The organism is Pseudomonas sp. 43NM1 (genome assembly GCF_002836905.1).
Lineage (GTDB): Bacteria > Pseudomonadota > Gammaproteobacteria > Pseudomonadales > Pseudomonadaceae > Aquipseudomonas > Aquipseudomonas prosekii.
The window spans coordinates 1-57,671 of sequence record NZ_MKGS01000014.1 but is presented as its reverse complement, the minus strand read 5'-3'; the positions used below and the strand labels follow the sequence as shown (position 1 = coordinate 57,671).

48 protein-coding genes (1 of these 48 running past the window's edge) are annotated in these 57,671 nt (G+C 61.2%); 15 read left to right on the top strand and 33 right to left on the bottom strand.

The features are described from left to right. From BI292_RS03505 to BI292_RS03470, 8 genes are all read right to left on the bottom strand, one after another. On the bottom strand, positions 1–24 hold the 5' portion of the coding sequence (locus BI292_RS03505; protein ID WP_101207005.1) for a pyrimidine/purine nucleoside phosphorylase. Its footprint begins 261 nt before the window's first position; the window shows 24 of its 285 coding nt (coding positions 1–24); its start codon is at positions 22–24; its stop codon lies beyond the left edge, outside the window. 61 nt (positions 25–85) lie between these two features. Continuing rightward, entirely contained in the window at positions 86–637 is a 552-nt protein-coding gene (locus BI292_RS03500; protein ID WP_101207004.1) for an exonuclease domain-containing protein, read from the bottom strand. Positions 638–708: 71 nt separating this feature from the next. Beyond that, the gene (locus BI292_RS03495; RefSeq protein ID WP_101207003.1) at positions 709–2,670 is read right to left on the bottom strand and encodes an acetyl/propionyl/methylcrotonyl-CoA carboxylase subunit alpha; all 1,962 of its coding nucleotides are present in this window, start codon (positions 2,668–2,670) and stop codon (positions 709–711) included. A 111-nt stretch (positions 2,671–2,781) separates the two neighbouring features. Then, on the bottom strand, positions 2,782–3,579 hold the full coding sequence (locus tag BI292_RS03490) for an enoyl-CoA hydratase/isomerase family protein (protein WP_092279626.1): 798 nt from the start codon (positions 3,577–3,579) through the stop codon (positions 2,782–2,784). After that, complete coding sequence (atuD, locus tag BI292_RS03485) at positions 3,576–4,733, bottom strand: citronellyl-CoA dehydrogenase (protein ID WP_101207002.1); 1,158 nt, start codon at positions 4,731–4,733, stop codon at positions 3,576–3,578. The genes BI292_RS03490 and atuD overlap by 4 nt, the downstream gene beginning before the upstream one ends. A gap of 24 nt (positions 4,734–4,757) precedes the next feature. After that, positions 4,758–6,374 (bottom strand): geranyl-CoA carboxylase subunit beta, encoded by a 1,617-nt coding sequence (gene atuC, locus BI292_RS03480; protein WP_101207001.1) that lies wholly within the window; start codon positions 6,372–6,374, stop codon positions 4,758–4,760. 3 nt (positions 6,375–6,377) lie between these two features. Continuing rightward, positions 6,378–7,262 carry an SDR family oxidoreductase gene (locus BI292_RS03475; protein WP_101207000.1) on the bottom strand — a complete coding sequence of 295 codons (885 nt, stop codon included), beginning with the start codon at positions 7,260–7,262 and terminating at the stop codon, positions 6,378–6,380. Between the two features lie 12 nt (positions 7,263–7,274). Continuing rightward, complete coding sequence (locus BI292_RS03470; protein ID WP_178076525.1) at positions 7,275–9,065, bottom strand: acyclic terpene utilization AtuA family protein; 1,791 nt, start codon at positions 9,063–9,065, stop codon at positions 7,275–7,277. A 202-nt stretch (positions 9,066–9,267) separates the two neighbouring features. On the opposite strand from BI292_RS03470, the gene BI292_RS03465 reads away from it, so the two are divergent. The 3 genes from BI292_RS03465 to BI292_RS03455 all read left to right on the top strand — a co-directional run bounded on the left by BI292_RS03465 (position 9,268) and on the right by BI292_RS03455 (position 11,917). Then, the gene (locus BI292_RS03465) at positions 9,268–9,894 is read left to right on the top strand and encodes a TetR/AcrR family transcriptional regulator (RefSeq protein ID WP_092279634.1); all 627 of its coding nucleotides are present in this window, start codon (positions 9,268–9,270) and stop codon (positions 9,892–9,894) included. A gap of 115 nt (positions 9,895–10,009) precedes the next feature. Continuing rightward, positions 10,010–10,804: an ABC transporter substrate-binding protein gene (locus BI292_RS03460; protein ID WP_178076524.1), complete on the top strand. Its 795-nt coding sequence runs from the start codon at positions 10,010–10,012 to the stop codon at positions 10,802–10,804. 99 nt (positions 10,805–10,903) lie between these two features. After that, positions 10,904–11,917 carry a GNAT family N-acetyltransferase gene (locus BI292_RS03455; RefSeq protein WP_101206999.1) on the top strand — a complete coding sequence of 338 codons (1,014 nt, stop codon included), beginning with the start codon at positions 10,904–10,906 and terminating at the stop codon, positions 11,915–11,917. A 133-nt stretch (positions 11,918–12,050) separates the two neighbouring features. Here BI292_RS03455 and BI292_RS03450 read toward each other — a convergent pair whose 3' ends face one another. Further along, positions 12,051–12,599 carry an RNA polymerase factor sigma-70 gene (locus BI292_RS03450; RefSeq protein WP_056856344.1) on the bottom strand — a complete coding sequence of 183 codons (549 nt, stop codon included), beginning with the start codon at positions 12,597–12,599 and terminating at the stop codon, positions 12,051–12,053. A gap of 370 nt (positions 12,600–12,969) precedes the next feature. Between BI292_RS03450 and BI292_RS03445 the strand changes: the two genes are divergently transcribed. Next, complete coding sequence (locus BI292_RS03445) at positions 12,970–25,965, top strand: non-ribosomal peptide synthetase (protein ID WP_101206998.1); 12,996 nt, start codon at positions 12,970–12,972, stop codon at positions 25,963–25,965. 193 nt (positions 25,966–26,158) lie between these two features. After that, positions 26,159–26,971 (top strand): alpha/beta fold hydrolase, encoded by an 813-nt coding sequence (locus BI292_RS03440; protein WP_101206997.1) that lies wholly within the window; start codon positions 26,159–26,161, stop codon positions 26,969–26,971. 99 nt (positions 26,972–27,070) lie between these two features. On the opposite strand, the gene dsbG is transcribed toward BI292_RS03440, so the two are convergent. The 5 genes from dsbG to BI292_RS03415 form a co-directional block, all read right to left on the bottom strand. Next, entirely contained in the window at positions 27,071–27,841 is a 771-nt protein-coding gene (dsbG, locus tag BI292_RS03435) for a thiol:disulfide interchange protein DsbG (protein WP_092279642.1), read from the bottom strand. Further along, positions 27,817–28,701 carry a TlpA disulfide reductase family protein gene (locus tag BI292_RS03430; protein WP_101206996.1) on the bottom strand — a complete coding sequence of 295 codons (885 nt, stop codon included), beginning with the start codon at positions 28,699–28,701 and terminating at the stop codon, positions 27,817–27,819. The genes dsbG and BI292_RS03430 overlap by 25 nt, the downstream gene beginning before the upstream one ends. Then, positions 28,701–30,437, bottom strand: coding sequence for a protein-disulfide reductase DsbD (gene dsbD / locus BI292_RS03425; RefSeq protein ID WP_101206995.1), 1,737 nt, complete (start codon positions 30,435–30,437; stop codon positions 28,701–28,703). The genes BI292_RS03430 and dsbD overlap by 1 nt, the downstream gene beginning before the upstream one ends. A gap of 138 nt (positions 30,438–30,575) precedes the next feature. Further along, a complete protein-coding gene (locus BI292_RS03420) occupies positions 30,576–31,517 on the bottom strand; it encodes a sel1 repeat family protein (protein ID WP_101206994.1) in 942 nt (313 codons plus the stop codon). A gap of 99 nt (positions 31,518–31,616) precedes the next feature. Next, a complete protein-coding gene (locus tag BI292_RS03415) occupies positions 31,617–32,318 on the bottom strand; it encodes a hypothetical protein (protein WP_101206993.1) in 702 nt (233 codons plus the stop codon). 298 nt (positions 32,319–32,616) lie between these two features. Here BI292_RS03415 and BI292_RS03410 point away from each other — a divergent pair, with 298 nt between their 5' ends. The 5 genes from BI292_RS03410 to BI292_RS03390 all read left to right on the top strand — a co-directional run bounded on the left by BI292_RS03410 (position 32,617) and on the right by BI292_RS03390 (position 37,095). Beyond that, positions 32,617–33,297, top strand: coding sequence for a response regulator (locus BI292_RS03410; protein WP_101206992.1), 681 nt, complete (start codon positions 32,617–32,619; stop codon positions 33,295–33,297). Beyond that, a complete protein-coding gene (locus BI292_RS03405; protein WP_101206991.1) occupies positions 33,294–34,619 on the top strand; it encodes an ATP-binding protein in 1,326 nt (441 codons plus the stop codon). Before BI292_RS03410 ends, BI292_RS03405 begins: the two co-directional genes overlap by 4 nt. Positions 34,620–34,743: 124 nt before the next feature. Further along, positions 34,744–35,229 carry a GNAT family N-acetyltransferase gene (locus tag BI292_RS03400; protein ID WP_101206990.1) on the top strand — a complete coding sequence of 162 codons (486 nt, stop codon included), beginning with the start codon at positions 34,744–34,746 and terminating at the stop codon, positions 35,227–35,229. 143 nt (positions 35,230–35,372) lie between these two features. Then, positions 35,373–36,785, top strand: coding sequence for an aspartate aminotransferase family protein (locus BI292_RS03395; RefSeq protein ID WP_092279657.1), 1,413 nt, complete (start codon positions 35,373–35,375; stop codon positions 36,783–36,785). Positions 36,786–36,867: 82 nt separating this feature from the next. Continuing rightward, positions 36,868–37,095 (top strand): MbtH family protein, encoded by a 228-nt coding sequence (locus BI292_RS03390; RefSeq protein ID WP_092279659.1) that lies wholly within the window; start codon positions 36,868–36,870, stop codon positions 37,093–37,095. 199 nt (positions 37,096–37,294) lie between these two features. On the opposite strand, the gene BI292_RS03385 is transcribed toward BI292_RS03390, so the two are convergent. From BI292_RS03385 to soxR, 10 genes are all read right to left on the bottom strand, one after another. Beyond that, entirely contained in the window at positions 37,295–38,197 is a 903-nt protein-coding gene (locus BI292_RS03385) for a metal ABC transporter solute-binding protein, Zn/Mn family (protein WP_101206989.1), read from the bottom strand. After that, entirely contained in the window at positions 38,198–39,097 is a 900-nt protein-coding gene (locus BI292_RS03380; RefSeq protein WP_092279663.1) for a metal ABC transporter permease, read from the bottom strand. After that, positions 39,097–39,894, bottom strand: a complete 798-nt coding sequence (locus BI292_RS03375) for a metal ABC transporter ATP-binding protein (protein ID WP_256592610.1) — start codon at positions 39,892–39,894, stop codon at positions 39,097–39,099. Before BI292_RS03375 ends, BI292_RS03380 begins: the two co-directional genes overlap by 1 nt. Next, positions 39,891–40,817, bottom strand: a complete 927-nt coding sequence (locus tag BI292_RS03370; RefSeq protein WP_092279667.1) for a metal ABC transporter substrate-binding protein — start codon at positions 40,815–40,817, stop codon at positions 39,891–39,893. Before BI292_RS03370 ends, BI292_RS03375 begins: the two co-directional genes overlap by 4 nt. 35 nt (positions 40,818–40,852) lie before the next feature. Then, positions 40,853–41,458, bottom strand: coding sequence for a DUF6162 family protein (locus BI292_RS03365; RefSeq protein WP_101206987.1), 606 nt, complete (start codon positions 41,456–41,458; stop codon positions 40,853–40,855). A 2-nt stretch (positions 41,459–41,460) separates the two neighbouring features. Continuing rightward, the gene (locus BI292_RS03360) at positions 41,461–41,802 is read right to left on the bottom strand and encodes a hypothetical protein (protein ID WP_092279671.1); all 342 of its coding nucleotides are present in this window, start codon (positions 41,800–41,802) and stop codon (positions 41,461–41,463) included. Further along, positions 41,799–42,341 (bottom strand): thiamine pyrophosphate-binding protein, encoded by a 543-nt coding sequence (locus tag BI292_RS03355; RefSeq protein ID WP_101206986.1) that lies wholly within the window; start codon positions 42,339–42,341, stop codon positions 41,799–41,801. The genes BI292_RS03360 and BI292_RS03355 overlap by 4 nt, the downstream gene beginning before the upstream one ends. Beyond that, complete coding sequence (locus BI292_RS03350; protein ID WP_101206985.1) at positions 42,338–43,534, bottom strand: PepSY domain-containing protein; 1,197 nt, start codon at positions 43,532–43,534, stop codon at positions 42,338–42,340. Before BI292_RS03350 ends, BI292_RS03355 begins: the two co-directional genes overlap by 4 nt. A gap of 391 nt (positions 43,535–43,925) precedes the next feature. Next, positions 43,926–44,384, bottom strand: coding sequence for a VOC family protein (locus tag BI292_RS03345; protein ID WP_101206984.1), 459 nt, complete (start codon positions 44,382–44,384; stop codon positions 43,926–43,928). A gap of 188 nt (positions 44,385–44,572) precedes the next feature. Then, on the bottom strand, positions 44,573–45,046 hold the full coding sequence (soxR, locus tag BI292_RS03340) for a redox-sensitive transcriptional activator SoxR (protein ID WP_101206983.1): 474 nt from the start codon (positions 45,044–45,046) through the stop codon (positions 44,573–44,575). Positions 45,047–45,178: 132 nt separating this feature from the next. Between soxR and BI292_RS03335 the strand changes: the two genes are divergently transcribed. Beyond that, positions 45,179–45,538 carry an antibiotic biosynthesis monooxygenase gene (locus tag BI292_RS03335; RefSeq protein WP_092279675.1) on the top strand — a complete coding sequence of 120 codons (360 nt, stop codon included), beginning with the start codon at positions 45,179–45,181 and terminating at the stop codon, positions 45,536–45,538. A 25-nt stretch (positions 45,539–45,563) separates the two neighbouring features. Here the strand turns inward: BI292_RS03335 and BI292_RS03330 are convergent, their stop codons facing one another. The 4 genes from BI292_RS03330 to msuE form a co-directional block, all read right to left on the bottom strand. Then, positions 45,564–46,667 carry a sigma-54-dependent Fis family transcriptional regulator gene (locus tag BI292_RS03330; protein ID WP_101206982.1) on the bottom strand — a complete coding sequence of 368 codons (1,104 nt, stop codon included), beginning with the start codon at positions 46,665–46,667 and terminating at the stop codon, positions 45,564–45,566. Between the two features lie 22 nt (positions 46,668–46,689). Further along, complete coding sequence (locus tag BI292_RS03325) at positions 46,690–47,877, bottom strand: acyl-CoA dehydrogenase family protein (RefSeq protein WP_101206981.1); 1,188 nt, start codon at positions 47,875–47,877, stop codon at positions 46,690–46,692. Between the two features lie 140 nt (positions 47,878–48,017). Further along, a complete protein-coding gene (ssuD, locus tag BI292_RS03315) occupies positions 48,018–49,163 on the bottom strand; it encodes an FMNH2-dependent alkanesulfonate monooxygenase (RefSeq protein ID WP_101206980.1) in 1,146 nt (381 codons plus the stop codon). Positions 49,164–49,173: 10 nt separating this feature from the next. Then, the gene (gene msuE, locus BI292_RS03310) at positions 49,174–49,737 is read right to left on the bottom strand and encodes an FMN reductase (RefSeq protein ID WP_092279683.1); all 564 of its coding nucleotides are present in this window, start codon (positions 49,735–49,737) and stop codon (positions 49,174–49,176) included. Between the two features lie 389 nt (positions 49,738–50,126). Here msuE and BI292_RS03305 point away from each other — a divergent pair, with 389 nt between their 5' ends. The 4 genes from BI292_RS03305 to BI292_RS03290 all read left to right on the top strand — a co-directional run bounded on the left by BI292_RS03305 (position 50,127) and on the right by BI292_RS03290 (position 54,308). Then, entirely contained in the window at positions 50,127–50,396 is a 270-nt protein-coding gene (locus tag BI292_RS03305) for a hypothetical protein (protein ID WP_101206979.1), read from the top strand. A 102-nt stretch (positions 50,397–50,498) separates the two neighbouring features. Next, positions 50,499–51,113: a LysE family translocator gene (locus BI292_RS03300; RefSeq protein ID WP_092279687.1), complete on the top strand. Its 615-nt coding sequence runs from the start codon at positions 50,499–50,501 to the stop codon at positions 51,111–51,113. 163 nt (positions 51,114–51,276) lie between these two features. Continuing rightward, the gene (locus BI292_RS03295) at positions 51,277–52,434 is read left to right on the top strand and encodes a cysteine desulfurase family protein (protein WP_101206978.1); all 1,158 of its coding nucleotides are present in this window, start codon (positions 51,277–51,279) and stop codon (positions 52,432–52,434) included. 65 nt (positions 52,435–52,499) lie between these two features. Next, entirely contained in the window at positions 52,500–54,308 is a 1,809-nt protein-coding gene (locus BI292_RS03290; RefSeq protein ID WP_101206977.1) for an aminopeptidase P family protein, read from the top strand. A gap of 52 nt (positions 54,309–54,360) precedes the next feature. Here BI292_RS03290 and BI292_RS03285 read toward each other — a convergent pair whose 3' ends face one another. The 5 genes from BI292_RS03285 to BI292_RS28990 all read right to left on the bottom strand — a co-directional run. Further along, positions 54,361–54,951 (bottom strand): 2-hydroxychromene-2-carboxylate isomerase, encoded by a 591-nt coding sequence (locus BI292_RS03285; RefSeq protein ID WP_101206976.1) that lies wholly within the window; start codon positions 54,949–54,951, stop codon positions 54,361–54,363. 70 nt (positions 54,952–55,021) lie between these two features. Beyond that, positions 55,022–55,750: an SDR family oxidoreductase gene (locus BI292_RS03280; protein ID WP_092279695.1), complete on the bottom strand. Its 729-nt coding sequence runs from the start codon at positions 55,748–55,750 to the stop codon at positions 55,022–55,024. Positions 55,751–55,820: 70 nt separating this feature from the next. Next, positions 55,821–56,102, bottom strand: a complete 282-nt coding sequence (locus BI292_RS03275; protein ID WP_092279697.1) for a hypothetical protein — start codon at positions 56,100–56,102, stop codon at positions 55,821–55,823. A gap of 173 nt (positions 56,103–56,275) precedes the next feature. Next, positions 56,276–57,163, bottom strand: a complete 888-nt coding sequence (rhtA, locus tag BI292_RS03270; protein WP_092279699.1) for a threonine/homoserine exporter RhtA — start codon at positions 57,161–57,163, stop codon at positions 56,276–56,278. A 150-nt stretch (positions 57,164–57,313) separates the two neighbouring features. Further along, positions 57,314–57,671, bottom strand: a 358-nt coding sequence (locus tag BI292_RS28990) for a hypothetical protein (protein WP_256592609.1), incomplete at its 5' end; no start/stop codon positions are given.

The window sequence follows — 57,671 nt, the reverse complement described above, 5'->3', positions numbered from 1 at the left end:
GAAGTACTCGTTGACTTTAAACATGGGCGATTCCTCGAAAAGGGCTTGAAAGGGCCGGCCAGTATGCACAAGGCCCCGGGACTCGTCACCTTTCCTGAAGGGGCAGAACCAGCGGCAATAATCGCGCGGTATTACGCGCATCTTCGAGTGCCCGATGCTGCTGCCCGGTGAACTGCATGCCCGCCAGTTGCAGTGCGCCATTAAGCCCCAGCGGCCGGTCCAGGCGCCGCGCCTTGGCGAAACGCTGCTTGAGGTTCATGTGCGGCACCTGGCTCAAAAAACTCGAGAGTTGCAGGCGTTGCCATTCCTGAACCAGTTGTTGCCGGTCGTAATCCCCCCAACTGGCCCAGCCCTCCACGCGTGGATGATGCTGGCCGAGCCAGCGCTCGAACGCCGCCCAGACCTCGGTCAGCGGCTGCGCGCTGTCGATATTGGCCTGGGTTATGTGCGTCAGTTCCCGGCAAAACGGTGTCAGCAACGGTCGCCGCGTGGGGCGCACGAAACGCTGGAACTGGTCCAGTTCGCGACCCTTGCGGTCCACCAGCGTGGCACCGATTTCAATGATTTCCATCTCTGTGACTGGCCAGCCGCCCTCATCGGTGGTGGCTTCCAGATCAATGACCAACCAGTGAGGCATTGCAGGGTTCCTGGTATCCGCGTCTTGATTGGGCTTGAGCGTAGCCAAACCCGACGCATCCGCCTAGCGCGTTATTCGACCTCCAGCAAAATCTGCCGATTTTTTACCTGATCGCCGACCCGTACCTGCAAGCGTTTGAGCACGCCGTCGATGCCGGATTTCAGCGGATGCTCCATTTTCATGGCTTCCAGCACCACCAGCAGCTGGCCTTTGCTGACCGTGCTGCCCTCGCTGACCAATACATCGACAATCGCCCCGTCCATCGGTGCCTTGAGCGTGCCGGAGCTGACGCTGGCCTGACTGCTGACCGCTGATTGCGTGCGATCTTCCAGGCGCAAACTGCCGGGGCGGGTGAACAGCCACAATTGTCGGCCATCGAGACGATAGGCGTGACGCTGGCGCATGCCATCGATCTCGACGGTGGCCCAGCGGCCATCGCTGTGAACGATCTGCAGGTCCACTGCACGCTCACCGACCTGCAAGCGATACGGCTCGTCGGCGACGGCGTGCAACTCCACCGTCCAATTTTGCTCTTCGGCGCCGAGGCGATAGTGCAGCGGCACGCTGGCGTTGTTGCGCCAACCGGCGCGCGGGGCAGGGTGCTGTTGCGCGCCGGCCTGGTACAGCAGCGCCGTGGCAAGGGCCAATTCTTCGGCGCTTGCAACATGAGGATGGAGGCAAGGGTGCTCGGCAAAGTGCGTGGGGATAAACCCGGTGCTGAATTCGCCGCTGATGAATTGCGGGTGTTGCAGCAGGCTGGCGAGCAGCCGCTGATTGCTTTGCACGCCGAGCAAAACGCTGTCCTGCACGGCCCGTAGTAACTTGCGCCGGGCTTCTTCGCGGGTCGCGCCATGGGCGATCAGTTTGCCGAGCAGCGGGTCATAAAAAGCGCTGACCTGCTGGCCCTCGAACAAACCATGGTCGATCCGCACGCCGCTTTGCAGTGCCGGTTCCCAGGCATTGATGTGCCCGGTTTGCGGAAGGAAACCCTGGGCCGGGTCTTCGGCGTACAAACGCACTTCGATCGCATGTCCAGTGAGTTGCACCTGCTCCTGACTCAGCGGCAAGGGCAATCCTTCGGCGACGTGCAACTGCCACGCCACGAGGTCGAGACCGGTGATCAGTTCGGTGACCGGGTGCTCCACTTGCAGGCGCGTGTTCATTTCCAGAAAGTAGAATTGCCCGCGCGCATCGAGGAGGAATTCGACGGTGCCGGCGCCGACGTAATTCACCGCGCGTCCGGCCTTGAGCGCCGCTTCGCCCATGGCGTGGCGCAGTTCGGCGGTCATCACCGGGCACGGCGCTTCCTCGATGACCTTCTGGTGGCGGCGCTGGATCGAACAGTCGCGTTCTCCGAGGTAAATAAGGTTGCCGTGCTGGTCGCCGAAGACCTGGACTTCAACGTGGCGCGGATCGATCAGCGCCTGTTCGAGAATCAGTTCAGCGCTGCCAAAACCATTCAGTGCTTCCGAGCGCGCGGTGCGCAGTTGTTCGAGCAATTCGCTGGCCTCGTGCACCAGGCGCATGCCGCGTCCGCCGCCGCCGGCACTGGCCTTGATCATCAGCGGATAACCGATGCTTTCGGCTTCGCGGCTGAGGGTCGCGTCGTCCTGCTCGGCGCCCTGATAGCCTTTGATACAGGGCACCCCTGCATCGAGCATGGCGAGTTTCGACAGGCGTTTGCTGCCCATCAATTCGATCGCTTGCGGGCTGGGGCCGATAAAAATCAGGCCGGCCTGCTGACAGGCGAGGGCGAACCCGGCATTTTCGGAAAGGAAGCCATAACCGGGGTGAATTGCCTCGGCACCGCTGCGGCGCGCGGCGTCGATGATCGCCGGGATATTCAGGTAGGACTGCTGCACCGCAGCGGCGCCGATGTTCACTGCCTGGTCGGCCATTTGCACGTGCAGAGCATCGGCGTCGGCATCGCTGAACACGGCGACGGTGCGATAGCCCAGAGCCTGGGCGGTGCGCTGGATGCGGCAGGCGATTTCACCGCGGTTGGCGATCAGGATTTTGTTGAATCCGGGCATGGGGGATTTCCCTTGGTTTATGCGGTGAATTTCAGGGCTTCTTCGCGGGCAAGCCTCGCTCCTACAGAGGAATATATTTCCTGTAGGAGCGAGGCTTGCCCGCGAAGCTTTTTAAGGCGCCCACCCCGGCTTGCGTTTTTGCACAAACGCCATGGTTCCCTCGACCCCTTCATCACCCTTCACCGCGTCGCTGAACCACTGCGCCGCTTGATCGAGCAGCGCATCGGCTGGCTCGCCGGCGCTCGCCAGCAACAGTTTTTTGGTCAGCGCGTTGGCCTCCGGCGCGCAGCACAGCACATGCGCCAACACCTCTTCGAGACGTTCGGCCAGCGCTTGCGGATCATGCTCGACAAAATGCACCAGCCCCAGACGTTTTGCCTGAACGCCATCGAACCGCGCCGCCGTCAGCGCCAACCGGCGCGCCTGCGTCAGGCCGATGCGCTGGACCACAAACGGTGCGATCTGCGCCGGGAGTAATCCGAGGCTGGTTTCCGGCAAACCGAATTGCGCCTGATGATCGGCCAGCGCCACATCGCTGACACACGCCAGGCCAAATCCGCCGCCGAGCACCGCACCTTGCAGCACGCTGATCACCACTTGCGGCGCGTGTTGCACCTCTTGCAGCAGCGCACCGAACGCGCGGTTCAAATCGCGATAAGCGTCCGGCCCTTCGGCGCGGGCGTTGGCCATGTCCTTGATGTCGGCGCCGGCGCAAAAGTGCCCGCCCGCGCCGCCAATGACCAAGGCGCGAACGCTGCGGTCTTCACGCACTGCGGCAAACACCGCGCGCAGTTCGGCGACCATCTGCAAGCTCATGGCGTTGCGGCTTTGCGGTCGATTGAGGGTCAGGTGCAGCACGCCGTTGTGCAGTTCGAGCAGCAGCGTCTGGCAATCCGGCAGGTTACTCATTTCTTCTTCCCCGGCAGGATGCCCATGAGTTTGCAGATGATCCCGAGCATGATTTCGTCAGCGCCGCCGCCAATCGAGACCAGCCGCACATCGCGGTAGGCGCGGGCCACCGGGTTGTCCCACATGAAACCCATGCCGCCCCAATATTGCAGGCAACTGTCGCTGACTTCGCGGCCGAGTCGCCCGGCCTTGAGTTTGGCCATCGACGCCAGCCGCGTGACGTCCTGTCCTTTGATGTATTGCTCGGTGGCCTGATAGACCAGCGCGCGCAGGCATTCGATTTCGGTTTGCAGTTCGGCGAGGCGGAAGTGAATTACCTGATTGTCGATCAGCGCGTTGCCGAAGGTTTTGCGTTCCTTGCAGTATTCGATGGTGCTGTCGATGCAGTATTCGAGGCCTTTGATCATGTTCGCCGCGCCGAACAGGCGTTCTTCCTGGAACTGCAGCATTTGCATCATGAACCCCGCGCCTTCGTGGCCGATGCGGTTGCGTTGCGGCACGCGCACGTCATCGAAAAACACCTGCGCGGTTTCCGAACTGCGCATGCCGAGCTTGTCCAGATGGCCGCTGAGGCTGATGCCCGGGGTGTTCATCGGCAGCATGATCAGCGATTTGTTGACGTGCGGTTTGTCCTCGGAGGTGTTCGCCAACAGGCAGATGAAATCGGCGCTTGGCGAGTTGGTGATCCACATTTTGCTGCCGTTGATCACGTAATCGTCGCCGTCCTTGCGCGCGGTGGTTTTCAGCCCGGCGACGTCGGAACCGGCGCCGACTTCAGAAACGCCGATGCAACCCACTTGCTCGCCGCTGATCGCCGGGCGCAGAAACTCTTCGCGTAACTCGTCCGAGCCAAACCGTGCCAGTGCCGGGGTGCACATGTCGGTCTGCACGCCGATCGACATCGGAATCCCGCCGCAATGAATAGTGCCGAACTCTTCGGCGGCGACGATTGAATAGCTGTAGTCAAGGCCCATGCCACCGAATTTTTCCGGTTTGGAGATACCCAGCAAACCGAGATCGCCAGCCTTGCGGAAGATCTCGTGGATCGGAAAACGTCCGGCCTTTTCCCATTCCTCGACGTGCGGATTGATCTCGTGGTCGACGAATTGGCGGACGGTGCGGCGCAGGGCCTGGTGTTCCTGAGTGAAGATCATTTTTATTGTTCTCCTTGGGCCGACCTAGAACCGGGCGACGCCGAAACTGTTGGTTTGCAGCGGTCGCACTTCGGCTTCGTGACAGATATCCAGCAAGTAACCGAGCAACGTCCGGGTGTCGCGCGGGTCGATCAAACCGTCGTCCCACAAATTGGCGCTGCCGTAGAGCGCGGTGGACTGGCTGTCGAGTTTTTGCGCGGTGACGTGTTCGAGCATGTCGAGCATTTTCGGGTCCGGCACCAGGCCGTCCTTGAGCTGCTTGGCTTCGGTGACGATTCGCAACACCTTGCCGGCCTGCGCGCCGCCCATGACCGCCGTGCGGCTGTTGGGCCAGGCAAAAATGAAGCGCGGGTCGAGGCCGCGACCGCACATGGCATAGTTGCCGGCGCCATACGAGCCGCCGACGACGATGGTCAATTTGGGCACGCGAGCATTGGCCACCGCTTGAATCATCTTCGCGCCGTGTTTGATCACACCTTGCTGTTCCGACTCGGTGCCAACCATGAAACCGGTGGTGTTATGGAAAAACAGCAGCGGCGTCTGGCTCTGGTCGCACAGCTGGATAAATTGCGCAGCCTTGCTTGCACCCTTGGGCGTGATCGGGCCGTTATTGCCGATAAATCCGCAGGCGCGGCCTTCTATGTGCACATGGCCGCAGACGGTTTGCTGATCGAACTCGCCTTTGAATTCGAGGAAGTTCGACGCGTCGGCAATCCGCGCAATGATTTCGCGCACGTCGTAGGGCTTTTTCGGGTCATCCGGGATCAGCCCGAGCAACTCGTCGATGGGATAGAGCGGTGCCTGCCAGTGCCGTTCGGGTAACCACTGCAGTTGCTCATTCCACGGCAACATGCCGACTATTTCGCGCACCTGACGCACGCCATCGGCATCGTTTTCGGCGAGGTATTCGGCGGTGCCGGCGGTTTGCGCATGCATCTCGGCGCCGCCCAATTCTTCATCGGTGGCGACCTCGCCGGTAGCGGCTTTCAGCAGCGGCGGGCCGGCGAGAAACAGCTTGGCTTTGCCGCGCACCACCACCACGTAATCCGACAAACCCGGCTGATAGGCGCCGCCCGCCGTGGCCGAGCCGTGCACCACGGTAATCTGCGGCAGCCCCATCGCCGACATCCGCGCCTGATTGGCAAAACTGCGCGCGCCTTCGACGAAAATCTCGGCGGCGTAATTGAGGTTGGCGCCGCCGCTTTCGGCGAGGGTGATGACCGGCACTTTGTTTTCCATGGCGATCTGTTGCAGGCGCAGGGATTTTTTCAGACCGCTGGGGGAAATGGTCCCGCCTTTGATCGCGCTGTTGTTTGCCACCACCAGTACGCGCACGCCGGACACGTAGCCGATCCCGGCGATCAAGCCGCCACCGGCCGAGCTGCCGTCCTTGTCGTCATGCAATTTATAGCCGGCCAGACTCGCCAGTTCGAGAAACGGCGCGCCGGGATCGAGCAACAGATTCAGGCGTTCACGCGGCAGCAATTGCCCGCGTTTGTCGAATTTGTCTTTAGCCTCGGCAGCCTTGTTCAGCAAGTTCTGTTCGAGCTGACGAACCTGCTCGATGCCCACCAGCATCGCCGCGCGGTTTTGCTCGAACTGCGCGCTGAACGGGTCGACCTGGGACTGGATTACCGGCATGGCTTACTCCTTGTCCTTGAGCATGTCTGGCTGAAGTACTTCAGGTAAGTACGCGCGGTGGAAGCCGTTATAGGATTCGCTGTTCTGCGCCTTGTGAATCGGCCACGCCCGACCGCCCAGGCTCGCCGCGCCATCAATGCGCAAGGTGCTGCCGCTGACAAACGCCGCCGCCGGGCTGAGCAAAAATACAATCGCCGCGCTGACCTCCGATTCGGTGCCGATGCGCTTGAGCGGCACATGCTCGCGCAGGGTCGGGATCACCGCTTTGAACGCGCCTTCATAAGTGTCCATGCCACTGGACGCGATCCACCCCGGCGCCACCGCATTCACCCGCACCCCGGCGAAACCCCATTCGACCGCGGCGGTTTTGGTCAGGTTGTCCATGCCCGAACGCGATGCGCCGGAATGGCCCATGCCGGGCATGCCGCCCCACATATCGGCGAGCATGTTGACGATGCTTCCGCCGTGTTTGCTCATCGATTGGTTGAACACCTCGCGAGCCATCAGGAAACCGCCGACCAGATTGGTGCGCATCACGGTTTCGAAACCTTTCTGATTGATCGCGGCGAGCGGCGAGGGGTATTGGCCGCCGGCATTGTTGACCAGACCATGGATCGGTCCGTGTTCGCCAATCAACTCGCTGACCAGTCGCTTGACCGCTTCTTCCTCGCGGATGTCGCAGGCCTTCCAGTCAGCCTTGCCGCCGTCCTCAGTGATTTCGGCAGCAACGTTTTGCAGTTTTTCAGGCTTGCGCCCGACCAGTAGCACATGGGCGCCGAGGGCCGCGAGTTCGTGGGCGGTGCAACGGCCGATGCCGCTGCCGCCGCCGGTGACAATAATGGTTTGGTCAGCGAACAGATCGGCTTTGAAAATCGAGTCGTAAGCCATGGCAGCGTTCCCCTAATTGACCTGGTCGGCGATGCTTTGCGGCACCGGAATCTGGAATTCCAGCAGTTGCTGGGCGAACGCCTTGCCTTGCGGATCAATCCGCAAACTGGCGACGCCACCACCGCCGAGGGCGTTTTCCAGGAGGAAATTCAAACTGTCGCTGCCCGGCAGATACCAGCGTTCAACCCGTCCGTGGATCGGGTCGAGCACATGGCGCATCCAGTCGACCAGCACTTCCGGGGTCAGCGCTTCGGCGATCCACGGCAGAAACTCCGGCTCGCGCGCCATCACGCCAATGTTGCTGTGATTGCCTTTGTCGCCGGAGCGCGCCACCGCGAGTTTCACCAGCGCCACACTGGCATCGGCGCGACCGCTCGGTTTCGCGGGTTCCAGCGGCACTGGCAAATCGGCCGGGTCGAGCGCATCGAGAGTGGGCAGGGCGCAAGGATGGCGTTGACCGCCGAGGTCAATCGTCAGCGCGCAGGTGCTTTTGTCGATCAGGAACGAGAACAGCCGAATCAGCGGATACACCGTTGGCCGTCCGCCGACAATGCCGGTCAGCCCCGGCGCCATGCCGGTGGCGGCCTGGGCAATTTCCCGCGAGAACACAATCAGCGCCTGTTTGCTCGGGTGGCGCACCGCCAGTTTGATCACCACTTCACGGCTGTCGAAGCGCTGGCCGTGCGGGCCATAAGTCGCCTCGCTGCCAAGCAGTTCGATGTTCACTTCGCTGTACGGCGCCCAACCGCGCTGGCGGAAAATCTCCGAGGTCTTGTTGATGATTGCTTCGCTGACCCGGCGCGCCTTGTCGACGGCATCGATTCCGGCCATCAGGCAACTGGCGGTGCAGCGAAAACCGTCGAGGTAGGTGGCGCTGACCTTGTATTGATCGCTCGGCGGCAAACCTGTGGCGCCTTGCACCCGCACCGCGTTTTTGCCTTGTTGCTGAAGTTTGACCTGGCTGAAATCGCAGACCACGTCCGGCAACAGATACGCTTGCGGGTTGCCTATTTCGTAGAGCATCTGCTCGCCAACGGTCAGCGGTGAGACCAGCCCGCCCGAGCCTTCGGGTTTGCTGACGATGAACTGGCTGTCGGCGCTGACTTCGACGATCGGGAAACCGATGTGCTCGTAATCCGGCACCTCGCGCCAATCGGTGAAATTGCCGCCGGTGCACTGCGCGCCGCATTCGATGATGTGCCCGGCCAGCGCCGCTTGCGCGAGTTTGTCGTAGTCGTGCCACGACCAGCCGAATTCATGCACCAGCGCGGCGCTGACCACGGCACTGTCGACCACTCGTCCGGTGATCACGATGTCCGCGTCCAGACGCAGCGCTTCGACGATGCCCGGTGCGCCGAGGTAGGCGTTGGTCGAGACGCACATCGGCGGCAACGACGCGCCGCTGAACATTTCGCGAATGCCTTGGCTGCCGAGCTGTTTGAACTGCGGTTGCAAGTCATCGCCGAGCAACACGGCGATCTTCAGCACCACGCCAGCCTTGTCGCACGCCGCTTGCAGGGCGGCGGCGCAGGCTTGCGGGTTGATCCCGCCGGCATTGCTGACCACGCGGATTTTCTGCTCGGCGAGTTGCGGCAATAAAGGTGTGAGCACGTCGATGAAGTCGCTGGCGTAACCGGCCGCCGGGTCTTTCATCCGCGCGCCGGCCATGATCGACATGGTAATTTCGGCCAGGTAATCGAACACCAGATAGTCCAGGCGCCCGTCGTTGACCAGTTGCGCGGCGGCGGTCGAGGTGTCGCCCCAGAAGGCGCTGGCGCAACCGATGCGAATTGTTTTTGACACAGTCGACTCCCAGGCAGTTTTTATCATCAGCTGCGGCAGAACGGTTTTGAGACTACCAAGCAAGCGCTTGGTTTGTAAACGTCTGAAATATCTTCTTCCCAAGCGCTTGCTTGGTCGTCCTCGCCAGCTTAAATTGCCCGCGCAATCCCGCTGTTTTCGCGGCGAGCGGCGCATTTGATTGATCGACTGTAGGAGAGAACGGGTGGACGAGCAAAAAGCCCTGACGGTGATGCGCGAATTGGTCGACGACGGCCGATTGACCGACCCGGACAGCGCTCGCGGCAAATTGCTGCAAGTGGCGGCTCACCTGTTCCGTAATAAAGGTTATGAACGCACCACCGTGCGCGATCTGGCTGGCGCGGTGGGGATTCAGTCGGGGAGCATTTTTCATCACTTCAAGAGCAAGGACGAAATCCTCCGCGCGGTGATGGAAGAAACCATTCGCTACAACACTGCGCTGATGCAGGCCGCACTGGCCGAGTCCGACAACGTCCGCGAACGCGTGCTGGCGCTGATTCGCTGCGAATTGCAGTCGATCATGGGCGGCAGCGGCGAAGCGATGGCGGTGCTGGTGTATGAATGGCGGTCGTTGTCCGAAGAAGGGCAGGCGCAGGTGCTGGCCTTGCGCGATATTTATGAAGAGATCTGGCTGCAAGTACTCGGCGAGGCGAAAGCGGCCGGGTTTATTCGCGGCGACGTGTTCATCACCCGGCGTTTCCTCACGGGCGCGTTGTCCTGGACCACTACCTGGTTTCGTGCCGGCGGCGGTTTGAGCCTCGATCAACTGGCCGATGAGGCGTTGATTCTGGTGCTTGAAGAGAAGCAGTGAAGCGTCTGTCTCGGCGGTTAACGGGTTAAATAAGCGGTTGGAACTGGCTAAGTAGGCGAAACCGCCTAGTTTGAATGAATTGATGCGTTATTTTTTTGGGGAGTGGTTTGTTTTGATGTCTTCGCCAATGTGGACAGTGCCGCGGCTTTTGCTGGCGGCACTTGCGGTGTTGTGGGCGTTGCCGGCCCACGCAGGGCAACTGGTGCGGGTCGGTGCCGCGCATTTTCCGCCCTACACCGTGCGTCCGGAGTCCGGCGCCGACACCGGTCTGCTGCCGCAATTGGTCGAAGCGCTGAATCAGCTGCAAAGCGATTATCAGTTTGTGCTGGTGCCGACTTCCATTCCGCGACGCTTCGGTGATTTCAAGCAGGCGCGGGTCGATATGGCGATTTTCGAGAACCCGGATTGGGGCTGGAAAGACATCCCGCACACCACCGTCGACATGGGCCTGGAAGACGCCGAAATTTTCGTCGCGCAACGCGAGCCGCAACGTGGCGAAAGTTATTTTGCCGACCTCAAGGGCAAACGTTTGGCGCTGTTCAGTGGCTACCATTACGAATTCGCCAATTTCAACGCCGACCCGAAAACCCTCGCGCAAAACTACAACGCCACGCTGACTTATTCCCACGACAGCAACCTGTTGATGGTGCTGCGCGGGCGCGCCGATGTGGCGCTGGTCACGCGTTCCTATTTAAGCGACTACCTGCTGCGCAACGAGAAAGTCGCCGATCAGTTGCTGGTGTCCCAGCGCATCGATCAGGTCTATCACCATTACGCGATCATCCGCCCGACTGCGCCGATCACCGGCGAGGCGTTCGGCAAATTGCTCCGGGGCTTGCGCGACAACGGCCAGATGCTGAAGATTTTTCAGCCGTACCGGATCGCCGTGGTGCCGGTGCCGGACTCCTGAAAAGCCGCCGCAGGTCGCGGATCTGCTCCGTTCGCTTAAATTTCCCGGCTCGGCTCACGTCACCTCGTTGAACTGTCGACGATTACTGTGAGCCCGACCATGTCCAATCTGAATGACCTGACTGCCCTGGCCTTGCCGTCAGGACGCAGTCTTGAAGCCGATGAAACCGAAACCCGCCTGAGCCTCAGCCTCGAAGGGCAACCGCTGATTCGCCTGCGTCTGTCGCGCGAGCCGGCGTTGCACATCGAGGTCGATGAGCGTTTTGGCTTGCCTGCCAGCCAAGCGTTCTGGGCGGCCTGCTATTGGCTGTTCGCCCGCGATCCGGCCTGCCAGCGCTTGACCTGGCGGCTCGATGAAGTGCCGACTGACGCGCTGTTCAGCGGTTTGCTGGTGGCCACCGAAGTGACGGGCGAATACCGCTGCGAGCGCACGCTGTTCTGGCAATTGCCGCAGCCGTGGCTCGGCGAATCGTTGAGCGGCACCTATCCGCAGCAAATGCTCATCAGCGCCGGCAAGCGCCACCCGTTGCGCGCGCCTAAACCGCGTGGCGAAGTCTATCGACGTTTTGATCCGCGGCTCGGTGCCTGGGTATCGTTGCGCACGCTGGAAGTCGATAAGGACCTGAGCCGCTTCAACCGCTGGCAGAACAGCCCGCGCGTCGCCAGTTTCTGGCAGGAGGAGGGCAGCCTCGAAAAGCATCGCGAATACCTGAGCAAGCTCGACGCCGACCCGCACACGCTGACCCTGATCGGTTGTTTTGATGATCAGCCGTTTGCCTACTTTGAAGCCTATTGGGCCAAGGAAGATCGGATCGCGCCGTTTTATGACGCCGGCGATTACGACCGCGGCATTCATATGCTGGTGGGGGAAGAAGCGCATCGCGGCCCGCACAAAGTCGCGAGCTGGTTATCGGCGCTGGTGCATTACCTGTTTCTCGACGAGCCGCGCACGCAACGGGTGGTCGCCGAGCCGCGTGCCGACAACGCGAAGATGATCGGGTACATGCACAACCAGTGTTTTCACTGCGAGAAAGAGTTCGACTTCCCGCACAAACGCGCGGCGCTGATGATGTTGGGGCGTGAGCGGTTTTTTGATCGGTGCACGTTGGCGTGAGGCGCAGGGCTCAAGATCCTTTGCGGTCTTGAGTCCGCTATCGCGGGCAAGCCTTGCTCCCACGGTTTTGGGTTAATCGCACCATGACGGTTTGACCCAAAACCTGTGGGAGCAAGGCTTGCCCGCGATGCTTTTAACGACGGGCAAAGGTATCCGCGCGGCTGCCCGAGACTTTGCGGCAATGCACCAGCGCGTCGCGAATCATGAAGTTCACCAGTGTCGGCGACACCCCGAGTTCCTTGGCAATGTCCTTCTGCGGCACGCCGTGCAAACGGTACATCTCAAACGCGTAACGCGTGCGGCTCGGCAGCTCGGTCAGCGCGTCGGCGATGTTTTCCAGGGTCGAGAAATTGATGTGCGAGGTTTCCGGCGAAGCGCCCTGGATGACCACGTTCAAACCCTCTTCTTCAGGCCCCGAATATTTCTGCTCAAGCGCCTGCTTGCGGTAGTGATCGATCGCCAGATTGCGCACGATCTGGAACAGGTAGCTGAGCTGCGCCTTGAACGAAGACGTGATCTGCGGCGCTGATTGCAGCCGGAAAAACGCGTCTTGCACCACGTCCTCAGCCCGCGACCGGCAGCCGGTAATGCGTGCTGCGATTTTGACCAGAATCAGTCGGTTGTCGACGAAGGCCTGAAGTAGCGGTGAATCGCACCTGCTTGTGGATACTTGTTCCGTCATGGAAATCACCTTGCTGCAAATAGGGTTGTGGGGCGACCAGGGGAGCTGAGCCGTCCTACACATCGAGCGACAAATTATGTTGAATGATAATGATTGTCAATTGAGAAGGAGAATTAATGCTCCACAAAAGTGCAGAGTGCGAACTGCGACACGCTGTCGCGCCCAGCCCTGTTGCGTTTGCAGCCCGCCGACTAATTATTTCAAGACATCAATCGTTCTCATTGGTGAATGGCAGCGCTTCCGAGCCGCGCCATAACAGCATTCCCAAGCCTTGCGCGGTCGGCGAAGACCGCGTCCTGCACGCCATTTTTTGCGCGTGACCAGCGAAAACCGATTCCAACTTGCAAGCCGAATTCAGGCAGGAAACCTCATGACCGACGCTTTCGAACTCCCCAGCACACTGGTCCAAGCCCTCCAGCGCCGCGCGGCCCTGACGCCGGATCGAGTGGCTTTGCGTTTTCTCGCCGAAACCGCGGATCAAACGGTGGTCCTCAGTTATCGCGACCTCGATCAGCGCGCCCGCACCATTGCTGGCGCATTGCAGGCCGAAGCGGCGTTTGGCGATCGCGCGGTGCTGCTGTTTCCCAGTGGTGCGGATTACGTCGCGGCGTTTTTCGGTTGCCTGTATGCCGGGGTGATCGCGGTGCCGGCCTATCCGCCGGAATCGGCCAAACGTCATCACCAGGAACGCTTGCTGTCGATCATCAGCGACGCCGAACCGCGCCTGCTGTTGACCAGCGCCGGTCTGCAAGACGCCTTGTCGCAAATCGACGGCGCGCCGCCGCTGTTGTGCGTTGATACCCTCGACGCCGCGTTGGCCGAGGATTGGGTTTTGCCCGAGCTTGAAGGCGAGCACATTGCCTTCCTGCAATACACCTCCGGCTCGACCGCGTTGCCCAAAGGTGTGCAAGTCAGTCACGGCAATCTGGTGGCCAACGAACTGCTGATCCGCCATGGTTTTGGCATCGATCTGAACCCCGACGACGTCATCGTCAGTTGGCTGCCGCTGTACCACGACATGGGTTTGATCGGCGGTCTGCTGCAGCCGATTTTCAGTGGCGTGCCGTGCGTGTTGATGTCGCCGGCGTATTTCCTCGGTCGGCCGTTGCGCTGGCTGGAAGCGATCAGCGAGTACCGTGGCACCATCAGCGGTGGCCCGGATTTCGCCTATCGTTTGTGCAGCGAGCGGGTCAGTGAATCGGCGCTGGAGCGCCTCGATCTCAGCGGCTGGCGCGTGGCCTATTCCGGCTCCGAGCCGATTCGCCTCGACACGCTGGAACGCTTCGCCGAGAAATTCGCCGCGTGCGGTTTCACCGAAAACAGCTTCATGGCGTCCTACGGTTTGGCCGAGGCCACACTGTTTGTCGCCGGCACCGCGCGCGGCCACGGCATCGGCAATTTGCGAGTCGACGATCAAGCCATGGCGCAGAACCGCGCCGAAGCAGGCGCGGGCGCGGCGATCATGAGTTGCGGCATCAGCCAGCCGGATCACGCGGTGCTGATTGTCGACCCGCTGGCGTTAACCGAACTGGCCGACAACGCCGTCGGCGAAGTCTGGGCCGCCGGGCCGAGCATCGCCCACGGTTATTGGCGCAACCCCGAGGCCAGCAGCAAAACGTTCGTCGAACACGCGGGCCGCACCTGGCTGCGCACTGGCGATCTGGGGTTCATGCGCGACGGTGAATTGTTCGTCACCGGGCGCCTGAAAGACATGCTCATCGTGCGCGGCCACAACCTCTATCCGCAGGACATCGAGCAGACCGTCGAGCGCGAAGTCGAAGTGGTGCGCAAGGGGCGCGTCGCCGCATTCGCGATCAATGTCGATGGCGAAGAAGGCATCGGCATCGCCGCAGAAATCAGCCGCAGCGTGCAGAAAATTCTGCCGCCCGAAGCGCTGATCAAAGCCATTCGCCAAGCCGTGGCCGAGGCGTATCAGCAAGCGCCGAGCGTGGTGGTGTTGCTTAATCCCGGCGCACTGCCGAAGACGTCCAGCGGCAAACTGCAACGCTCGGCGTGCCGTAATCGCCTGGCGGACGGCAGCCTCGACAGCTACGCGTTGTTTCCGTCGGCAACCGCCGAAAGCGCGGCGACGACGCAATCCGCATCCGAGCTGCAAACGCTGATCGGCAACCTCTGGTGCGAACAGCTCGGGGTCAAACAGGTCAACGCCGACGATCACTTTTTCCTCCTCGGCGGCAACTCCATCGCTGCCACGCAAGTGGTCGCGCGCTTGCGTGAAACGTTGGGCCTGGAACTGAACCTGCGCCTGTTATTCGAAGCGCCGAGCCTCGGCGAGTTTGCCGTTGCGGTCGCGCAATTGCAGGAGGACGGCGGCCAGGCCCAAGGTGCGATCAGCGTGTTGTCGCGCAGCGCAGCGCTGCCGCAATCGCTGGCGCAAAACCGTTTGTGGATCACCTGGCAACTCGACCCGCACAGCAGCGCCTACAACATTCCCGGGGCGTTGCGTCTGCGCGGCGAACTCGATGAAGACGCGTTGCGCAGCAGTTTCCAGCAGTTGATCGAGCGTCACGAATCGCTGCGCACACGCTTCTTCGAGCGCGACGGCGTGGCGTTGCAACAGGTGGATGACGCCGCTGAATTCAATCTGCAACTGATCGACATCAGCGACTTGCCGGCCGATAAGCGCGAAGTGCGCGCGCAACAAATCCGTGAAGACGAGGCGCGCACTCAGTTTGATCTGCAAAAAGGCCCATTGCTTTGGGTGACACTGGTGCGCCTCGACGACGAGGACCATCAACTGCTGGTGACGCTGCACCACATCATTGCTGACGGTTGGTCGCTGAACGTCTTGATCGACGAGTTCTCGCGCCTGTACGCCGCCGCTTCGCAGGGGCAAACCGCCAACCTTGCGGCGCTGCCAACCCAGTACGCCGACTACGGCAGTTGGCAGCGTCAATGGCTGGCGCAAGGTGAGGGCGAGCGCCAACTCGCCTATTGGAAAGACCAGTTGGGCGATGAGCATCCGCTGCTGGGCCTGGCCACCGATCACCCGCGCTCGGCGCAACAGCGGCACAGCGCCGCACGCCACACCGTGCGTTTGGGCGCGAGCCTCAGCGAAGCGATTCGCCAGACTGCGCTCGCGCATCAAGCGACGCCGTTCATGCTGTTGTTGAGCGCATTTCAGAGCCTGTTGCATCGCTACAGCGGCCAGCGCGATATCCGCATCGGCGTGCCGAATGCCAACCGGCCGCGCCTGGAAACCCAAGGCCTGATCGGCTTCTTCATCAACACCCAAGTGCTGCGCGCCGAGGTCGATTCGCGGCTGCCGTTCCTTGAGCTGCTGGCGCAAACCCGGCAAGCGACATTGGGCGCGCAAGCTCATCAGGACGTGCCGTTCGAGCAACTGCTGGAAGCGTTTCCGCAGGCGCGCGAATCCGGTTTGTTCCAGGTCATGTTCAACCACCAGCAACGCGACTTGAGTGCCTTGCGCCGCTTGCCGGGGCTGCTCGCCGAAGAGCTGCCGTGGCACAGCCGCGAAGCCAAGTTCGACCTGCAATTGCACAGTGAAGAAGACCGCAACGGGCGGTTGAGCCTGTCCTTCGACTACGCCGACGAGCTGTTCGACGCGGCGACCATCGAGCGCCTGGCCGAGCATTTCAGCAACTTGCTGCGTAATGTCTGCGAGCAGCCGCAACGCGCTGTCGGCGATCTGCAATTGCTCAATCCGAGCGAGACCGAGCAACAGCAAAAATACAGCGCGGCGCCGTGCACGCCTGCCAGCCAATGGTTGCCGCAACGGCTCAATGAGCAAGTGCTGCTGACCCCGCAGCGCACCGCGTTGATCTGGGACGGCGGTCAAATCGACTTCGCCGAACTGCACGCCCAGGCCAATCGCCTGGCGCATTACCTGCGCGACAAAGGCGTCGGCCCGGACGTGTGCGTGGCCATCGCCGCCGGGCGTTCGCCGCAACTGTTGATCGGCCTGCTGGCAATCATCAAGGCTGGCGGCGCCTATGTGCCGCTGGACCCGGATTACCCGGCCGAGCGCCTCGCTTACATGCTCAGCGACAGCGGCGTCGAATTGCTTCTGACCCAAACTGCCTTGCTCGAACGCTTGCCGGCCACCGACGGTGTCAGCGTCATCGCCATGGACGCGCTGCACCTGGAAAACTGGCCGAGCCACGCCCCGGGCCTGCACTTGCACGGCGACAACCTCGCCTACGTGATTTACACCTCCGGTTCGACCGGCCAGCCAAAAGGCGTCGGCAACACCCACGCCGCCCTCGCTGAACGTTTGCAGTGGATGCAGAGCACCTATCGCCTCGACGAAACCGATGTGCTGATGCAAAAAGCGCCGCTCAGTTTCGACGTGTCGGTGTGGGAATGCTGCTGGCCCTTGATCACCGGCGCGCGTTTGTTGATTGCCGGCCCCGGCGAACACCGCGATCCGCATCGCATCGCGCAGCTTGTCCAGCACTACAGCGTGACAACGCTGCACTTCGTGCCGCCGCTGTTGGCGTTGTTTATCGAAGAACCGCTGACCGCCGAATGCACCAGCCTGCGCCGGGTTTTCTCCGGTGGCGAAGCGTTGCCGGCGGAGCTGCGTAACCGCGTGCTCGAGCAATTGCCGGCGGTGCAATTGCACAACCGTTATGGCCCGACCGAAACCGCGATCAACGTCACGCATTGGCATTGCACCAGCGCCGATGGCGAGCGCTCGCCGATTGGCCGGCCGCTGGGCAACGTGATTTGCCGGGTGCTCGACAGCGAGCTAAACCCGGTGCCGGCCGGGGTGCCGGGCGAATTGTGCATCAGCGGTATTGGTCTGGCGCGCGGTTATCTGCGGCGTCCGGCGCTGACCGCCGAACGTTTTGTTGTCGACCCACTGAGCGAGCAGGGCGCGCGTTTGTACCGCACTGGCGACCGCGCGCGCTGGAGCGCTGACGGCGTGATCGAATACCTCGGGCGCCTCGATCAGCAGGTCAAATTGCGTGGTTTCCGCGTTGAGCCGCAAGAGATCGAAGCGCGGCTGCTCGCGCAATCAGGTGTGGCGCAAGCCGTGGTGCTGGTGCGCGAAACCGCCGCCGGCGGCCAGTTGATCGGTTACTACACAACCACTGCCAGCGACGAATCCGCAGACCAGCAATCCGTACGCCTGACAGCCGCACTGGCCGCCGAGTTGCCGGAATACATGGTTCCGGCGCAACTGATGCGCCTCGATGAAATGCCCCTGAGCCCGAGCGGCAAACTCGACCGCCGCGCCTTGCCCGAGCCGCAATGGCAGGTGCGCGAACATGTCGAACCGGTGAGCGAGCTCGAACAGCAAATCGCCGCTATCTGGCGCGAAGTGCTGGGCCTGCAGCAAATCGGCCTGCGCGACGACTTCTTTGCCCTCGGCGGACATTCACTGCTGGCGACACAAATCATCTCCCGCACACGCCAGGCCTGCGACGTCGAATTGCCGTTGCGCGCCTTGTTCGAAAACAGCGAGCTCGCCGCGTTTGCCGAGCAAGTGCGGCTGATTCAGGTCAGCGGCAACACCAACCGCCAGCCACCGATCGACAAGGTCGATCGCAGCCACGCGGTGCCGCTGTCGTATTCGCAGCAACGCATGTGGTTCCTCTGGCAAATGGAGCCGGACAGCCCGGCTTATAACGTCGGCGGCATGGCGCGGTTGCGCGGCGTGCTGGATGTCGGGCGTTTTGAAGCGGCGTTGCAAGCGCTGATCATTCGCCACGAAACCCTGCGCACCACGTTCCCCAGCGTCGACGGCGTGGCGCGGCAACAGGTGCACGCCGACACCGGTCTGCGCATGGACTGGAAGGACTTCACCGCATTCGATGCCGATGGCCGCGAATCGCAGGTCCAGCAACTGGCCGACGCTGAGGCGCACAAGCCGTTCGACCTGGAAACCGGTCCGCTGCTGCGCGCCTGCCTGGTCAAGACCGCCGAGCAGGAACATTACCTGGTGCTGACCTTGCACCACATCGTCACCGAAGGCTGGGCGATGGATATTTTCGCCCGCGAACTCAGCGCGCTTTACGAAGCGTTCGTCGATGACCGCGAATCGCCGTTGCAGCCGTTGCCGGTGCAATACCTCGATTACAGCGTGTGGCAGCGTCAGTGGCTGGAATCCGGCGAGCGCCAACGTCAGCTCGATTACTGGACCACGCAACTGGGCCGCGAACATCCGCTGCTGGAATTGCCCGCCGACCGTCCGCGTCCTCCGGTACAAAGTCACCAGGGCGAACTCTACCGTTTTGACCTGAGCGACGACCTTGCGGCGCGGGTTCGGGCGTTCAATGCGCAAAACGGTCTGACCTTGTTCATGACCATGACCGCTGCGCTCGCCGTGCTGCTTTACCGCTACAGCGGCCAGAGCGATTTGCGCATCGGCGCGCCGGTGGCCAACCGCATTCGCCCGGAAAGCGAAGGGCTGATCGGCGCGTTCCTTAATACGCAAGTGCTGCGTTGCCAACTCGACGGGCAGATGTCGGTCGGCGAATTGTTCGAGCAGGTGCGCCACACCGTGATCGAAGGCCAGTCGCATCAGGACTTGCCGTTCGATCATCTGGTCGAAGCGTTGCAGCCGCCGCGCAGTGCCGCGTACAACCCGTTGTTCCAGGTGATGTGCAACGTGCAGCGCTGGGAATTCCAGCAGAGCCGCACGCTCGCCGGCATGACCGTCGAGTACCTGGCCAACGATGCGCGGGCGACCAAATTCGACCTCAACCTGGAAGTCACCGACCTCGATCATCGGCTCGGTTGCTGCCTGACTTACAGCACTGATTTGTTCGATGAGCCGCGCATTGCGCGCATGGCCGGGCATTGGCGCAATCTGCTCGAAGCGTTGCTGGCCGATCCGCAGCAGCGACTCAGCGAGCTGCCGTTGCTCGAATCCGCCGAACAGCAAAACCTGCTCGACAGCCTCGGCATCGAGCCGGGCCAACATCGCCTCGACCAGTGCATTCATCACCTGTTCAGCGAGCAGGCCCTGGCGCGCAAAGACGCACCGGCACTGACCTTCGCCGGCGAAACCCTGAGCTACGCCGAACTCGACAGCCGCGCCAATCGCCTGGCCTGGATGCTCCGCGAGCGTGGTGTCGGCCCGCAAGTGCGCGTCGGCCTCGCGCTGGAGCGCTCGCTGGAAATGGTCATCGGCCTGCTGGCGATTCTCAAGGCTGGCGGCGCTTATGTGCCGCTCGACCCGGAATACCCGCTCGACCGCCTGCATTACATGATCGAAGACAGCGGCATCGGTTTGCTGCTCAGCGACCAGGCGATGTTCAACGCGCTCGGTGAATTGCCGGCGACCGTGGCCCGTTGCTGCCTCGAAGAAGACGCCGCCGCACTGGCCCATTACCCGGCCAGCGAGTTGCCGTTTATCAGCCTGCCGCAACATCAGGCGTACCTGATTTACACCTCGGGTTCGACCGGCAAACCGAAAGGCGTGGTGGTCTCGCACGGTGAAATCGCCATGCACTGCCAAGCGGTGATTGAGCGTTTCGGCATGCGCCCGGACGATTGCGAATTGCACTTCTATTCGATCAACTTCGACGCCGCCACCGAGCGTCTGCTGGTGCCGTTGTTGAGCGGCGCGCAGGTGGTGTTGCGCGCTCAAGGGCAGTGGGACGCGGAGGAAATCTGCGGGTTGATTCGTCAGCACCAGATCAATGTCCTCGGCTTCACCCCAAGCTACGGCAGCCAATTGGCGCAGTGGCTGGCGACTCAGGGCGAAACCCTGCCGGTGCGCATGTGCATCACCGGCGGCGAAGCGTTGACCGGCGAACACTTGGCGCGGATTCGCGCAGCGTTTCAGCCGAGCGTGTTTTTCAACGCGTACGGCCCGACCGAAACCGTGGTCATGCCGCTCGCCAGTCTGGCCCCGCAAGTGCTGGAGGAAGGTCTCGGCAGCGTGCCGATCGGCAGCGTGATCGGCGCGCGTGTCGCGTACATTCTCGACGCCGATCTGGCGCTGGTGCCGCAAGGCGCGACCGGCGAGTTGTACGTCGGCGGCGCAGGCCTCGCGCAGGGTTATCACCAGCGCGCCGGGATGACCGCCGAGCGCTTTGTCGCCGACCCGTTCTCGGCCAATGGCGGGCGTATCTACCGCACCGGCGACCTGGTGCGCCAGCGCGCTGACGGATTGGTGGAATACCTCGGGCGGATTGACCATCAAGTGAAGATCCGTGGGTTCCGCATCGAACTCGGCGAGATCGAAACGCGTTTGCTCGAACATGCCTCGATTCGCGAAGCGGTGGTGCTGGCGCTGGACGCGCCGAGCGGCAAGCAGTTGGTCGGTTATCTGGTGACGGACGTCACCGAACAGGATGAAGCGCAACAAGCCATCTTGCGTGAAGCGTTGAAGGCGCACCTCAAGTCACAGCTGCCGGATTACATGGTGCCGACGCACCTGATCCTGCTGGCGAGCATGCCGCTGACCGCCAACGGCAAGCTCGACCGCCGCGCATTGCCAGCGCCGGACCCGCAGCTCAATCGTCAGCATTACGTGGCGCCGAGCAATGAACTGGAACTGACGCTCGCCGGGATCTGGTGCGAAGTGCTGAACGTCGCGCAGGTCGGGCTCAACGACAACTTCTTCGAACTCGGCGGCGACTCGATCCTGTCGATTCAAGTGGTCAGCCGTGCGCGTCAGCAAGGCATTCACTTCAGCCCGCGCGACTTGTTCCAGCATCAAACGGTGCAGACGCTTGCCGCCGTCGCGACGCGCACCGAGCAGATCAGCGCCGAGCAGGGTTTGCTCACCGGCGAAGCGCGTCTGACGCCGATCCAGCACTGGTTCTTCGACACCGATATTCCCCAGCGCCAACACTGGAACCAGGCGTTGCTGCTGCAACCGACCAGCGCGCTGGACGCGCCTCGCCTCGAGCAAGCGCTGCTGGCGGTGATCGAGCAGCATGACGCCTTGCGCCTGCGTTTCACCGCGGCCGATGGTCAGTGGCATGCCGAGCACCAGGCGATCAACGACAGCCCGATCCTCTGGCAAGTGCGCGTTTCGTCCATGGACAAGTGCGCGGCGCTGTACGCCGACGCGCAACGCAGCCTCGATCTGCAACAAGGGCCTCTGTTGCGCGCGTTGCTGGTCGATGGTCCTGAAGGGCAGCAACGCTTGTTTATCGCGATTCACCACTTGGTGGTCGATGGGGTTTCGTGGCGGGTTTTGCTCGACGATCTGCAGACGGTTTACCGTCAACTCGATAACGGGCAAGCGCTGAAACTACCGGCGAAAACCAGTGCTTTCAAAGACTGGACCGCGCGTTTGCAGGCCTATGCCGGCAGCGAATCGCTGCGCGAAGAACTCGATTGGTGGCAGGCGCAACTGGCCGGGCCGGTCAGCCACTTGCCGTGTGATGACCCGCAGGGCGGCCAGCAGCATCGCCATGCGCAAACCGTCAGCGTGCGCCTCGATGCCGAGCGCACCCGGCAGTTGCTGCAACAGGCGCCGAGCGCTTACCGCACGCAGGTCAACGACTTGCTGCTGACCGCGTTGGCCCGGGTGATGTGCCGTTGGAGTGGCGAGCAATCGGCGCTGATTCAACTCGAAGGTCATGGCCGCGAAACCCTGTTCGACGAGATCGACCTGACCCGCACCGTCGGTTGGTTCACCAGCGCTTATCCACTGCGGTTGACCCCGGCGGACGGGCAGGGCGCGTCGATCAAAGCGATCAAGGAACAACTGCGCAGCGTGCCGCACAAAGGCCTCGGTTATGGCGTGTTGCGTTACCTCGCCGACGACCTGTGCCGGCAGACCATGAGCGCGTTGCCGGTGGCGCCGATCACCTTCAATTACCTCGGCCAGTTCGACCAGAGCTTCGGCGCCGACGCGTTGTTCCGCCCGCTCGATGAAGCAGTCGGCGCGGCCCACGATGCGCACGCGCCGCTGCCGAACGAGCTGAGTGTCGACAGTCAGGTGTATGGCGGTGAACTGCTGCTGCGCTGGACCTTCAGCGCTGAGCGTCACGACCCGCAAACCATTAATGAGCTGGCGAGCGCATACGTCGCCGAGCTGCACAGCCTGATCGAACATTGCTTGCACAGCGATGCCGGTGGCCTGACGCCGTCGGACTTCCCGTTGGCCCGGCTGACCCAGGCGCAACTCGATGCACTGCCGATTCCTGCGGCGCTGATTGAGGACGTCTACCCGCTGACGCCGATGCAGGAAGGCATGTTGCTGCACACGCTGCTGGAACCGGGCACCGGCCTGTATTACATGCAGGATCGCTATCGCATCAACAGCGAGCTCGATCCGCAGCGTTTTGCCGAGGCCTGGCAAGCGGTGATTGCGCGTCACGAAGCGTTGCGCGCGTCGTTCTGCTGGAACGTCGGCGAAGACATGCTGCAAGTGATTCACACACCGGGCAGCACGCCGATCGAGTACCTCGACTGGACCGCAGTGGCCGAGGCCGAGCAAGAACCGCAGCTGCAAGCGCTGCTGAAAAACGAGCGCGAAACCGGCTTCGATTTGCTCAATCAGGCACCGTTCCACTTGCGCCTGATCAAGGTCGGCGCAGCGCGTTACTGGTTCATGATGAGCAACCACCACATCCTTATCGATGCCTGGTGCCGTTCGCTGCTGATGAACGATTTCTTCGAAATCTACATGGCGCTGGGCGAGGGCCGCGACGCGCAATTGGCCGTGCCGCCGCGCTATCGCGACTACATTGGCTGGCTGCAACGCCAAAGTCTCAGCGAGGCGCGGCAGTGGTGGAAAAGCAACCTGCAAGGCTTCGAACGCACCACGCCGATCCCCAGCGACCGACCGTTCCTGCGAGAACACGCGGGTGACAGCGGCGGCATGATTGTTGGCGACTGCTACACCCGACTGGATGCCCGCGATGGTGCGCAGTTGCGTGAACTGGCGCAGGCCCATCAACTGACCATCAACACCTTCGCCCAAGCGGCGTGGGCGCTGGTTTTGCGCCGTTTGAGCGGTGATCGCGACGTGCTGTTCGGCGTCACGGTGGCCGGGCGTCCGGTGGAAATGCCGGAGATGCAACGCACCGTCGGGCTGTTCATCAACAGCATCGCGCTGCGGGTCAAAATGCCCGAAGACGATCAGCGTTGCAGCGTTCGCCAGTGGCTCAGCGGTTTGCTCGACAGCAACATGCAACTGCGCGAGTACGAATACCTGCCGCTGGTGACCATCCAGGAAAACAGTGAATTGCCGAAGGGCCAGCCGCTGTTCGACAGTCTTTTCGTGTTCGAAAACGCCCCGGTTGAAGTCTCGGTGCTGGACCGTGCGCAAAGCCTTAACGCCACCTCGGATTCGGGCCGCACGCACACCAACTTCCCGCTGACGGCGGTTTGCTATCCGGGCGACGACCTCGGTTTGCACCTGTCGTATGACCAGCGTTATTTCGACGAAAGCACCATTGAACGCATGCTCGGCGAGTTCAAGCGTCTGCTGCTGGCGCTGGTCGCAGGGTTCCATGGCGACATGGCCGACTTGCCGCTGCTGGGCGACGAGGAACAGCAGTTCCTGATCCACGGCTGCAATCAAAGCGCGCATGAATATCCGCTGCAGCAGAGCTACGTCGAGTTGTTCGAGGCGCAGGTCGCGCAGCATCCGCAGCGCATCGCCGCGAGTTGCCTCGACCGCTTGCACAGTTACGTCGAGCTCAACCAACGCAGCAACCGCCTCGGGCATGCGTTGATCGCCGCTGGGGTCGGCCTCGATCAACCGGTGGCGTTGCTGGCCGAACGTAGCCTCGATCTGCTCGGCATGATCATCGGCAGCTTCAAGGCTGGCGCGGGTTATCTGCCGCTGGATCCGGGCCTGCCGAGCCAGCGACTGAGCCGGATCATCGACCTCAGCCGCACGCCGTTGCTGGTCTGCACGCAGGCTTGCCATGACCAGGCGCTGGCATTGCTGGATGAATTCGCCTGTTCCGAACGGCCGAAATTACTGGTCTGGGAAGACGTGCAGGCGAGCGATGCTTCGGTGCAAAACCCGGGCATCTACAGCGCGCCGGATAATTTGGCCTACGTGATCTACACCTCAGGCTCGACCGGTTTGCCGAAAGGCGTGATGGTCGAACAGCGCGGCATGCTCAATAACCAGTTGAGCAAGGTGCCGTACCTGAACCTGAGCGCAGCGGACGTGATTGCGCAAACCGCTTCGCAAAGCTTCGATATTTCGGTCTGGCAGTTCCTCGCCGCGCCGCTGTTCGGCGCGCGCGTGGACATCGTGCCGAACACCATCGCCCATGATCCGCAAGGTTTGCTGGCGCACGTACAGAGCCAGGGCATCACCGTGCTGGAAAGCGTGCCGTCGCTGATTCAGGGCATGCTCGGCCAGGAGCGCATGAGCCTCGATGGCCTGCGCTGGATGCTGCCGACCGGCGAAGCGATGCCGCCGGAACTGGCGCACCAATGGCTGCTGCGTTACCCGCAGATTGGTCTGGTGAACGCTTATGGCCCGGCGGAATGTTCGGACGACGTGGCGTTCTTCCGTGTTGACATGGCATCGACGCGCGGCAGTTATTTGCCGATTGGTACGCCGACTGACAACAACTGCTTGTACCTGCTCGATGGCGCGCTGGAACTGGTGCCGTTGGGTGCGGTGGGCGAGTTGTGTGTCGCCGGCACCGGGGTTGGGCGCGGCTATGTCAGTGATCCGCTGCGCACCGCGCAGGTGTTTGTGCCGAACCCGTTCGGTGCGCCGGGTGATCGCTTGTATCGCACTGGCGACCTGGCCCGCCGGCGCAATGACGGCGTGCTGGAATACGTCGGGCGTATCGACCATCAAGTGAAGATTCGCGGTTATCGCATCGAGTTGGGCGAAATCGAAGCGCGTCTGCACGAGCAACCGGAAGTGCGCGATGCGGCGGTCGGGGTGCAGGAAGGCGTGAACGGCAAGCACTTGGTCGGGTTTCTGGTGGCAAGCACGGGGGCGGCGGATTCGGCGCTCAATCCGGGCGAACGCCTGGAACGCATCAAGCAACGCCTGCGCGCCGAACTGCCGGAATACATGGTGCCGCTGCATTGGTTGTGGCTCGACACATTGCCGCTGAACGCCAACGGCAAACTCGATCGCAAAGCCTTGCCGGCGCTGGAGATCGGCCAGTTGCAGAGTCAGGATTATCTGGCGCCGCGCAATGAGCTGGAGCAGACCCTGGCGGATATCTGGGCCGAAGTGCTCAAGGTCGATCAGGTCGGTGTGCGCGACAATTTCTTCGAACTCGGCGGCCATTCGCTGCTGGCGACGCAAATCGCCTCGCGCGTGCAAAAAGCCCTGCAACGCAATGTGCCGCTGCGGGCGATGTTCGAGTGCAGTTCGGTGGCGGAACTGGCTGAGTACATCGAAGGCTTGGCGGCGAGTGATATCACCGAAGAGAAAGTTGATCGGTTGAATGATCTGATGGCGGAGTTGGAAGGGCTTTGATTCTTTAGCGTCTGTCAGGGCCTCTTCGCGGGCAAGCCTTGCTCCTACAGGAATAGTGTTGATCGCACGATCACCGCAAACCTGTAGGAGCGAGGCTTGCCCGCGAAGGCGTCAATTCTGACCGCGCAAAGTTGACTGTCGAGCACCAGCAGCCCAGTCTTCCCGTGCCATTTTTTTTGCAGAGGAATCACCCATGCCTTTCGCAACCCTGGACGGACAATCCCTTCATTACACCGATCAAGGCACCGGCCCGGCCGTGTTGCTGGCCGGCAGTTATCTGTGGGACCAACACATGTGGGCGCCGCAGATTGCCGCACTGTCGCAGCAATACCGGGTCATCGCGCTGGACCTGTGGGGCCACGGCCGGTCCGGGCCATTACCGGACGGCACGACTTCACTGGATGACATCGCCCGCCAGGCACTGGCGCTGCTCGATCACTTGGACATTGATCGCGTGACGCTGGTCGGCCTGTCGGTCGGCGGCATGTGGGGCGTGCGCCTGGCGCTGTCGGCACCACAACGGCTCAACGCTCTGGTGCTGATGGACACTTACGTCGGCGTCGAGCCGGAGCCAACCCGCCAATACTATTTCTCGCTGTTCAAACAGATCGAAGACACTGGCGTGATCGCGCCGCAATTGCTGGACATCGTGGTGCCGATCTTCTTCCGGCCCGGCATCGATCCGCAGTCGGCGTTGTATCAGGATTTCCGTGCTTCGTTGGCGGCGCTGCCGGCCGAACGCCTGCGCGAGAGCATCGTGCCGATGGGGCGGATTACCTTTGGGCGGGATGATTTGCTCGCGCGCCTGCCCGAGCTGGATGCAGCAACGACGTTGGTGATGTGTGGCGATCAGGACAAACCACGGCCACCCTCGGAAGCGCGCGAGATGGCCGGGTTGATTGGCTGCGAGTGTGTGCTGGTGCCGGAAGCGGGGCATATTTCCAATCTGGAGAATGCCGGGTTTGTGACTGAGACGTTGTTGAGGTTTTTGGCTGAAAGGAATTAGTAATTCATTCGGGCCCCTTCGCGGGCAAGCCTCGCTCCTACAGGGGATCGCATTCCCCCTGTAGGAGCGAGGCTTGCTCGCGATGGCGTCGGTGGGGGATTACTTGGGTCCGAGGATTTTCTGCAATTTGTCCGGCGACGGCGCGCCTTGCTGTTGCTGCAATTCGCCCTTGTCGTCCATGTAAAAAATCGCCGGGGTCGCTTGCAACTCAAGGTCGTCCATCAATTGCATGTTCGCCGCGAGTTTTGCCTGGATCGCCGGTGGCACGTCTTTCAAGGCTTTGAGCTTGCTTTGCTTGCCAGCCTTTTCGTGATCGGCCAACGCCTGGCTTGGGTCTTTGGCGGCGAGCAGCGCGGCGGATTTCGCCGGGCTGTCTTCGCGGATGATCCCGACCATGATGTGCCGCAACTGCACCTTGCCGGAATCGACCCACGGCCGCGCCTGTTCCCAGAACATGTTGCAGTAAGGGCAGTTCGGGTCGCTGAACAGGTAAACGATGCGCGGCGCATCTTTTTTGCCGTCGGCGATCCAGTTGCTCGCTTCCATCTTGCCCCAGACTTCCTTGGACATTGGCGCGTAAACCAGCTTCTGCAACGGCGCGCTGCTCAAGTCGTTGCCATCGGCGTCGTACAGGTTGCCGAGCAGCACGTGTTTGCCATCGGGCGTCAGGTACAGCGCCATGCCGCGGTTCTGATACTGCGCGGCGTAACCGCGCAAACCGTCCGGTGCATCGAACTGGCCGACGATTTTTGCACCTTTGGCTTCAATCTTCTTGATCGCCTCGGGCAGTTCTTCGGCGGCCTGCACCGCCGGCAGGTGCAGCAGCGCAGCACCCAGAGTCAGGGTCAGCAGATGGCGGAGGCGGGGCATGGCAGTTTCCTTGCAGAGGTAGTCGATGTGGCCGAGGTGGCAGGAGTGGCGGCGGTGGGCGTGTCGAACTTTTCCAGCGCGCGGGCCAGGCTGGCTTCCGACAACTCGCCCAGATGGCTAGTCAGCAGACGGCCGTCATTGCTATAGAACAGCGTAGTCGGCAATGCCATCGAACCGACGGCCTGACCCAAGCGTCCGCCGCGATCAAACAACACGTTGGACAGGCTCAAGCCCTGGGTTTCCAGGTAAGTACTGACGCTTTGCATGCTTTCGGCCTGGTTGACGAACAGGAAGGTCAGGTCCGGGCGCTGATGCTGGGCGTTTTCCAGCACCGGCATTTCCCGGCGACACGGCGGACACCAGGTCGCCCAGAGATTGATCACCAACGGGCCTCCTTGATAGTCGCTGAGTTTGACGTTTTCGCCAGCGGCATTGACCAACGTGACGTCCGGCAGGCGCGTGCCTTGCTCGTAAATGGTCAGGGAGAAGGTCGCGAGCAACCAGAACAGCAGGCCGCTGCCGGCGCCAAAGCCCAGTGGCCGACGCAAACCCGGCCGTCGCCAGCCGCGATACAGCGCCGCCAGCAACAGCACGATCACCCCCGGCCAGGCGAGGAAACCGCCATCGCGCAGATCGATGATCTGCCACGGATCGTTGCGGTAATGCGCCCAATAGGCGATCACGAAACTCACCCGCGCCGCCAACATGCCCAGCAGGAACAGGCTGAACAGCGCTGACTCGGGGTTCTCGCCGCCGCGCTTGGCCACCCGCCAACCGACGAAAGTCGCCAGCGCCAGGGCACTGATCAGCAGCAGGTGGTTAAGCGCAATGGCAAAGGTGCCGAGGGTAAGGGTCAGCATTAATGAGCATCTCGGGTGGTGGTCCAGCGTTGCAGGAAAGTCTGCGCATCGACTTCGCCGGTGATGCGCTGGCTGCGGCGTTCGACACCATCGGCGCCGATCCACAGCAGGCTCGGTGGCCCCGGCACTTTATAGCGGCCGAGCAGTTCGCGACTGGCGGCATTGTCGGCGGTGACGTCCAGCCGTAGCAAGCGCACATCTTTCAACGCGTCCAATACCTGCGGTTTGCCGAACACCTGTTTTTCCATGACCTTGCACGCTACGCACCAATCGGCGTAGTAATCCAGCAGCACCCATTGACCCTGAGCCTGCGCCGCATCGAGCTCGTTTTGCAGGGCGGCAGGGTTGTTGACCGTGGTGAAGGCGTCGTGGCCGACCGGGTTGGCGGCGTTGCCGGAAGCGGACGCGGTATACACCTGCAACGGTTTGAACAGGTCATCGCTGCCGCCCGCCGCACCGATCACCGCCAAACTGCCCCACAGACCGAGCAACAGCGCGCTGGCGCCGAACAGTTGGGCGACCCGGCCGAAACCCTCCGACTGTTTCCAGGCGCTGTACGCGGCGATCAACAACAATGCGCCACACAAACCGAGCCACAGCGATTGATCCAGCACCGGGCGCAACATGAACAGCGCGGTGGCGAGGAACAGAAAACCGAACACGCCTTTGAGCAGATTCATCCACGCGCCGGGTTTGGGCAGGAAACGGTTGCCGACGGTCACCAGCAATAGCAGCGGAATGCCCATGCCAATGCCCATGGCAAACAGGATCAGCCCGCCGTGCACGGCATTGCCGCTCTGCGCGATGTACAGCAGCGCGCCGGCCAGTGGCGCGGTCATGCACGGCCCGACCAGCAGCCCCGACAACGCGCCGAGCACGCCGGCACCGATCAGGCTGCCGCCGCTTTGCTGGCGCGAGGCGTGTTCCAGCCGATCGCGCAACGCCACGGGTAATTGCAATTCGAAGAAGCCAAACATCGGCAACGCCAGCAGCACGAATACCGCTGCGAAACTGCCGAGCAACCAAGGGTTTTGCAGGAGCGCCTGAAGATTGCCGCCCAACAATGCCGCCAGCACGCCCAGCGCCGCGTACACCAGCGCCATGCAAATCACGTAACTGCTGGCCAACGCGAAACCGCGTTTGGGCGAGGCGCCGCTGCCGACGATCAGTCCAGCGAGAATCGGCAACATCGGCAACGTGCACGGCGTGAACGCCAGCAACAGACCGAGGCCGAAGAACACCAGCAAACTCCAGCCCAACGCGCGTTGTTGCAGGTTGCTGGCCAGCGCTTGATCCGGTGCTTGCGTGGCGGCAATCGTCGCCGCCGCGCCACCGAGATCAATGACCTGGGTTTGCGGCGGATAACACAGGCCGGCATCCGCGCAGCCCTGGAAACCCACTTTGATCTGACCCGTCGCCCCGGCAGGAATTTTCAATTCCAGACCTTGGCGATAAACCGGCTGTTCGCCGAAAAATTCATCGCTGTGCGACTCGCCCTCCGGCAGCACCGGCACGTGCTCGGGCGCCAGGCCATCGAATTTCAGACGTTTCTGATACAGGTAATAACCGTCGGCGATCTGCCAATACAGCTGCATTTCCCCCGAGTCGAGGCGCTCGGAAGTAAAAACAAAGGCCTTTTCGACCGGCAGGAACTCGGGTTTGCTCTCAAACGGATTTGAGCCTGCGTGGGCGAAACTCGAGAGCAAGAGCATAAAGAGCAGCAAAAATCGACGCATGAGCTATCCGGTGCCGGTACAAGTGAGAGGCACGATGCTGGCCGACGATTAACCGGTGATTAATAGAAAGTTGCCGGACTGAATGAACAGCCCGGCAAACACGCATAACGCGCAAGTCAGCGATGAGTCATCGCCGGTTCAGATGCCGTGATAGGTCAGGCGGTTCTCCGACAGCGGCGGGTGTGTGTCCTTCCAGGTCTGCGCAAAACCCAGCGCCAGGTCGATTTCTTTTTGGCTCATTTCCTTGCCGAGGTCGGCGAGGAAAACTGAGGCGCTGTTGTGGAGTTGGTATTCGGTCGCCGAGTTGACCACCAGCCAGATCAGGCCATAGCTGAACGGATAACTCTTCGCGTAGCCGTATTCGGGGTCACGTCCTTCGCTATCGTGGCCCAGCGCATAGCCGTATTTGAGGACACCGTAGAGGTCATTCAGCGCGGCGGTCTTTTCCAGCCATTCGCGTCGCAGTGACGGGAATTGCGTCACTTGCGGGCGGTTGGTGTACCAGTTCATGGCGAGCGGAAAGTTGGCCGCAGCGCCCATTTGCAGCAGCCGGTCTATCGCCTCTGATGGTGTCTGGCCGGTCGGGACCAGGCTGTTATCCCGGTCGTACTCCAGCGCCAGAATGTACAAGGCTTCCGGGAATTTCTTGCCTGCCGATTTCTTCAGCCAGGTGATGTCCTTGGTCAGCTCGTACATCTGCAGCATGGCCTCGCCGTCACCCTGTGCGATGCGCGGCGGCAGCAGTTGCCGGGCTTTGTCCAGCGACGCACTGTCGCCCAGACGCAGCAGGGCGTAGACATCCTCTTGCGCGGCGGCCAGTCGATACCATTTTTTCGCGTCTTCGGTGATGGAACCCTGCTGGCGCCGCAGCACTTCAGCCAAAGCATATTGCGCCGCCCGGTCGCCGCCTGCGGCGGCAATGTTCAAGTAAGGCTCCGACGCCCGGAAGCTGCCGAGGTTGTAGAGTTCGAGGCCTTTGTTGCGGGCATTTTCCTGTAGCACGTTCAATTCGGCGATTAGCGCGGTCAGGCTTTTGAGCATATTGAAAAAAGCGGTCAAGTCATCTGTGTGCGGTTGCATGATCAATCCCTTCGTGTGAGTTGAGTGAGCTCCGATTCAGGGTATGGGCTGATGCAACGTCAGGTGCGGTACATATTTATCGCATTGCCAGCGGATTGCTCAGTTGCGCAATAAACCGGGCCAGGATACCTCGTCGACGATAATCGGCCCGGCTAACAGCCTGTTGGTCGGAATGTTGTAGCGCAGGTATTCATTGTTGGTCAGGAAAATATAGTAATGGCTGTAAGCGAATGTTCGATAATTTTGTACGGCGGTTATAATCCGGTCTTTATAAGGTGCCAGTCCTGGCCAGGTACTATCGTTGATAGGTTCATGCGTCAACTTATCGGTCACAAGGTTGAGCGATAAACTGTGGCCGTCGTTCATCAGGAAACGGAAAAAGCGCGGATTAGGCGACTTTTCCCACCAAGTGCCAGCAACGATGCGGTCGAAGTAGGGCAGCAGCGTATGCCAGATGGATTGACTGACAGGATAGGAGTTGGTGGCGACGTCATCGTCCTGGTCATACCTGCAGACCATCGGAATGCCGCCGTCATAATAGAAAAGCCACAAAATATCCGAATCAAAATCCAATGGGTGAGCGGGGTTGATGCCGGTAGTGGTAAATCCGAATCGCAAATCTTTCAGTTTGGAATGGACGGTGTTCCAGTTGCTCGAGCGGATAGCAGTTGGATAACCTTCAGGTACTTCGTTATCGGCGAGATTAAAACGCGAGTAGGTATTGGTGTCTTTGAAAAAGAAGTAGCAGCGATCTGCTCCCGAGCGCCAGTCAACGGCGACGACGTTATTTAAAGTTTGCATGTTTGATCCTTGGAAAGTTACAGGGCGTGTACAGTTTTATTAATTTGATGTGCGGTTGAATGGCGAGACTAGTGGGTTGTTTTACGAATTTATAGTTGCGATGTATTGAACTTTGTTTCTGGGTTCGCTGCTGTTGGTTGATAAGTGCTGGTGAAGTAAATTTGTTTGCGTTGCGCGTTTTTGCAGTTCAAGTCCGATGGATCGCAGCCGCCGGACACCGATCAGTTGTGGCCCTGACATAATTGCGGCTTAATCCTTCTCTGTTTGACTCGCCTTTTTTTCGGCTCAGGGAGCTCCCATGCACGTACTGGTTTGCGAAGACGATGAGCTGATCGCCAGCGGCATCGTCGCCGGTCTCACCGCGCAAGGCTTGACCGTCGAGCACGTCGCTACCGCGTCGTCGGCGCGGGCGATGCTCAAGGTCGCGGAGTTCGATGTGATGGTGCTCGACCTGGGCCTGCCGGACGAAGACGGCCTCAAACTGCTGCAGCAACTGCGCCACAATGGCCTCGAGTTGCCGGTGCTGATCCTCACTGCGCGCGACTCGGTCACCGACCGCGTTGACGGTTTGCAGGCCGGCGCCGATGACTACCTGCTCAAACCGTTCGACCTGCGCGAACTCGCCGCGCGTCTGCACACGTTGCTGCGGCGCGTGGCCGGGCGCAGCGTCAACCTGATCGCACATGGCGCCCTGACTTACGACCCGAGCAGCCGCGAAACCATGCTCGGCGGCAAGTCGATTGACCTGTCGCGCCGCGAGCAGGCGCTATTGCAAGCGCTGTTGCACAACCGTGGCCGGGTGCTCTCGACCGAGCAGTTGAAGGACAGCGTCTACGGCTTCAATGACGAACTGGAAAGCAACGCGCTCAACGTGCATATCCATCACCTGCGACGCAAGCTCGGCAACGGCATCGTCGAAACGGTGCGCGGTCTGGGTTATCGCCTCGGGCCTGCGGATGGCGGAGAGCAACCGAAGTGATGAGCCTGCGTTTGCGTCTGAGCCTGACCCTCGGCGCCGCTTTTGCGCTGATCTGGGCGCTGGCAGCAGCCTGGATGCTCAGCGACCTGCGTAACCAGATGATGTTTTCCCTCGACCAGCGCCTGGTCGCCTCGGCACGCATGGTCGCCGGGCTGATGGAGCAATTGCCGAAGTTGCCGACCAAGGGCGAAGGCACGCATTTCAGCGCTGAACAATTGAACGTCCCCGGTGGCATGGCCTGTCAGGTCAGTTCCCTGCGCGGGGAAATCCTCGCGCGCAGTCACACCGATCCGCAACAAACCCTCGAAGCGGAGAAGATGGGTTTCCACGATCAGATCATCGACGGCGCGCCGTGGCGCAGTTTCACTCTGGCGCGCGGCGATTTGCGCATCACCACGGCGGATCGGCAGATCGAGCGAGAAGCCCTGAACATGTCAATCCTGCTGGCCGCGTCGGTGCCGGTCGGCGTCGCATTGCTCGGTTGCCTGTGCCTGTTGTGGCTGGGCATCGGCCAAGGCTTGGCGCCGCTCAATCGCATGCGCGATGCCCTGATGCGCCGAAGCGCCGATTCTCTTGAGCCGTTGCAGATCCAGCCATTGCCCAGCGAATTGCAACCGTTGCTCGACACGCAGAATCAGCTGTTCCAGCGCATCGGCAAGACCATCGAGCGCGAGCGACGCCTGACCGGCGACGCCGCCCATGAACTGCGCAGCCCGCTGACCGCGATCAAAACTCACCTGCAAGTGGCGCGCATGACTGACGGCGCGGCGCGCGATCAATCGTTGGCGCGGGCCGAAGAGGGCGCCGACCGTTTGCACCGCACGCTGGAGCAATTGCTGTTGCTGGCGCGGGTCGAGGGCAGTTTGTCGTTTGATGACGGCGTGCAATGCAGCGCCGAGCAAGTGGCGAAACTGGCGATTCAGGATGCCGGCAGCGGCGATCGCCACCGTATCAAGTTTCAGTTGCCGAGCACGCTTTCCGCCGCGCCCGTGCAAATGCCGGCGGTGCTGTCGATTGCCGCGTTGCGCAATCTGCTCGACAACGCTTTGCGCCATACGCCGGGCGACGGCGCCGTGGAGCTGAGCGTGGAAACCACCGGCAGCCATGTGCGGTTTGTGGTCCGCGACCATGGGGCGGGGATTGCTGAAGAAAATCTGCAGCACCTGACCCAACGTTTCTGGCGCGACGGCCAGAGCACCGGTTGCGGCTTGGGCCTGGCGATTGTGCAGGCGATTGTTCAGCGCTGTGCCTGCACGTTGCACTTCGACAGCCGCCCGGATGGCTTGCGCGTCGAACTGACCATGCCGTTGCAAGCGATCTGATAAACACCGCACACCCCGGGAATCGGGTTGCACATCAAATGTAACTTCTCTCCATTGGCCATCCACGCGCTGTCGGGGCTATCTTTCCGGCAGCTTCGACTCAATGGATTGAGGGAACAGCGCCATGGATGCATCTCTGCACATCTGCAAGGCAACACCGGCCGACGTCGGCATCATCAGCCGCATCGTCGAGCGTTCGATTCGCCTGGGTTGCGCGCCCGATCACCGCAACGATGCGCAAATCGTCGCCAACTGGACCCACAACAAAAGCGCCGAACACATCCAGAACTGGCTGGCCGACCAACGGTTGCACCTGAGCGTCGCGGTACTTCAAGACAAACCAATCGGCGTCGGCATGGCCGCCACCAGTGGCAAGATTGCCTTTTGTTATGTGCAGCCGGAAAGCTTTCGTCGCGGGGCCGGACAGGCGCTGATGCACGACCTCGAAGCCTGGCTGCGCCTTCAGGGCTTGCCTGCGGCACGCCTCAACAGCACCGCCACCAGTGAAGCGTTTTTTCGGCGCCTGGGTTATTGCGTCAGCGCGCAAACCTTCAATGTGGCGGGGCTGCACGCCATCCCAATGCTCAAGACATTGGCGCCGCCGTCTTAGAAAGCTGATCGCGGGTCTAAATCCTCAAGCCTCTGATGCGTTTCCAGAACAGGAAAACCTGCAAGTGCGCCCCGTCACCGGAACGCGCGCCTGCCCGGTGTGCAGTTTTGGTCACTATTCACAGCGTATTGAGGGGTCGAGAGATGTCAGTCGCTACCAGCCTTATCGAAGATCAGCCGGCCCGGGTTGCCCCGACGCCTGCCGAGACGCTTTACCAGTTCAACGAATCGCCATTGCTGGCCCGGCAAAACCAGCAGGAATCGAATGCTCGCAGCTACCCTCGACGGATTCCCCTGGCACTCAAACGCGCCAAGGGCATTTATGTCGAAGACGTCGAGGGCCGCCGTTTCATCGATTGCCTGGCGGGCGCCGGCACGCTGGCGTTGGGGCACAACCATGCGGTGGTGATCGAGGCGATCCAGCAAGTGCTCAGCGATGAACTGCCGCTGCACACCCTCGACCTGACCACCCCGGTCAAGGATCAATTCGTCCAGGATCTTTTCGGCCTGCTGCCGCCAGCCTTGGCCGCCGAGGCGAAAATCCAGTTCTGCGGACCGACCGGCACCGACGCCGTCGAAGCCGCATTGAAACTGGTGCGCACCGCCACCGGACGCAGCACGGTGTTGTCGTTCCAGGGCGGTTATCACGGCATGAGCCAAGGCGCATTGAGCCTGATGGGCAGCCTGGGGCCGAAAAAGCCGTTGGGCGCGTTGCTCAGCAGCGGCGTGCAGTTCATGCCCTATCCCTACGATTACCGTTGCCCGTTCGGCCTCGGTGGCGCGCAAGGGGTGCAGGTCAACCTCAATTACCTGGAAAACCTGCTCAACGATCCCGAGGCCGGCGTGCAATTGCCGGCGGCGGTGATCGTCGAAGTGGTGCAGGGCGAGGGCGGCGTGATTCCGGCGGACCTCGACTGGTTGCGCGGCTTGCGCCGAATCACCGAGCAGGCTGGCGTAGCGCTGATCGTCGATGAAATCCAGAGCGGCTTCGCCCGCACCGGCAAGATGTTTGCCTTCGAGCACGCCGGAATCATTCCCGATGTCGTGGTGCTGTCGAAAGCCATCGGCGGCAGCTTGCCGCTGGCGGTGGTGGTTTATCGCGACTGGCTCGACACCTGGCTGCCGGGCGCACACGCCGGCACGTTCCGTGGCAATCAGATGGCCATGGCTGCCGGTTCGGCGGTGATGCGTTACCTCAAGGACAACAACGTCTGCGAACACGCCGCCGCCATGGGTGAACGCTTGAGCGAACACCTGCGCATCCTGCAGCGCGACTTCCCGCAATTGGGCGACATTCGCGGTCGCGGCTTGATGCTCGGCGTCGAGTTGGTCGACCCGACCGGCGCGCCGGACGTGCAGGGTCATCCGCCAGCGTTCGGCCGACTGGCGCCGCTGGTGCAGCGTGAATGCCTGAAGCGTGGCTTGATCCTCGAACTCGGCGGCCGGCATGGCGCGGTGGTGCGGTTCCTGCCGCCGCTGGTGATTACCGCTGCTGAAATCGACCGCGTCGCCGAGATATTCGGCCGTGCCTTGGTCGCAGCGACCGCCGGCCTGTAAATTTTCCGATGGCCTGAACGTTCTTTCTACATACCGGCTGCGCATGCCGCGCAGCCCACCCCTACAGCGATGGAGACACACCATGACGTCAGTATTCGACCGCGAGGACATCCTTTTTCAGGTCGTGGTCAACCATGAAGAGCAGTACTCGATCTGGCCCGATTACAAAGCCGTGCCACAAGGCTGGCGCACCGTGGGCAAGAGTGGCCTGAAAAAGGAGTGCCTGGCTTACATCGAAGAAACCTGGACCGACATGCGCCCGCTGAGCTTGCGTCAGAAGATGGACGAGCAAGCGGCTTTGACTCACTAAAGTCACCGCGTAACAAAAAGCCCGTTGAACCGATGAGGTCAACGGGCTTTTTCGAGTCTGGGATTTGTGTCGTCTGTCAGGCAGTCTTCGCGGGCAAGCCTCGCTCCTGCAGGAGATTGCGGTAGCCCTGTGGGAGATTGCGGTTCCCCTGTGGGAGCGAGGCTTGCCCGCGAAGAACGATAACGCGGACTATCTGACGTTACGCCCCACTCAACCCTTTAATCACCGAATCCACATTCCCTTCCAACTCGGCCACCGGATCCGCCGCATCGGTGCTCAGCACCACCAAGCGGCTACCCGATTCGGTAATGACCGCTTTCACCGCGTCCGACGGCTGACGATGATGCAGCACCACCGCGACGTCGTTGTCCTTGAGCGTTGCACCGAGCTTCTGCAGATCTTCTGGCGTCCACTCGGCATCCGGCCGCGCATCGACGCCGACCAGTTCCAGGTTGAGGCCGCCGATCAAGTAACCAAAATGATCGCTGAGGCTCATCACCGTCAGGTTGTCGGCACTCGCCAGGCGCGCTTCGCTGTCGGCGCTGAGCTTGAGCAGACGCTGTTTCAACGCCGCCAGATTCGCTTCGATTTTCGGCTTGGCGGTGGGCGCCAAACGCACCAGGTCGGCGGCCATCACGTCCGCCATGCGCCCCATGTTGTTGCTGGAAAACCACGGTTGACTGTTCAGGCCATCGACCTTGTTGCCCGGTTGCACGGCGATGCCGGGCAGGGCGCCGTCGACCGGGCGCGCGGCGTCGACTTCGACGATGCGGATATTGCTGCGGCGGGCAATCGGGTACAGCGGATCATCCGACCACAAGGAGCGCAGGCCGATCACCGCATCGGCGTCGGTCGCCAGTTTTGCCAGCGCCGGCGCGCCACGTCCGGTGAAGTAAGCGGTCTGGCGGCTGCCCGGCAAGTTGCCCGGCGCCGCACGTTCGAGGCTGACATCGGTGCCCTTGAGCAACACTTCGCCCAAGCCGTAGGTGATCGGCAACGACGCCAGCACGCGCAATGGCTTGGCGGCGTCCGCTGCAAAGGAGGTGTTGACCAGCCCGCACAGAGCGACGGCGAGGGTCAGTTGACGCAAATTGAAAGACATTTATCCGAGATTCCCTTTCAGGCTAGGAACGACGCCGCGCGCAATGGCGGACAGGGCGAAAGCGATACCGGCGACCAGAATGATCGCGGCACCGGACGGGATCGGCAGGTCGAAGACGATTGGCGCAAGAATGCCGCACAGGGTACTGACCGTGGCAATCGCCACCGAACACCAGAAAAACCCCTTCAGTGACTGGCTGAGCAATCGCGCAGCGGCGGCCGGAATCACCAGCAAGGCACCGACCAGAATCGCGCCGATGACTTTCACCGCCGCGACGGTGATCAGTGTCACCAGAATCACAAACAGGTAATCCAGGGTCTTCACCGCGACGCCGCGCACCGCCGCCAGTTGCGGATTGAAACTGGCGAGCATGATGCGGTTGTACAGCGGCAAGGCCAGCGCCATCACCAGCGAACCGACGATGGCCAGTACTAACAGGTCATTGCCATTCACCGTCAGCACCGAACCGAACAGCACGTTTTCCAGAATGTGCACGTTGATCTTGCCCGCGAGAATCAGCAGCAGGCTGGCGCCGAGTGCCAGCGACACCGAGAGGAACACGCCGATCAAGGTGTCCGGCGCCAGCCCCGTGCGGTTGCGCAGGTAATTGAGCAGGATGCCGAACAGCAAGCAGTAGCCGAACAGGCTGCCGTAAGGCCCGGTGTACGGTTCGCCGAGCAAAATGCCCACGGCGACACCGGTCAGCGCCGCGTGACCGACCGCTTCGGAGAAAAACGCGAAGCGCTTGACCACCACCAGCGTGCCCAGGCCACCAAGCACCGGACCGATCAGCAGACCGGCGAGCAGCGCGTTGACGACAAAGCCGTAGGCCAGGGCTTCCGGCAGATAACCGGACGACGCCCAACCCTGAACCATCAAACGAAAGGCTTCATAACTCATCAGACAGCGCTCCGTGGATGGGTCGAAAACAGTGTGAGCAAACGATCCGGCGTCAGTGCCTGCTCCGGCGTGGCGTCGAACAAGACGTGGCGATTGAGCCCGGTTACCCGATCCGCCAGACGCTTGACCGCTTCCAGGTCATGCTCGATCCACAGCACGGTGATGCCGCTCTGGCGCCAGTCGCCCAAGAGCCGTTCGAACACACGAATGCCGGCTTCGTCGAGGGCCGACATCGGTTCGTCGAGCACCAGCAATTGCGGGGCGGGGATCAACCCTTGCGCGAGCAATACACGCTGACGTTCACCGCCGGACAGCGCGCCCATGCGCCGTTTGCGTTTGTCCTGCATGCCGACCCGTTCCAGCGCTTCGCCGATGGCCGCTGCGTAATGTTTGCTCAAACCGAGGAACGCCGGGCGGCGCTGACACATCGCCGCCATGAAATCGTCGACGGTCATCGGCAAGCCGCGATCGAACTCCAGCGCTTGCGGCACGTAGCCGATGATGCCGGGCGCGCCGGGCCATTGCAGGCTCAAGCGCCCCTGATGCGGCATCTGCCCGAGCAAGGTCTTGATCAGCGAACTCTTGCCGCCGCCATTCGGCCCGACCAGGGCGTGCACGCTGCCGGGCTGCACCTGAAAGGTCACGTTGTCGAGGATCGTCGTGCGACCCAGCGTCAGGCTGACTTCGCTGAAATCCAGAGTCGGTCCCAACACCTGTGGCAGCAAGCTCGCTGCCACAGGGGGCTTGGTGTCAGTCAGGGTCGGGGGTTGTGAGCTGATGTTTTCTTTTGCCGTCATGCGCCCGACTCCTGAATCGCCCGGACCACGGTGTTGAGGTTGCCGGTCATCTCTTTTTCGTATTTGTCAGCGGTGTATTCGCCGTAGGAGATGTGCGACAGCGGGTACAGCTTGACTCCGGATTCGCGCTGAATGGTGTCGACGTACGAGGAGGGGAAATCCATCTCTGAGAAGATCACTTTGACGTCCAGATCACGCAGTTGGTCGATGGTCTTTTTCAACTGGCTCGGGCTCGGCTCGATGCCGTGGGCCGGTTCGACCACGGCGGTCACTTCCAGGCCAAATTCGCGCAGCAGGTAGTCATAAGCGGCGTGGACCGTGGCAACCCGCAGTTCGGCGTTCGGCGCTTCAGTCAGTTTGGCCAAGGCATCGGCGCGCATCTGGCGCAGGCGTTTGCCGTAGGCGCGGGCGTTTTGCGTGTAGGTCTTGGCGTTGTCCGGGTCGAGCTTGCCGAGTTCGCGGGCGATGTTGTTGACCTGGGCAATCGAGGCGCTGATCGACAGGAACGTGTGCGGGTTGACGACTTTGCCGGCACCGCGCGCGGCGACGCCAGTGGCGGCCAGCAGCGGTACGTTTTCGTTGGCTTCGATCACTGCGACGTTCGGCGTTTCACTGGCGGCGATCATGCGGTCGGCGAAGTCATCGTGACCGACGCCGTTGAGCACCACCACGTCGAGCCCGCTGATGCGCTTGATGTCTTCGGCGCGCGGCTCATACGCGTGTGGGTTGAAACCGGCCGGAATCAGCGGCACCACTTCAGCCTTGTCGCCGACGATGTTCGCCACGTAGCTGTAATAAGGGTGCAGCGTGATGCCGATGCGCAGGCGTTTGGCTTCGTCGGCGCTGGCCAGCGGTGCCAGCAGGCAGGCGAGCAAACCAACCAGGGTCAGGCGCAAAAATGAACGTAGAGATGAAATAGGCATGGGAAAGCGGTCTTCTCTCGGGTGAAGGCGAGGGTTCAGTGCCGGTGCTGGCGGGTTACGCCGGCATCGAATTGCGCGACGATCTGCTGCCAGCCAGCGCTTTCCAGCGCGGCGTCAGTCAGGTCGCTCGGGGCAGCGAGGGATTTGCCACGATGCAGCCACACGTCTGGCGCATCATCGTCGGCGGTCAAGCGCATCAGGAATGAGCCGGCGACATCGGGCGACTGGCTCTGGCCGAAATAGGCTTTGGCCTCCAGCAACTGCCAGGCATGGCTGCCGCGACTGACCGAACTGGCGTCCAGGGCAAACGGCGCGAAACCTTCCTCGGCCAGCACTTCGGGGGTCGGCAGCGCGGCTTGTTCCTGACGCAACAGGTGAATCTCGTCGAGGGTCACCCGCAGATCGGCGTAAATGCCTTGCTCGGACGCGCTTAAATCGCGGCGCGCGTCGAGTTGATGGCTGCTGACGCTGCTGACTTCCTGCGACTCATGGCGCCATGCGACCACCGAACCGGCAACCGCCAGGATCATCAGGCACAACAGCAGCACATACAGCGTTTCATGCCCGGCGCCGGCGGGGCGCACGACTTGGGTGGTTGGAGTAACGCTGGTGGCGTTGCTTGTGGGGATGGGGCTGCTCATGCTTACGGGGCCTCGATGTCGGCTTGGTCAATCTCGACCACGTGACCCGGGCCGGCATCGAACAACACGTAGAATTCGGCGCCGGGTTTCTTGAAGGTCAGCGTCGAATCGGTGCCGAGCTTGCCGGGTACCAGAATGGTTTCGTCGTAGCCGATCACGTCCAGCGTTACCCCCGGTGCGCCGCTGCCGTCGGAGAAACCGCCGGTGCATTTGATCTGCTCGGCGTCAATCGCCTTGCATTCACACATCGGGTTGTGGGCCAGGGCGCTGGCGCTGAACCCGGCGCTCAAGCCGGCACATAGCACCAGCAGCGCGGTGCGCAGTGGGCGGATTACGTTGATCATGGTTTGCCTCCTTGTTTATTCAGCCAGGCGATGGTGGCCGGGGATGCCTGGCTCAGTGGGATCGAGGCCTGGTGCATCGAACCGTCCCAGCCCTCCATAGTGATCCACAGCTCGGCATCGGCTTTGGTTTTGACCGGCACCGGCAACGAAGCACCCATGCGGTACGGCGTGCCGAAGAAAATCACCCCGGCGGCGCGCAGGCTGCGCGGCTTGCCGATACGCAGGTAAGTCGCCTTGACCTGTTCGACACAACTGCTGCACAGCGCCGCATTGAAACTTTTCAAGTAGCCGGCCGGACCATCCGGGCGCGGCGCCTCATCGCGCAATTCGGCGAGGCGCATGCTCCACGGACCGACTTTGATCTCGCCGATTTCGTGCTCGCCGAGGCCGGCGTCGCCGCGAAACAGCGCCGCATCGGCGAAATATTTCGGCATGAAACCCAGCGGGATCAGCAGCAACAGAATGTTCAGGTGGAAACGCCATTTGTGCCACAGCACGCTCAGGCGCGAGCGTTGCGGGGCGGCGATGACTTTGCTCACAGGCTGGCCTCCGAGGTTTCACGATTGATTTGCGCGGCGGCAATGCGGGTTTTTTTATGGCTGCGCTTGAGCGCGTTGGCGGTGGCCAAAGCGGTGCGTTTGGTCCAGATCAGCAAGCCGCTGAGGACCATCATGCTCAGCAACAGGCCGAAGAAGAACCAGATCAGCTTGACCCACAAACCACCGAAATCGCCGGTGTGCAGTGGACGCATGGATTCGGTGACGAACTCCAGCGCGTTGCGGTCCGACAACAGTCGCGAAGCAGCGATTTCACCGTTGAACGGGTTGATCGTCGCGCTCTGGAACATCAGCGGATACCAGCCACGTCCGGAGATGTCGAGGTGGCTGTAGCCATTGCCTGGCAGGCTGACCGAGCTGGCTTCCAGTCCGGGGATTTTTTCCTGGGCGATGGCAATGGCGCGGTCCAGGTCGATGCGCGGCGGCGGCGAGCCATCTGCCGAAATCGGCACGGCTTCGCGGGACATCGCCGGAATCACCGGGGCGCTGGAAATGGAAATCTGGTTATCGAACAGCAACGCCTGAATCAGGAACCAGGTGCCGGTGATCGACATGACCGCGATAAGCCAGATCGACCAGATCCCGCTGAGGCGGTGAAAGTCGCCCCAGAAAATCCGCGCGCCGTGACGAAAACGCAGGGTCGGCTTGAAAAAACCCTTCCAGAATTTCTTGTAGACCACCAGCCCGGTAATCAGCGAAACCAGCAGCGGCAAGCCAAGGAACGACACCAGGTACCAGCCCCAACTGAAACCGTTGGTAAAGGGCACCAGCCACCAACCATGCAAGGCGCGGGTGAACGCCCTGAAATTGAATTCCGGCGCGGCGCCCTGGATGACCCCGGTGTACGGGTTGACGTAAACCGTCACCGTGCGCCCGTCGGGATAGGCGACATCGACATCGAGGGCGAAGTGCGATTCGTCGGGACGGTTGATCGATTCGACCAGAAGCTGCGGTTCGGCTTGCTTGATGGCGGCAAGGACCTGGTCATAACTGAGCAGCGGCGCATCGTCCGACGGTTGGCTGGCGCGCATTTGCGGGCTGGCCAGCCAGACGATTTCCTGGCTGACGACGGCGAGAGTGCCGGTCACACAAACTATCAACACAAAAAACCAGATCGGCAGTGCCAGCCAGCTGTGCACCAGAAACCAGATTTTGGAGCGGGATTTCTTCGACATTTTTGGAGGTCTTGGTTCGATGAAGGGGTCTCTACTGCGGGCTTCGCAGCGTGGTGAACCCGGAAAAGTCCGGCCGTGGCTTTTGCCTACGCGGGCAGACTGCATCTATATAAGACGCATGAGCAACGGAAATCCTGATGCGGATATGAAAGCAAATGTTTCGCGTTTCCGTTTTCGGAGGGTTTTGTTGGGGTGGGCTGGCTTTCGGAGGCGATAGGTGGGGGCGTTTGCGGTGAAGGTGAGGATGCTATCGCGAGCAAGCTCGCTCCCACAGGGGTTGGTGTTGAACACATATTTATGTGCGCAGCCGTTCCCGTAGGAGCGAGGCTTGCCCGCGAAGAGGTCCGATCAGGCACTAAACATCTCGAACATCTCGAACATCTCGAACATCTCAACCCTGCTGAAACATCTCCCTGGCCCGCTGCTCAATTTGCTCCTGAGTCAAATCCTCCTTGCGCGTAGCCAGAAACCACAGGTGCCCATACGGGTCTTTCAACGTGCCCGAGCGGTCGCCGTAAAACTGATCCTTGACCTCGGACACCACGGTGCCACCGGCGGCAATCGCCTGTTGAAAGGATTTGTCGACATCGTTGACATATAAATGCAGGCCCACGGACGGCGAGTTGTCCGGATTGCTCAACGGGCCTTGATCGCAAGGCGTACCGAGCATGATCGGGCAGTCGACGATGCGCAGTTCGGCATGGCCGATGCCGCCGTCGGGCATCGACAGGCGCATCACTTCAGTGGCGCCAAAGGCTTTTTTGTAGAACTCGATGGCCTCGGCGGCTTTGTGAATGCCGAGGTAGGGCGTGATGCTGTGATAACCGTCGGGAATGGGTTTGACGCTCATGACGAATCTCCCTTTTTTGGGTGATTTGAGTCGTGCTGATATGCGGGGTGCTGACGCGCGACTCGCGGTCGGATAACTATAGGCCAGCGGCATTTCGGCGAACGGGGGCCCGACGAGCAGCAATTCTGCTGACTATAGGTTTTGACCCTTCGGGCGCCTTCGCGGGCAAGCCTCGCTCCTACAGGGGGTTAGTGAGCGCCAGAGATCAAATGCGCGCCTGGGCCTTGCTCCCCGAGCACATCGGCGAAGTTGCGCAACGGGCACGCTTCCATCGACAGACAGCCGCAGCCGATGCAGCCGTTCAGGCGGTCGCGCAACAAGGTCAATTGCGCAATTCGCTCATCCAGTTCGCGACTCCATTGCGCCGACAACACTTTCCAGTCAGCCGCCGTCGGTGCGCGGTTGTCCGGCAACGCCTTCAGCGCCTCGCCAATCTCCGCCAGCGGAATGCCCAAACGCTGGGCAACTTTGATCAACGCGACCCGGCGCAGCACTTCGCGTGGATAACGGCGCTGGTTACCCTGATTGCGATAGCTCTTGATCAAACCCTTGGTTTCATAAAAATGCAGCGCGGTCACGGCCACGCCGCTGCGCGCGGCAACCTGGCCAACGGTGAGTTCTTTTTGCAGATTTTGCGAAGTGTTGACTGGCGAAGTGCTCATTTGCGAAAAAGCCTCTTGACCTCTAGTTAACTTGAGGTTTTACCCTGCAGGCCTTCGGATCGCAAGGTCCGGTTTACCGGTGAGTGGGGACTTTTTATGCGCACGTCAGTTATGCAGACGTCAGTCAGGCACATGTCAGAGAAAAATCGCAGTTTCACCCAATTGATCGAATTCGAGATCGAGCCTCATCAACAACCTGCGCTGGTCTCGGCGCTGTCGGCGCAGACCGAGCGTCTGGCGCAGGATTTCAGCGGCTTCTTGAGTGCGAGCATTCAGGCCAGCGATGATGGCCGGCGGGTGCTCAATTACCTGCAATGGCAATCGCGCGAGGCCGGGGAAGCGGCGTTTCAGCGCTTCGAAAGCGGCGAGCAGGATTTCTGGCAACTGATTCGCGCGCACCAGGCAAAAACCGTGACGTTCGGCTCATTCCAGGTATTGCACAGCCTGGAGCGCAGCCACGACAACGCGCTGCACTGCAATCTGGTGCTGTGAAAAAGCAGGTGTTGTAAAACAGCCGTCAGATCGACAACTGCATCAAGCGCTCGCCCTGCACATTCTCGGTGGGCCGGCGCTTGTTCACCGCCAGTTCGCCGATCTTGATCAAACGCGTGCGCGTGACGTTGCGGCTCAAACCGAGCAGCGCGGCGGTGTGCACCTGGTTGTAATGGCTGAAGCGGTAGGCGGCGCGCAGCAAGGCGTCTTCGACTTTTTCGTGGAGCGCGCCGGCCTGTTCCTCGAAGAGTTTCTGGAAGGCGTGGTCGAGCATCGCTTCCGGCGAGTCATCGACATTGCCGTGGTGGTCGTCCTGACGCTCGATGCGCATGTTCGACAAGCGCAAATCGTCGCGTTCGATCACGCCGTGGCGGCAGATCAGCAAGGTGTGGTGGATGACGTTTTCCAGTTCGCGGATATTGCCCGGCCAACTGTAACTGCGCAGTTTCAGCTCGGCCTCTTTGCTGATGGTGATGCTGCCGTAGCCCAGGCGCTGGCTGTAGGCTTCGATGAAATGCCGGGTCAGCGGCAGGATGTCGCCGGGGCGATCGCGCAAGGGGCTGAGTTCGAGGCTGACGACGTCGAGGCGGTAATACAGGTCTTCGCGAAAATGCCCGGCATTAATGGCTTTTTCCAGTTGCACGTTGGTTGCGGCCAAGACGCGCACGTCGATCGGAATGCTCTTGCGCGAGCCCAGCCGCACCACTTCGCGCTCCTGTAAGACGCGCAGCAATTTGACCTGGATCGCCATCGGCAAATCGCCGATTTCATCGAGGAACAAGGTGCCGCCATCCGCCTCTTCGAACCAACCAGCCTTGGCACTCAGGGCGCCGGTGAACGCGCCTTTTTCGTGGCCGAACAATTCCGCTTCGACCAGCGATTCGGAGAACGCACCGCAGTTCACCGCAACAAACGGCCGATTGCGCCGGGCGCTGAGGTTGTGGATATGCCGCGCGACGAGTTCTTTGCCGGTGCCGGTTTCACCGATGATCAACACGCTGGCTTCACTCGGCGCAACTTGTTGCAAATGCGCGAGCAAGGCCTGGGATTTCGGGTCTTCGAACACTTGCGCGGTGGCACGGATCGACGTGGCAAGGGCGGGCGAGGGCGGTAGGGTCAGCAGTTGCATGGCAGGCTCCATGAAGAGAAGGTCATGAATAGAAAGTCGGAATCGGCAGGGACTGGTTCAGCGCCCAATCACCCAGTTCATGGAGTTTGTAATCCACCGGGTCGTGCAGGGTTTGCGTGCGCAGGTTGCGCCAGTGCCGGTCCAGCCGCAGCGAGGCGTGGGTCGAGCGCGCGCCGGTGACTTCGAACAAACGGCTGCACAATTCCAGACCGTTGCGCGTGGCGGCGACCTTGGCCGTGGCAATCGCCGTGGCCAGATGCCCGCGTTCTTCGGCGCTCAAATTCGCCCCCCTGGCCCACGCCTTGTCGAGCAAGTCGGCGGCGCGTTCGACCAGCAACCGCACGCCTTCGAGGGCGACCCAGAACTCGCCGTAATGGCCGAGCACATACGGATCCTCGCGCACATCGCGAGCGCTGGATTTATGCCAGGGCCGGGTTTCGGTGAGGGTGTATTGGCGCGCTTCTTCGAAGGCGCCTTCGGCAATGCCGAGAAACATGTGGGTGAAGGTCAGTTGCGCAATCAACGGCCGCAGGCAGGCTAACGGCGTGCTCAACGGCCCGGGATCGAGGAGCAATTCCGACTCTTCGACTCGCACACGTTCGAAGGTGGCGCTGCCGCTGTCGGTCTGGCGCTGGCCCATGTTGTTCCAGTCGTTGTGCAGCGTGATGCCGCTGCGACCGCTGGGGATCGCGGCGATCAACAGCTTGCCGCCGGCGCTTTCATCGACGGCCGAGGCGATCAGCATCTGAGAATCGCTGGCGCCGGAGCAGAAGCTTTTCTTCCCGGAAAACTCGCGCCAGCCGCCAAGGTTTTTCACCACCGTGCGGGTATCCAACGGGTTCAGGGCGTTGCCCCAGAACCAATTCTTGCGCGCGGTCTGTTCGAACCACGGCTGCCACTGTTCGGGTTTGGCGAACAAGCGCACGGTGGCGAGCATCAGGTGATGAAAACCGAAGACGTGGGCGATTGAACTGTCGACCTTGGCGAATTCGCGCACCACGCTCAGGGTTTCACTCCAACTGGCGCCGAGGCCGCCGTACTGGGTGGGAATGCTCAGCGCGAGCAGGCCGCTGTGGCGCAATGCATCACGCTCGGCTTTGGGCGTGCCACCGCGTTCGTCGCGCTCGACGGCCGTCAGGGCAAACTCCGCGGCCAATTGGCGAGCGGTGTGCAGGGGAGATAACAGGGCGCTTTGTGGTTTGGCCGTCACGCGTGGAATTCCTTATATGGACGACGCTTTCTGTAGGAGCGAGGCTTGCCCGCGAAGCAGGCGCCGCGGTGGTTCTGATGCACCGCGTGATCGTTCTTCGCGGGCAAGCCTCGCTCCTACAGGAGCAGTGTCAGGCAGTGTCAGGCCGAAGCTTTTGCCGGCAGCACATCATTGGCGATCATTTCGCCGAACGGCCCGGTGAGGTTGGTCACGCCGCGTCCGGCAAGGCTGGCGTAGGGTTCCGGCAGCAACGGGAACACCAGTTCGGCGAAGCGATAGGCTTCTTCAAGGTGCGGATACCCGGAGAAGATAAAACTCTCGATCCCCAAATCCGCGTATTCCTTGATCCGCGCCGCGACTTGCTGCGGATCGCCGACCAATGCGGTTCCTGCACCGCCACGCACCAGGCCGACGCCGGCCCACAGGTTCGGCGAGATCTCCAGATTATCGCGGCGCCCGTCATGCAACGCCGCCATGCGCCGCTGGCCTTCGGAATCAAACCGCGAAAACGACTTCTGCGCCGCCGCAATGGTCTCGTCGCTGATGTGCTCGATCAGCTTGTCTGCGGCTTTCCATGCCTCCTCCGCGGTTTCGCGAACGATCACATGCAAGCGAATCCCGAATTTCACCGTGCGCCCATTACGCGCCGCACGCTCGCGCACATCGGCGAGTTTTTCGGCGACGGCGGCCGGTGGTTCGCCCCAGGTCAGGTAGACGTCAACCTGTTCGGCGGCGAGTTCGTGGGCGGCTTCCGAAGAACCGCCGAAGTACAACGGCGGATACGGTTTTTGCACTGGCGGATACAACGCCTTGGCGTTTTGTACCTGCAAGTGTTTGCCTTCGAAATCTACCGATTCGCCTTGCAGAACGCGGCGCCAGATCTTCAGAAATTCGTCGGTGACTTCGTAGCGTTCGCTGTGATCGAGGAAAATCCCGTCGCCACGGTTTTCATCGGGATCGCCGCCGGTGACCACGTTGATCAGCAAGCGGCCATTCGACAGGCGATCCAGGGTCGCGGCCATGCGCGCCGACACCGTCGGCGAAATGATCCCCGGCCGAATCGCCACCAGATAGCGCAAGCGTTCGGTCAGCGGCACCAGCGCCGATGCGATCACCCACGAATCTTCGCAGGAGCGCCCGGTGGGAATCAGCACGCCGTGGTAACCGAGGCTGTCGGCGGCCTGCGCCACTTGTTTCAGATAGTTAAGCGTCACCGGGCGCGCGCCTTGGGTAGTGCCCAGATAATGGCCGTCGCCGTGAGTCGGCAGGAACCAGAAAACATCCATGAAGAGATCCTTAAGCGATTTTCAGCAGATTTTTAGGGTGCACGCCGAACAGCGGCGCGGCGCGTTCGGCAGCCAGACGAATGCGCGCCTTCAAGGGCTCACTGGTGATCTGGTAATTGGCGAAATCGGCCTCGGTGGCGTACACGCCAACCGGCAAGGTCAGCGCCTGGAAAAAACTGAACAGCGGCCGTAACTGATGATCGAGCACCAATGCATGCCGTTCGCTGCCACCGGTTGCGGCCAGCAGCACTGGCGTATTGATCAGCGCATTCAGGTCGATCAGATCGAACAGATGCTTGAGCAGGCCCGGATAAGAGCCGCGATAAACCGGCGCGGCGACGATCAGCAGGTCGGCGCTTTCGATGGCTTGCAGCTCGGCTTCTACCTCTGCGCTGAGTTCCTGGCGCGACAGGGCGGCGCCGAGCGGGCGGGCAATGTCGCCCAGTTCGATCAACTTGCTCTCGATTGGCAACTGCTCGGCCAGTTCGGCCAACAGCGCCTGGGTCAGCACCAAGGTGCGCGATGGGCGCCAGGTTCCGCCGGAGAGGGCAACGACTTTCAGTGGGCGCGACATGATCAGTTCCTTTTTAAACAGTTGCTCAGCGAGCAGTGACTAGTCACTGGGCTGGAGCAAGACCTGTACCAATCCTTCGCAGCCCGTATTTGCTGGGCTTCGCGCGCCAGGCTCGAGGCAAACTGTGTGATTGGCAGGGCTGTTTGTTGAATGACTGTTGCCTGGCAAACAGTTGCGGGGGCAACAGTGCGTGCGGCGATGGGGTTGTTATAAAGGCTTGCTGTTATTCCTCAAAAGATCATTAACGGATATTTATAGATCTTTAACGAATATGTGATCTTTTGTTTCCGCTGGCTGATACCCACTATCGAGAGCGTTGATTTCTGCCAATCGCGGGCCGGGCGTAGCCTTCACCCATCGCCAAACATCAGATTGCCAGGACGCTCGCCATGAACCGCTTACTCACCGTTTCCCTGCTGCTCGCCATTTCCGTTCTCGCTGGATGCGCCAGCCATGTTTCCCCCGAGCTGCGCCCCTACACCGCAGAAGAAACCAGGGAATTGGCAATGGAAGCGCTGAACCGTCGCGGTTTGTCCTTCGATGAGTACCACGCGAAAAAAGCCGAATTGCTCGGTCAGCCGCAGAAGACCTTCGGCTTTGATAGCCAAGGTGAAATGAGCGCCGAACGAGCCGTACACCTGCACGGTCGTCCAAGCTAAGCCGCAACTGTACTGCTCGAACTTTCACCCAACTGTCCGTGGGTTTCGCGCCAGCCGTGCGCTAGGGTCAATGCCTGACTGACCCTGACGGAAATGCCGCCGATGACCCTCTCGCTCGACTTGCTGCTGGGCTTCGCCCTGTACGCCCTCGTAACTTCGATCACTCCTGGCCCGAACAACACGTTGTTGCTGGCATCGGGCGTGAATTTCGGGTTCAACCGGACCATTCCGCACATGCTCGGGATTACCTGCGGCCTGTTTGTCATGGTGGTTGCAGTGGGTTTCGGCCTGGGCACGGTGTTTCAGAACTATCCATTGCTCTACGCGGTATTGCGCTACGTCGGCGCCGCGTACTTGCTGTACCTGGCGTGGAAAATTGCCCATTCCGGGCCGGTCGCGGAAGGCGAGCGCGGCGAGGGCAAACCGATCAGTTATCTCGGCGCGGCAGCGTTCCAGTGGGTCAATCCCAAGGCGTGGATCATGGCCATCGGTGCCATCAGCACCTACACGCCGATGCAGGGTTATTTCACCAATGTGCTGGTGATTGCCGCGGTTTTTGCCTTGATCAACTTGCCGAGCGTCAGTGTCTGGGTCGCCTGCGGCAGGCTGTTGCGCAACGTCTTGCGCGATCCTCGCTGGTTGCGCCTGTTCAATTGGGGCATGGCGGCGTTGCTGGTGGTTTCGCTGTATCCGTTGCTGCTCGAAGGCTTTAGCTGATGCATTGCTTCAACCGGTTGGCCGATGCCTGTTAAGCTCGACTTCGGGAGCGTTCCTACGCACTTTGAAGAGAAGTCGTATTTCTTTAACAGCATCCGCTCAGGTATTGCTGGCGTCTGCACACCGCTTACCTGATTCCGGAACACGCTCTGCGAGCCTTTTTATGAATAAACGTCCGTTGTATTTCGACTACGCCGCCACCACGCCGGTGGACGACCGAGTCATCAAAGTCATGGTCGAGTGCCTGGGTTTCAACGGCAACTTCGGCAACCCGGCTTCCAGCTCCCATGCCTTCGGCCAACAGGCGCGGCAGTCGGTCGAGCAGGCGCGCCGGCAAGTGGCCGAATTGGTCGGCGCCCAGGCGGATCAGATCGTCTGGACCTCCGGCGCCACCGAATCGAACAACCTCGCGCTCAAGGGCGTCGCCCAGGCGCGAGGGGTGTCGGGCGGGCACATCATCACCAGCCAGATTGAACACAAGGCGATCCTCGATACCGCGAAACAATTGCAGGACGCCGGCGTGGCGGTGACTTATCTGGTCCCGAACGCCGAAGGCCTGATTACCCCGCAAGCGGTCAGCGAGGCGCTGCGCGACGACACCTTCCTGGTGTCGCTGATGCTGGTCAATAACGAACTCGGCACCGTCAACGACATCCCGGCGATTGGCCAGGTTGTGCGTAATCGTGGCGCGCTGTTTCACGTTGACGCCGCGCAAGGCGCAGGCAAAGTCGCGATTGATCTGGCCGAGTGGCCGGTCGACCTGATGTCGTTTTCCGCGCACAAGATCTACGGCCCCAAAGGCATCGGCGCACTCTACGTCGGCCCACGCGCGCAACAGCGCTTGCAGGCGCAGATCCACGGCGGCGGGCATGAAGGCGGGCTGCGTTCCGGGACGTTGGCCACGCACCAGATCGTCGCCATGGGCGAAGCGTTTGCGTTGGCCGCCAGTCTGTTCGACGACGAGAAAGCCACCATCGCCCACTTGCGCGAGCGCTTGCTCGAACAATTGTTCAGTCTCCCCGGCGTGCGCCTCAATGGCAGCGTCACCCAGCGCATTCCTCATACGTTGAGCCTGACCTTCAGCGAAGGTGAATTCAACGTGACGGCGCTGGGCCATTCGATTGCGTTTTCCGCGACCTCGGCGTGCAATTCCGCGAGCAACGCGCCGTCCCACGTGTTGCTGGCGTTGGGGCATGACGCGCGATCTGCCGGGCGCACCATTCGTTTGAGCCTCGGACGTTTCACCACCGAGCAGGATATCGACCAAGCCGTCCAACTGATTAAAACGGCCTGCGCCAGCGCCCCGGCGTTCTGGCAATAAGCCGTTAAAGCGCCGACTCAGATCGGCACTCAACAATAATGACCAAGTGGTTAGCAGGAGAAATGATGAGTACGCAGCCTTTGACCAACGGATTGGTGCCCCAGCGCCTGGCGCAAACCCGCGAGCTGATGAGCCGGGAAGGCATTCATGCCTTGCTGGTGCCGTCGGCCGACCCGCACCTGTCCGAATACTTGCCGGGTTACTGGCAGGGCCGGCAATGGTTGTCGGGCTTCCACGGTTCGGTCGGCACCTTGATTGTTACGGCGGATTTCGCCGGCGTCTGGGCCGACAGCCGTTATTGGGAACAAGCGAGCAAGGAGCTCAAGGGCAGCGGCATCGATTTGGTCAAACTGCAACCGGGTCAACCAAGCCCGCTGGACTGGCTGGCCGAGCAAACTCCTGAAGGTGGCGTGGTTGCCGTCGATGGCGCAGTAATGGCCGTGGCTTCGGCACGCACGCTGGGCAGCAAACTCGAAGAACGCGGCGCACGCCTGCGCACGGACATCGACCTGTTGAGCGAAGTCTGGAGCGACCGTCCAAGCCTGCCCAATGAGCCGATCTATCAACACTTGCCGCCGCAAGCGACCGTCAGCCGTGGCGAAAAACTCGCGCAATTGCGCAACGTATTAAAAGAACGCGGCGCCGATTGGCATTTCATCGCAACCCTTGACGACATCGCCTGGCTGTTCAACCTGCGCGGCGGCGATGTTTCGTTTAACCCGGTGTTCGTTTCCTTTGCGTTGATCAGTCAGGACCAGGCGACGTTGTTCGTCGCGCTGAGCAAAGTCAGCGCCGAACTGCGCGCGATCCTTGAACAGGACGGCGTGACCCTGCGCGATTACAGCGAAGTCGCCGAGGCCTTGCGCGCGGTGCCGAGCGGTTCGAGCCTGCAGGTCGACCCGGCGCGCGTCACCGCCGGTTTGCTGGATAACCTCGACAGCGGCGTCAAACTGCTCGAAGGCTTGAACCCGACCACACTGGCCAAATCGCAGAAAAGCCTGGCCGATGCCGAACACATTCGTCAGGCAATGGAACAGGACGGCGCGGCGCTGTGCGAATTCTTCGCGTGGCTGGAGTCGGCGTGGGGGCGCGAGCGCATCACCGAACTGACCATCGACGAACACCTGACCGCCGCGCGCATGCGTCGCCCGGATTATGTGTCGTTGAGTTTCAACACCATTGCCGCGTTCAACGCCAATGGCGCGATGCCGCATTACCACGCGACGGAAGAAGAGCACGCGGTGATCGAGGGCGACGGCTTGTTGCTGATCGACTCGGGCGGCCAATACCTGGGCGGCACCACCGACATTACTCGCATGGTCCCGGTCGGCACCCCGACCGAGGAGCAGAAGCGCGATTGCACCCGCGTGCTCAAAGGCGTGATTGCCTTGTCCCGCGCGCATTTCCCTCGCGGCATCCTGTCGCCGCTGCTCGACTCGATCGCGCGCGCGCCGATCTGGGCCGACAGCGTTGATTACGGGCACGGCACCGGGCACGGCGTGGGTTATTTCCTCAATGTTCACGAAGGCCCGCAAGTGATCGCCTATCAAGCGGCGGCAGCACCGCAAACCGCGATGCAGCCGGGGATGATTACGTCCATCGAGCCTGGGACTTATCGTCCGGGCCGCTGGGGCGTGCGGATCGAGAATCTGGTGTTGAACCGCGAGGCAGGGAAAAGCGAGTTTGGTGAATTCCTCAAATTCGAAACCTTGACCCTGTGCCCGATCGACACCCGTTGCCTGGAGCCGTCGCTGCTGACGCTGGAGGAGAAGCAGTGGTTCAACGGCTATCACGCTGAAGTGCGTGAACGCCTGAGCCCGCTGCTCGACGGCGCTGCGCTGGAATGGTTGAACACGCGGACTGCGGCAATCTGATGGATTGGAATTCAGGCGCTGCTTTCAGCGCCTGTTTTTTTTCCGAAAGACCTCAGCTCAGGGCTTCGCGGACAAAGTCCAAGCGGTCCTGTCCGAAGAACAGCTCATCACCGATAAACATGCTCGGCGCACCGAACACGCCGCGTTGCACTGCCTGTTCGGTGTTTTCTTTCAGTACAGTTTTGATGTGCTCATCGGCAGTCAGGGCCAGCACTGCATTCGGCTCAAATCCGTTTTCAGTCAACACGGCTGCGACCGTAGCCGGATCATCAAGGTTGCGACCCTCGACCCACAGCGCGCTGAACAGGCAATCGATGAAGGCCTGAAAGCGTTCGGGATGGCGCACTTGCATGCCCGTAACCGCGCGCATCAGCATCAGCGTATTGATCGGAAAGTGCGGATTGAATTTCAGCGGCACGTCATATCGCTGAGCGTAGCGATCCAGATCCTTGAACATGTAGCGACCCTTTGCCGGGATCATCGCCGGTGAAGTATTGCCGGTGGCTTTGAAAACGCCGCCGAGCAGCATCGGTTTGTACACCAGTTGGCTGTCGGTCTGCGCGCAGATCTTCGGCAGTTGGGTGTAGGCGAGGTAGGTGGCGGGGCTGCCGAGGTCGAAGAAAAACTCCACGGTTTTGCTCATCGTCAATGCACTCTGCTGGGCTGTTTTGGTTGTTGTCAGTTTTCGTCAGTTGTCGTCGCGAAGCGCGGGGTTACCAGCGTTCATTCCAGGGGCGCAGGTCGAGCTCGAAGGTCCAGGCGTCGCGTGGCTGGCTGTGCAGGTACCAATAGTTTTCGGCGATGTGCTCGGGGTTGAGGATGCCGTCGTCTTCTTTGGTCGCGTATTTTTCCGGGAAACTGTTGCGAATGAAGTCAGTGTCGATGGCACCATCGACCACGACATGCGCGACGTGGATGTTCATCGGCCCCAGTTCACGCGCCATGCTTTGCGCCAGAGCGCGGATGCCGTGCTTGGCCCCGGCGAACGCGGCGAACCCGGCCGCGCCGCGCAATCCAGCGGTGGCGCCGGTAAACAGCAGCGTGCCGCGTTGGCGTGTGGCCATGCGTTTCGCCACTTCGCGCGCATTGAGAAATCCTGAGAAACAGGCCATTTCCCAGATCTTGAAATATTTGCGGGCGGTTTCTTCGAGAATGCTGCACGGCACGTTGGCGCCGATGTTGAAGACGAATGCTTCGATGGGGCCGATCTCGCTTTCGATCTGCTCGACCAGCGCGATCACATCTTCTTCCTTGCGCGCATCGCTGGCAAAACCATGCGCCTCGCCGCCGCTGGCGTTGATCGCATCCACCAGTGGCTGGAGTTTATCGGCGCTGCGCCGGGTGACGCAGGCGACGAAACCTTCCTGCGCAAAACGCTTGGCAATCGCGCCGCCAGTGGCATCACCTGCGCCGACAACCAGTACGACCTTCTTGTTATTCATGGGCTGATCCTTTGGTAAACGCTCGTTGGCAGAACGAACGTTAGGCCAGGATCAGCCGCCAGTCGACCGTTTACTTGCAGATGACGATCATGCTGCGACTGGTATAACCGGCCGGGTTGAGCCCGAAAGGATAGTCACCAGGCTCTTCCACCGAATCCCCTGACTTGGCGATGACCTTGTAGTTTTTGGGCGCACACGAATTGGCGGCGCTGGTGTAGCACTTGTCCCAGGAGGACGAGAGGCCGGAACAGTTGATATGCAGCCCTTTCTTGCCGTGCTTGACCTGGGTCTTTGAAGTCGCCGCGCAGCCTGCAATTGCGAGTACGGCGATCAAAATCAAAATTCGTTTCATTACTGTCCTTATAGCGGCCCGGATCTGGCGCCCGGGTCTGGCTGCGTTCGCTGTGACTTTCACCTGACGCGCGTTGTTGTCCCTGTCTGAAAAACTCCATGTGCGGCATCGGGTTGCGCGGCTAAACATGGCCTAAATAAACGGTAAATACCAGAGCTTCGTCAAATCCGGTATCAATCTGCTGCGATGGCGGGTTTGGCGTTGCTGCCCATGGTCAGTGTCGCTCCAACGGAAGCGAGAATGATGCAGAGAATGGCCATCCACTGGGAGAACGACAGGTATTCGTGGAGGAACAGCAAGCCCGAGAGTGCACCGAACGCGGGTTCGATGCTCATCAATGTGCCGAAGGTTCGCGCGGGCATTCGCGTCAGGGCGACCATCTCCAAGGTGTAGGGCAGGGCGGTGGACAGCACGGCGACCCCAATGGCAACCGGGATCAGCGAAGGAGTGAGCAACGCGGCGCCAGCGTGGACGATGCCGATCGGTGCGACGAACAGTGCGGCGATCATGACGCCCAGCGCAGCGGTTGTGACGCCGTTGTCGGCGCCGGCCTTCTGTCCGAACAGGATGTATAGCGCCCAGCACGCACCGGCGCCGAGTGCGTAACCGGCGCCCACCAGGTCAATTCCGGCGGATGTCGCGCCGGTGGGTATCAATAGCAGCAAACCGACGGCGGCGAGCGCGATCCACAGAAAGTCGATGGCGCGACGCGAGGCGTAGATCGCGACGGCCAATGGACCGGTGAATTCCAGCGCTACGGCGATACCCAGCGGAACGGTGCGCAGCGACATATAGAAGAGGAAGTTCATTCCGCCCAATGCCATGCCGTAGATGATCACAGTGCGTAGGGACTTGGCGGTCAGCGTTGCTCGCCATGGGCGCAGGATCAGCAGCATGATCACGCTGGCGAAGATCAGCCGCAGCGTTGTGGTCCCTTGCGCGCCGACGATGGGGAACATGCTTTTGGCCAGGGATGCCCCGGACTGGATCGATGCCATGGCTATTAATAGAAGGCCAACCGAGAACAGAGTGGAGGCAAGCGTGCGGGGCTGGTCGTTCATTGCGAGGCGTCGTCCGAGGCAGTAGGCGAATTATGATGTTACGTGTGGGCAATATACTGCGCACTCGATGAGCCGGCGTCTATATAAAGGAGGTTTTTAGCCGATTTGATTGAAACAGCAAATCAGCGCTTGACGGCAGATTCTGGAAGTCTATAATTCGCCCCACTTCCGGCGCAGTCGAAACGGAAAACTCCTTGGTAAACAATGAGTTACGCAGGTTTCGGCGGTGAGTTGCTTCGGTTCATCGAAGCGCGAAAGGGGGTTGAAAAAGAGGGGTTGACAGCAGCGAGTAACGCTGTAGAATTCGCCTCCCGCTAACGAGAGATCGAAAGCGCAAGTGGTTGAAGTTGTTGAAGAAATCTTCGAAAACTTCTGAAAATAACCACTTGACAGCAACTGGCGCTGCTGTAGAATGCGCGCCTCGGTTGAGACGAAAGATCTTAACCAACCGCTCTTTAACAACTGAATCAAGCAATTCGTGTGGGTGCTTGTGGGGTCAGACTGATAG

What these genes read in the sequence shown, in the direction of transcription:
- BI292_RS03500 (WP_101207004.1), bottom strand. Translation starts at nt 637, where the DNA reads ATGCCTCACTGGTTGGTCATTGATCTGGAAGCCACCACCGATGAGGGC.
- BI292_RS03495 (WP_101207003.1), bottom strand. Translation starts at nt 2,670, where the DNA reads ATGCCCGGATTCAACAAAATCCTGATCGCCAACCGCGGTGAAATCGCC.
- BI292_RS03490 (WP_092279626.1), bottom strand. Translation starts at nt 3,579, where the DNA reads ATGAGTAACCTGCCGGATTGCCAGACGCTGCTGCTCGAACTGCACAAC.
- atuD (WP_101207002.1), bottom strand. Translation starts at nt 4,733, where the DNA reads ATGATCTTCACTCAGGAACACCAGGCCCTGCGCCGCACCGTCCGCCAA.
- atuC (WP_101207001.1), bottom strand. Translation starts at nt 6,374, where the DNA reads ATGCCGGTAATCCAGTCCCAGGTCGACCCGTTCAGCGCGCAGTTCGAG.
- BI292_RS03475 (WP_101207000.1), bottom strand. Translation starts at nt 7,262, where the DNA reads ATGGCTTACGACTCGATTTTCAAAGCCGATCTGTTCGCTGACCAAACC.
- BI292_RS03460 (WP_178076524.1), top strand. Translation starts at nt 10,010, where the DNA reads ATGTCTTCGCCAATGTGGACAGTGCCGCGGCTTTTGCTGGCGGCACTT.
- BI292_RS03455 (WP_101206999.1), top strand. Translation starts at nt 10,904, where the DNA reads ATGTCCAATCTGAATGACCTGACTGCCCTGGCCTTGCCGTCAGGACGC.
- BI292_RS03450 (WP_056856344.1), bottom strand. Translation starts at nt 12,599, where the DNA reads ATGACGGAACAAGTATCCACAAGCAGGTGCGATTCACCGCTACTTCAG.
- BI292_RS03445 (WP_101206998.1), top strand. Translation starts at nt 12,970, where the DNA reads ATGACCGACGCTTTCGAACTCCCCAGCACACTGGTCCAAGCCCTCCAG.
- BI292_RS03440 (WP_101206997.1), top strand. Translation starts at nt 26,159, where the DNA reads ATGCCTTTCGCAACCCTGGACGGACAATCCCTTCATTACACCGATCAA.
- dsbG (WP_092279642.1), bottom strand. Translation starts at nt 27,841, where the DNA reads ATGCCCCGCCTCCGCCATCTGCTGACCCTGACTCTGGGTGCTGCGCTG.
- BI292_RS03430 (WP_101206996.1), bottom strand. Translation starts at nt 28,701, where the DNA reads ATGCTGACCCTTACCCTCGGCACCTTTGCCATTGCGCTTAACCACCTG.
- dsbD (WP_101206995.1), bottom strand. Translation starts at nt 30,437, where the DNA reads ATGCGTCGATTTTTGCTGCTCTTTATGCTCTTGCTCTCGAGTTTCGCC.
- BI292_RS03420 (WP_101206994.1), bottom strand. Translation starts at nt 31,517, where the DNA reads ATGCAACCGCACACAGATGACTTGACCGCTTTTTTCAATATGCTCAAA.
- BI292_RS03415 (WP_101206993.1), bottom strand. Translation starts at nt 32,318, where the DNA reads ATGCAAACTTTAAATAACGTCGTCGCCGTTGACTGGCGCTCGGGAGCA.
- BI292_RS03410 (WP_101206992.1), top strand. Translation starts at nt 32,617, where the DNA reads ATGCACGTACTGGTTTGCGAAGACGATGAGCTGATCGCCAGCGGCATC.
- BI292_RS03400 (WP_101206990.1), top strand. Translation starts at nt 34,744, where the DNA reads ATGGATGCATCTCTGCACATCTGCAAGGCAACACCGGCCGACGTCGGC.
- BI292_RS03395 (WP_092279657.1), top strand. Translation starts at nt 35,373, where the DNA reads ATGTCAGTCGCTACCAGCCTTATCGAAGATCAGCCGGCCCGGGTTGCC.
- BI292_RS03390 (WP_092279659.1), top strand. Translation starts at nt 36,868, where the DNA reads ATGACGTCAGTATTCGACCGCGAGGACATCCTTTTTCAGGTCGTGGTC.
- BI292_RS03385 (WP_101206989.1), bottom strand. Translation starts at nt 38,197, where the DNA reads ATGTCTTTCAATTTGCGTCAACTGACCCTCGCCGTCGCTCTGTGCGGG.
- BI292_RS03380 (WP_092279663.1), bottom strand. Translation starts at nt 39,097, where the DNA reads ATGAGTTATGAAGCCTTTCGTTTGATGGTTCAGGGTTGGGCGTCGTCC.
- BI292_RS03375 (WP_256592610.1), bottom strand. Translation starts at nt 39,894, where the DNA reads ATGACGGCAAAAGAAAACATCAGCTCACAACCCCCGACCCTGACTGAC.
- BI292_RS03370 (WP_092279667.1), bottom strand. Translation starts at nt 40,817, where the DNA reads ATGCCTATTTCATCTCTACGTTCATTTTTGCGCCTGACCCTGGTTGGT.
- BI292_RS03365 (WP_101206987.1), bottom strand. Translation starts at nt 41,458, where the DNA reads ATGAGCAGCCCCATCCCCACAAGCAACGCCACCAGCGTTACTCCAACC.
- BI292_RS03360 (WP_092279671.1), bottom strand. Translation starts at nt 41,802, where the DNA reads ATGATCAACGTAATCCGCCCACTGCGCACCGCGCTGCTGGTGCTATGT.
- BI292_RS03350 (WP_101206985.1), bottom strand. Translation starts at nt 43,534, where the DNA reads ATGTCGAAGAAATCCCGCTCCAAAATCTGGTTTCTGGTGCACAGCTGG.
- BI292_RS03345 (WP_101206984.1), bottom strand. Translation starts at nt 44,384, where the DNA reads ATGAGCGTCAAACCCATTCCCGACGGTTATCACAGCATCACGCCCTAC.
- soxR (WP_101206983.1), bottom strand. Translation starts at nt 45,046, where the DNA reads ATGAGCACTTCGCCAGTCAACACTTCGCAAAATCTGCAAAAAGAACTC.
- BI292_RS03335 (WP_092279675.1), top strand. Translation starts at nt 45,179, where the DNA reads ATGTCAGAGAAAAATCGCAGTTTCACCCAATTGATCGAATTCGAGATC.
- BI292_RS03330 (WP_101206982.1), bottom strand. Translation starts at nt 46,667, where the DNA reads ATGCAACTGCTGACCCTACCGCCCTCGCCCGCCCTTGCCACGTCGATC.
- ssuD (WP_101206980.1), bottom strand. Translation starts at nt 49,163, where the DNA reads ATGGATGTTTTCTGGTTCCTGCCGACTCACGGCGACGGCCATTATCTG.
- msuE (WP_092279683.1), bottom strand. Translation starts at nt 49,737, where the DNA reads ATGTCGCGCCCACTGAAAGTCGTTGCCCTCTCCGGCGGAACCTGGCGC.
- BI292_RS03305 (WP_101206979.1), top strand. Translation starts at nt 50,127, where the DNA reads ATGAACCGCTTACTCACCGTTTCCCTGCTGCTCGCCATTTCCGTTCTC.
- BI292_RS03300 (WP_092279687.1), top strand. Translation starts at nt 50,499, where the DNA reads ATGACCCTCTCGCTCGACTTGCTGCTGGGCTTCGCCCTGTACGCCCTC.
- BI292_RS03295 (WP_101206978.1), top strand. Translation starts at nt 51,277, where the DNA reads ATGAATAAACGTCCGTTGTATTTCGACTACGCCGCCACCACGCCGGTG.
- BI292_RS03290 (WP_101206977.1), top strand. Translation starts at nt 52,500, where the DNA reads ATGAGTACGCAGCCTTTGACCAACGGATTGGTGCCCCAGCGCCTGGCG.
- BI292_RS03285 (WP_101206976.1), bottom strand. Translation starts at nt 54,951, where the DNA reads ATGAGCAAAACCGTGGAGTTTTTCTTCGACCTCGGCAGCCCCGCCACC.
- BI292_RS03280 (WP_092279695.1), bottom strand. Translation starts at nt 55,750, where the DNA reads ATGAATAACAAGAAGGTCGTACTGGTTGTCGGCGCAGGTGATGCCACT.
- BI292_RS03275 (WP_092279697.1), bottom strand. Translation starts at nt 56,102, where the DNA reads ATGAAACGAATTTTGATTTTGATCGCCGTACTCGCAATTGCAGGCTGC.
- rhtA (WP_092279699.1), bottom strand. Translation starts at nt 57,163, where the DNA reads ATGAACGACCAGCCCCGCACGCTTGCCTCCACTCTGTTCTCGGTTGGC.